We start from the raw sequence: 54,463 nt of genomic DNA on the forward strand, positions 1-54,463 counted from the left end.
GGCTGTTCGCCGAGGGGCTGCGCATGGCCGAGGAGCTCGGACTGTGGCCCGAGGTGGCCGGGCGCATCGCCTGGCTGGGCTGGACGGCGCTGCACGGCGGTGCCTACGACCAGGCCATGGAGCTGTGCGGACGGGCGCTGAAGCTGGCGCTCGGCCAGGGCTACAAGATGGGCGAGACCATGGCCGAGATGGGCCTGGCCTTCGCCGCGCGCCGCGCCGGGCTGCTCGACCTGGCCGAGTCGCACCTGCACCACCTGTTGGAGGGCCTGCCGCGCGACCCCGCCGTCGAGCCGCCGCTGCACCTGCCGGACCTGCTGGTCGAGCTGGGCCACCTCACCGAGCTGCGCGGCGACCCGGCCGCGGCCCTGGAGCTGCACCGGGAGGCGCTGGCCGCGGCGATCCGGGTCGGCGACCCGCGCACGGCGGCGGCGTGCGTCGCGGGCGCGGCGGCGGCGGCCGGGCCGACCGAGCGGGCGGCGGTGCTGCTGGGGCTGGCCGCCGCGGTCCGCGAGCAGATCCAGACCCCCGCCAACGCCGCCGAACGCGAGGAGCAGGAGCGGGTCACGGCCAGGGTCCGGGACGCGCTCGGCGAACGCGCCTTCGCCGCGGCGTACGAGCGGGGCGGCACGTACAAGCTGGACGACGCCCTCGGCCTGTTCTGAGGGGCAGCGTGTAGGGGGTCAGCGTGCGACATGCTCGGCCAGGCGGTCGAAGAACTCGTCCCAGCCGGCCCTGGCCTGCTCGGCGTGCTCCTGGTCGGTGTTGACGCCGAACTGGTGGAAGCGCATCTCGGTGCCGCCGTCCCGGTCGAGCAGGTCGAGCGTCACGACCGAGGCCGGGCCGTCGCCGGGGTTGTCGGGGTCGCCGGTGGTGAACACCAGCCGGGCGGGCGCCCGCACCTCGCGGTAGGAGCCCTCCAGCGTCGCCTCGAACCCCTCCTCGCCGACGAGCGTCGCGCGCCACCGGCCGCCGGGACGGGCGTCGAGGGTGATCCGGCCGACCGGCGTGGCCAGCACGCGCGGGCCGAACCAGCGGGAGAAACGCTCGGGCTCGGTCCAGGCGGCGTAGACGTCCTCGCGGGGGGCGTCGAAGGTGCGGACGATCTCGTACTGCGCGGTCTGCGTCGTTGTCATGCCTCTACGATGCGGGAGCGTCCTTACGGTCCTCTTCCCGCGGCCTTACGGTGATCTGCCGCACCGGCCGCAGGGCCAGCAGCGCCAGAGAGCCGGCGACCGCCACCAGTGCGGAGAAGCCCAGCACCTCGCGGGAGCCCACCAGGGCGGCCACCGGCCCGGCCAGCGCCTGGCCGATCGGGAGCGACATGGTGGAGCCGCCGATCTCGTACGCGCTGACCCGGTTCAGCGCCTCGGCCGGCACCAGCGTCTGCACACTCGTCGCCCACATCACCGACCAGAACGCCCACCCGGCCCCGCCCACCACGTGGCAGGCCATGATCACGCCGAGCGGCACGCCGGCCGCGAAGCTCAGCGGCTCCAGCGCGAACAGGAACATGCCGATCCCGCCCGCCGCCAGCGGCCTGGCCGGCCTGATCCGCAGCGCCACCAGGCCGCCCACGATCGTCCCCGCCCCGCTCGCCGACATGACCAGCCCGTACGCGGTCTGCCCGTACGCGTCGGTCACCAGCACCGAGCCCAGCGGGATCAGCGGCCCGAACAGGGTGATCCCGAAGACCACCCAGATCAGGATGACGCTCCACATCCACGTGCGCGACCGGAACTCCCGCCAGCCCTCCCGCAGCCGCACCAGCACCGGTTCCTCGCCGGAGCCCGCCACCCGCACCCGCATGAGCAGCAGGCACGCCGCGCTGACCGCGAACCCGGCCGAGTCGGCGGCGAACACCACGCCCACCCCGGCGAGCCCGACCAGCGCCCCCGCCAGCCCCGGCCCGAGCAACTGCATGATCGCCTCGGACATGCGCAGGGTGGCGTTGGCCCGCTGCACGTCGGCCGCGATCCGCGAGATGGTGCCCGCGACGCCCGGCGTGTACATGGCGGCCGCCGCCCCGGCGACCGCCGACAGCGCCACGACCTGCCACAACTCCGGCCGGCCCAGCCCGAACAGCACCGCCGTGCCCGCCTGCGTCGCCGTCCTGGCGAGGTCGGCGCCGACCATCATGCGGCGGGGCGTGAACCGGTCCATGAGCACGCCGCCGAACAGGATGAGCCCGGCCATCGGCACCATCCAGGCGGCCAGGGCCAGGCCGACGCCGGTGGCGCCGTACCCGGCGTCGTGCATGCCGAGCGCGGTGGCCACCGGCATCATCGCCGAACCCAGCATCGACACCGTGCGGGCGGTGAAGAAGAGCACGAAGTCGCGCGTCCACATGGACGGCCATCATGCCTCAATAAGTAAACCTTCCTATCAGATGGGGTCCCGGCGGCCGGGCGCACGGCGGGGCGTCAGGGGCCTGGTGCCCGGCGGGCGGGCGCGGCGGGGCCGCGTGTGGCACTGTGGAGGGCATGCGGATCATCCGTGCCGGCACGGTGCTCACCGGGCGTCCCGGAGAGGTCATCACGGGCGGCGAGGTGCTGATCGACGGCTCGCGCATCGTCTCGGTGGGCCCCCGCGGCAGCGCGGGCCAGGCCGCGGAGACGCTCGACCTGCCTGACCACACCCTGCTGCCCGGCCTCATCGACGCGCACGTGCACCTCGGGTTCGACGGCACGGTCGACCCGGTGACCGGGCGCAGCGCCGTGAGCGACGGCCATCTGCTGCTGCGCATGGCCGAGAACGCCCGCAAGCTCGTCTCCGCGGGCGTCACCACGGCCCGCGACCTCGGCGGGCGCGGCTTCCTCGACCTCACCCTGCGCGACGCGATCGAGGGCGGCCTCGCCGTCGGCCCCCATCTGATCGCCGCGACCCGGCCGATCACGGTCACCGGCGGCCACTGCTGGTACATGGGCGGCGAGGCCGACGACGAGCCGTCCGTCCGCCGGGTGGCCAGGGAGAACCTGCGGGCCGGCGCCGACTGCCTCAAGGTGATGGCCTCGGGCGGCGAGATGTCGCCCGGCTCGGTGCCGAGCTGGCGGGCCCAGTACCCGGCCGCGCTGATCAGGGCCGCCGTGGAGGAGGCCGCGACGCGCGGCAAGACCGTCGCGGCCCACGCCCACGCCCCCGAGTCGATCGGCAACGCGCTGGAGGCCGGGGTCACCACCATCGAGCACTGCACGTTCCACACCCCGGCGGGCCCGGCCTACGACGCGCGGCTGGCCGACCGCATCGCCGGAAGCGGCACGTACGTGTGCCCGACCGTGCACGGCCAGTTCTGGAACCTGCGCGCGCTCGTCGGCGCCGAGCCGATTGACCGCTGGCTGGGCAACCTCGCCGCCATGCGCGACGCCGGGATCAGGCTCGTCGCCGGGACCGACACCGGGTTCGCCATCGCCGGGCTCGACAAGCGCACCGACGACTACGTGTCGGGCCTGGAGGTCTTCGCCGAGGCCGGGTTCGGCAACGCCGAGATCGTCGAGCTGGCCACCGTACGCGCCGCCGAGGCGTGCGGAGCCGGGGCCGAGACCGGCAGCCTGGAGGCCGGGAAGCGCGCCGACGTCATCGCGGTCCGCGGCAACCCGCTCGGCCGCCTGGCCGACCTGCGCGCGCTCGACCTCGTGCTGGTGTCGGGGCGTTCGGTCAGCCAGAAGCACGTGGACACCGTGACCTCGTCCGTCGGCTGAGCAGGAGGGGGACGCCCGGCCGCGCCGGCTCCTGGCGTGGCTCGCCCGCAAGCCTGTCCGCCTGACGGGACGCCGGGCGCTAGGCTGCCGCGTGTGGAGTTGAAGGATCAGGTACGCGAGCTGCGCGCCCAGGGCAGGTCCCCCAAGGAGATCGCCCGGGCGCTCAAGGTGTCGCCGTCGGTCGTCGCGCCCCTCGTGCGCGCCATCGCCGCCGAGAACGTGACGTCGGCCGAGCCCGAGGTGGTCGGCTGCTGGACGAACGTCGGCTGGAGCGCCGGGCTGGGCGTCGACCCGTCCAAGGGATGGGTCGACGAGGCCCCGGAGTCCGGCGCCGGCGGCATGGTGTGCGTGCTGGTCGCCCGGCGCCACACCTGGGACCGGATGACGGTCTGCGGCTACCTCGCCGACGTCTACTGCCTCGGCATCAAGAACACCATCGGCCCGGACGTGCTCGACGAGCGCGACCTGCGCAGGTTCCGCGAGTACTTCTTCGGCGAGTACGCGGGCTACCAGGAGGCGCCGATCGAGCTGGCCCAGCACCTGGTCTTCGGCTCGATCGACCACGCGCGCACGCTCGGCTTCGAGCCCCACGAAGAGTTCGCGCCGGTCAGCGACCTGCTGGGCAAGTGGGAGGGCGGCTCGGCCATCACCTTCGGCCGCGACGGCAAGCCCTTCTACACCCCGGGCCCCCACGACGACCCCGGCAAGGTCCTGCGCATCCTGCGCCGCACCCTCACCGACGACCAGTTCGACTACTTCATCGAAGACCCGTCACCCGCATCGTCACGTTGAGGCGCCCGGCGGCCAGGCCCGTGGCCGGGTCGCCGGTGCCCGGGTAGACCTTCGGCACGCCGTGGTAGGCGAAGCGGGACGCGCCGCCGAACACGAACAGGTCACCCGAGGCCAGCTCGACGTCGGTGTACGGCTTCCCGCGCGTCTCGGTGTTGCCGAAGCGGAACAGGCACGTGTCGCCGACGCTCAGCGACACCACCGGGGCGTCGGAGCGCTCGTCCTTGTCCTGGTGCATGCCCATCCTGGCCTGGCCGTCGTAGAAGTTGACCAGCGCGGTGTCGGGGTCGTAGCCGTCGTCCGGGCGGCCGTAGGCGTCGGCCAGCGCGCGGCGGCCGAGGTCGCCGAGCCACGGGGGGAACGCGGCGACCCGCCGCCCGTTCACGTCGTGGGCCAGACGCGTGTACCGGTACGGCTGCCAGTGCCAGCCGACGCACACCGTCCGCACCGACATCACGCCGCCGCCGGGCAGCACGGTGTGCCGGATCGGCACCGGGCCGGTCGCCCACGCGCGGCAGGCGCGCACCAGGTCCTGCTGCTCGGCGAGGGACAGCCAGCCGGGGACGTGCACCGCGCCCGGGGCGATCTCCCGCATGGGCCAGGGGATCACGATGGTTCCCGAAAAATCAGGTTTCGTCCTATTCGCCATGTCGTGCCGTCGGTGTCGGCTCCGCGCATGCCTTCCAGTGTCCCAGGAGCGGCCAGGGCGACCGCGCGGGCCGTGGCCGCCGAACCGTACGTCCGGCGGGGATCCCAGTCGGTGCTGCGGCGCAGGCGCTCGCTCATCCCGGCCCATCCCGCCGGCGCGCCCGCGACCACCCAGGCGTCGGGTTCCCCCGCCGTGAACCGCCTGGCCTGGCGCAACCACGACGCCGCCGTCTCCGGCCAGGCGACCACCGCGAGCACCGTCCCGTCCCAGGCGTCCGCGAACGCCTCGGCCAGGCGGGCGCCGTCCCGGCCGTGGCCGACGACGACGGCCCGTGCCCGTGGGCGCTGGGCCCGTACGAGGGTGAGCAGCGCGTCCAGCTCGGCGGCCATCTCGCCGGTCATGTCGCGTCGTGGAGGACCAGGCCGAGAGTGTGCCGCAACCCCGAACGCACGGTGCTGACCCCGTGTCGCACCGGCGAGGCCGACCAGCCGCGCGAGGAGCGCACCGGCCGGTCGCGGGTGGTGAAGATCAGCCCGTGGCCCTGCGGCAGCGCGGTCACCGTGCCCCGCGACTGGGCCCTCGGCCGCTGCTCCACCAGCAGGAACTCGCCCCCGGTGTAGTCCTCGCCGGGCCGGTCGAGCCCGATGACGACCTGCAGCGGGAACACGAGGTCGCCGTACAGGTCGCGGTGGAGCGCGTTCCAGTCGTTCTCCCGGTAGCGCAGCAGGATGGGGGTCGGCTTGGTCTGTCCCGCCGCGTGGCACATGTCCAGCCACTCGGCGAAGTCGTCCGGCCAGGGCGCGGGCCGCCCCAGCCGGGCCGCCCAGTCGCGGGCGATCGGCAGCAGGTGGGGATAGAACGCCGCCCGCAACTCCTCGACCAGCGGCGGGAACGGCCGGCGGAAGTACCGGTACTGGCCGGAGCCGAACCGGTGGCGGGCCATGTCGACCGTGGAGCGGAACCGGCCGGCCTCGTCGTACAGGCCGGAGATCTCCGCGCACTCCCCGGGCGAGAGCAGCCGGGGCGTCAGCGCGCAGCCGTGGGCGTCGAGCTCCCCGGCCAGCCGCTGCCAGTCGGCCCCTTCGACCTGCGGCGTCATGACGACACGCTCCAGAGCTGCGGCTGCAGGACGCCTTCGAGGGTGAGCAGGTCGCACTTGCGTTCCAGGCCGCCCGCGTAGCCGGTCAGCGCGCCGTTCGCGGCGACCACCCGGTGGCAGGGGACCACGACGAGCAGCGGGTTCGCGCCGATCGCGGCGCCGACCGCGCGGACCCGGTCCCGCGCCACGCCGGCGCGGGCGGTCAGCTCGCCGTAGCTCGTGGTCGTCCCGTACGGCAGCGCCGCCACCTCCGCCCACACCCGCTGCTGGAACGCCGTCCCGCGGGCGGCCAGGGGCAGGTCGAACGAGGTACGCCCGCCCGCGAAGTACTCGCCGAGCTGCCGTTCCGCCTCCCCGAACGCGGCCGGCTCCCGGCGTCCGGGCGGCGCGCCCACGTCGAACGACACGCGGGTCAGCCGCCCGGCGCCGTCGCCGGCGAGGAGAATCTCGCCCAGCGGACTGTCGATGATGGTGTGGATGTCCATACTCTCTACAACACCGGCGCGCCCGCGGAAGTCAGCGGTTTTCGGACGTCGTGGCTGGATGGGAGAGGAAGTTCATGGCCGAGTCGCGAGAGCACACCTTCACCGGCACGCGGGGGCTGAACGTCGTCCGCGAATGGCCGCACGACCGGCCCCGCTACATCGCCCTCCTGGTCCACGGATACGGCGAGCACATCGGCCGCTACGAGTACGTCGCCGACCGTCTCGTCCGGCACGGCGCCGCCGTCTACGGACTCGACCACATGGGCCACGGCAGGTCGGCGGGCGAACGCGTGCTCGTCGAGGACTTCGAGGACGTCGTCACCGACGTGCACACCGTCGAGGAACGCGCCAAGGCCGACCATCCGGGCGTCCCGGTCGTGCTGATCGGCCACTCCATGGGCGGCATGATCGCCGCGCGGTACGCCCAGCGCTACGCCGAGGGCCTGACCGCGCTGGTGCTGTCGGGCCCGGTGATCGGCGAGTGGCAGGTCATCCCCGCGCTGATGGCGCTCGACGAGCTGCCCGACATCCCCATCGACCCGGCCACGCTCTCCCGCGACCCGTCGGTGGGGGCGGCGTACGCGGACGACCCGTTGGTCTGGCACGGGCCGTTCAAGCGGGCCACGGTGGAGGCGTTCGCCGCGATGCTGGACACGATCGCCAAGGGCGGCACGTTCGGCGCCCTGCCCACGTTGTGGGTGCACGGCGACGACGACCAGCTCGTACCGCTGGCCGGCAGCCGGGCCGGGGTGGAGGCGGTCAAGGGCGACGACCTGACCGAACGCATCTACGCCGGCGCCCGCCACGAGGTCTTCAACGAAACCAACAAGGACGAGGTCCTCACCGACGTCCGAACCTTCGTGGACCGAGCACTGGACAACCGGTAGCGGGAGCCGCCGCGTCTGGTGGGCTGCTGGGAGTCGGCGGGGGTCACGAGGTGGGCTGCTGGGGGTTACCGGGCGACCGGTAGCCAGAGGTGACCCTTGCCGTGGGTGCGGCTGAGCTCGATCTTCCAGCAGCCGGGCTTGGGGAAGACGAGCCCGGTGCCCCATTCGTCCCCCGGGCGGTGCCAGGACGACCCGCCGTGCTCCTCGGGTCCCCAGGCGAGACGGGCGGCGGTGCCGTCAGGAAGGGACGCCCTGACCGTCAGCGGCCCTTCCCCGGTCATCCGCCACACGATCTTGGTGGTCTCCTTCCGGTGAAGCGGTAGCCCGGACACGAACAACAACCCCCACACCTCGGCGTCCGCCGACACCCCCCGCACCTCCGGAAACCCACCCCCGCCAACCACCGACGCCCCCCGGCACCCCACCCGCGCAACCCCCGCACTCGTCCTCCCCCTCCCACCAGTACCCGGGCTCGGACGGCCATCGATGCCCAGGGTGGGGGTGGGGTTCAGCCTTGGGCCAGGGAGGGGACTGGCGTCGGTGCTCAGACCGGGGCCCGAGTCCGGGACCGGGGCTGCGTCAGCGATCGGGCTGGGCTCAGCGTTCGGGTGGGGGGCGGTGCTCCGCTCGGTGGCGGCGTTCGGGTCGGGGTCGGCGTTCCGGCCGGTGGCCGCGTTCGGGTTGGGGTCGGTGCTTCGGCCGGGGGCGGCGTTCGGGTTGGGGTCGGTGCTTCGGCCGGGGGCGGCGTGCGGGTCGGAGGCGGCGTTCGAGGACGTGTCGGCGGTCGGGCTTGGGCTCCCGGTCCCGCGTCCGCCCGGAGTGATCCCCGAAGACGCGCTCACCGAGGAGCCCGCGCCGCCCCCCTCACCTCCGAACGAGGACCCGGCGCCACCACTCGCCCCCGCCCCCTTCCCAGAACCCCCGGTCGCCGCACACCCGACCCCCACCAGAAGCGCCGCCACCGTAAACACCGCCATCTTCCTCATGCCCTCACCTACCCCCCACCCGCCCAAAAGGTTCCAACAGGACACGCCCCCACCTGAGATCCCCGCGCCCCCACGTTGTGGCGATCCAAGAGCACCCGGCCCGACCGCCGGCACCCGCCCGTGCCGGTCCAGGACGATCCGCCCTTCCGCATCACAAGCCCCGCACTCGCGCTCCTCTGTGCGTCCCCCGGACGGCGTCATCGTGCCGCCGTCGCCACGTCGGACGGACGGGGACGCCGCGTGTGCGCCACTGAACGGCGACGGACCCCCTCAAAATGAGCGCCCGCTGAACCACCTCTCGCACAAGAGCCGATTATCCATATGACGTCCAGTGGAAGTAGGTTTTGTCAGAAGGAGGTTCAGTGATGGACAGGTTCAAGGCGCGGTTCGAGGTCGTGGACGAGCGGTTCGGGTTCGACGGTGGCGACGAGTACGTGGAGGTGCTGCATCGGGGCAGCCGCAAGGCCGAGGGGCCGGCCTACTTCCCGGCCGGGCGCTACCTGGTGTGGAGCGACATCCCCAATGACCGGCTCCTGCGCTGGGACGAGACGACCGGCGCCGTCGGCGTGTTCAGAAGCCCCGCGGGCAACGCCAACGGCAACACGGTCGATCGCGAAGGCAGGCTGGTCACCTGCGAACAGGGGGCGCGCCGGGTGACCAGGACCGAGCACGACGGGTCGATCACCGTGCTCGCCGAGAGCCATCGGGGCAAGCGGCTCAACAGCCCGAACGACATCGTCGTCAGGTACGACGGCACGATCTGGTTCACCGACCCGCGCTACGGCATCACCGGCTACTACGAAGGCAGCCCGGCCGAGAGCGAGATCGGCGCGGACCACGTGTACCGGCTCGACCCGGAAAGCGGTGAGCTGACCGTCGTCGCCGACGACTTCGTCCGCCCCAACGGGCTGGCCTTCTCTCCTGACCAGAGCCGGCTGTACATCGTGGACACCCGCGAGCGGCACATCCGGCTCTTCGACGTCGGCGACGACGGCACGCTGTCGGGCGGCAAGGTCTTCGCCGAGGACTGGTTCGACGGGATCAGGCTCGACTGCCACGGCCGCGTCTGGGCCGCCGCCCTCGACGGCCTGCACTGCTACCACCCCGACGGCGGCCTGCTCTGCAAGCTCCTGCTGCCCGAGTCGGTCTCGAACCTGACCTTCGGCGGCGCCAAGCGCAACGACCTGTTCATCACCAGCTCGGCCGGTGACCTGTACTCCATCCGCGTCACCTTCGCCGGGGCCGGCGACCGCTAGGGCCGGTACGGACCGCGGATCGGCAGACGGCCGCGGGCCCGCCGGACGGGCCCCTCCGCCCCGGACGGACGGTGGGTCGCACAGGGCGGCCACCTGTGGCCGGAAGGCGGGCCCGTCCGCTCTGCCCCCCGGGCACGAACGGCATCCTGCCCCGCGGCCGATGATTTTCGGCCTTCCGCGAGGTCTGTATGAATCGAGGAGGCGACATGGACGAACGGGCACGGGCGTTGACGGCAGGGGTGGCGTTGCTGGAGCGGGCCATCGACTACACCTTGGGCAGCCTGCGCGTGGTGAGCCCACACGTGCTGTGCCGGCCCACCCCGTGCTCCCGCTGGAACCTCCAGGAGCTCCTGGACCACATGCAGGACTCCTTCGAGACCCTGAACGAGGCCGCGCTCGGCCACGTCGCCCCCGCCCGCAGGCCCGTGCCGGTCGGCGGCCCGGTGCTCGGCAACCCGGCGCTGCTGCTCAGGGACGGCGCGACGGAGGTGCTCGGCACGTGGGCGGGCACGATCGAGCCCGGGATGATCGCGGTGGGGAACGTGCCCATGACCACGCCGATGGTGGCCGCGGCGGGCGCCATCGAGATCACCGTGCACGGCTGGGACATCGCGCGGGCCTGCGGTGAACACCGCCCGATCCCGCACGCCCTCGCCGAAGAGCTGCTGGACCTGGCCCATCTCTTCGTCACCGACGAGGACCGCCCGTTCCGGTTCGCCGCCCGGCTGCGGCCGCCCCCGCTGGGCACCGCCCAGGATCATCTCCTCGCCTACCTCGGCCGCCACCCGAACTGAGGGCAGCACCGGCCCCCCACCCGGCGGCGGCACCCCGTACGATCAAAGAGGGACACCGGGGCCCGGCATCCGTCCGGCCGGTCGCGGGCCAGGCGCCTCGACCAGGTCGGCCAGCGTGATGGCGACGACCGTTCTTCGTGCGGCCGTCGCCATCACCCCGAACCGCGACCCCCTCGCTACCGGAGCTGAGTGGAGCGGAACGGGGACGGGCGTCAGGCGTCTTCGGCGGCCGCCGCCCCGACGACCTCCAGGACCTGGTCCCCGTATTTGGCGAGTTTGTTCTCCCCGACCCCGTTGACCGTGCTCAGCTCCGCGAGCGAGGACGGCGCCAGCGTGGCGATCTCCCGCAGCGTGGCGTCGTGGAAGATGACGTACGCGGGCACGCCCTGCTCCTTGGCGACCGCGCCCCGCCAGGCCCGCAGCCGTTCGAACAGCGGCGCGGCCTCGGCGGGCAGCTCGGCGGCCGGCTGGCCCTTCGCCCCGGACGACCCGGACGACGACCTGGACGCCCGGGACGCCGGACGGGCCGTGTCGCGGCGCAACGGCACCTCCCGCTGCCCGCGCAGCACGTCGGCGCTGGCGTCGGTGAGCACCAGGGTGCCGTGGTCGGACTCCACCGCGAGCAGGCCCTGCGCCAGCAGCTGCCGGGCCACGCCGTGCCACTCGGCGTTGCCCAGGTCGGTGCCCACGCCGAAGACGGTCAGCGAATCGTGGCCGTGCTGGAGCACCTTGGCCGTCTTCTTGCCGAGCAGGATGTCGACCACCTGCCCGACGCCGAACTTCTGGCCGCGCTCCCGCTTCAGCCGCAGCACGGTGGACAGCACCTTCTGGGCGGCGATCGTGCCGTCCCAGGACTCGGGCGGGCTCTGGCAGGTGTCGCAGTTGCCGCAGGGCTCGGCGCCCTTCTGCCCGAAGTAGTCGAGCAGCATGACCCGGCGGCAGCCGGCGGTCTCGCACAGCGCCAGCATGGCGTCGAGGTGGAGGACCTGGCGGCGGCGGTGGGCCTCGTCACCCTCCAGGGCCATGCGCCGGTGCTGGACGACGTCTTGCAGGCCGTAGGCCATCCAGGCGGTCGCGGGCAGGCCGTCGCGCCCGGCGCGGCCGGTCTCCTGGTAGTAGCCCTCGACCGACTTGGGCAGGTCGAGGTGGGCGACGAAACGCACGTCGGGCTTGTCGATGCCCATGCCGAACGCGATGGTGGCCACCACGATCAGCCCGTCCTCCCGCAGGAAGCGGGACTGGTGGGCGGCGCGGGTGCGGGCGTCGAGCCCCGCGTGGTAGGGGACCGCCGCGATGCCGTGGTCGGCCAGGAACGCGGCGACCTTCTCCACCGACGAGCGCGACAGGCAGTAGACGATGCCGGAGTCGCCCGGGTGCTCGGTACGCAGGAAGTCGAGGAGCTGCCGCTTGGGGTCGCTCTTGGACGTGATGCGGTAGTGGATGTTGGGCCGGTCGAAGCCGGCCACGAAATGGCGGGCCTGGTCGAGGCCGAGCCGGGTGGAGATCTCGGCGTGGGTGGCCGGGGTGGCGGTGGCGGTCAGCGCGATGCGCGGCACCTGCGGCCAGCGCTCGCGCAGCTCCGACAGGGCGAGGTAGTCGGGGCGGAAGTCGTGGCCCCACTGCGCCACGCAGTGGGCCTCGTCGATGGCGAACAACGAGATCTCGCCCTTGGCCAGCAGCCGCATCGTGGCCTCGACCCGCAACCGCTCGGGGGCGAGGTAGAGCAGGTCGAGCTCGCCGGCCAGGAACTCGGCCTCCACGAGCTGGCGCTCGTCGAAGTCCTGGGTGGAGTTGAGGAAACCGGCCCGCACGCCGAGCGCGCGCAGCGCGTCGACCTGGTCCTGCATGAGCGCGATCAGCGGCGAGACGACGACCCCCACCCCGGGACGCACGAGCGCCGGGATCTGGTAGCACAGCGACTTGCCGCCGCCGGTGGGCATGAGCACCAGCGCGTCGCCGCCGCCGACGACGTGGTCGATGATCTCCTGCTGACCCGCCCTGAACGAGTCGTAACCGAAGACGCGGTGGAGAGCCTCGGTGGGGGTATCCATGCGGCTACCTTACGTGGTCGTCGGTCGACGTTCCGTCAGTTCCGCCGACGGCGGACCGCGGTCTCAGGTCGGCTCGGCGGGCAACGCGGCCTGTCGCTCCGGCGCCCGCCCGTACCGATCGTAGGCCACCAGCGAGAGCGCTCCGAGCACGCAGGCCGCCGCCACCGAGGCCATCACCGCCGGGTATCCGGCGACCTGCGCCACCGCCGCCGACAGCAGCGGGGCCACGGCCTTGGACACCGTGACGGGCAGGGCGAGCGCGCCGCTCAGCGTCGCGTACGCGGCCGTACCGTACCGGTCGGCCAGCAGGGCGGGACGGGCGATCGTGGCCACCCCGAACCCCAGCCCGAACAGCACCACCCCCGCGATCGCCCCCGCCACGCTGTCGCCCGCCAGCGGCAGCAGCAGCGCGGCCACCCCCTGGACGGCGAACATGGCCGCCGTGACCAGCGCCACCGGCCACCGGCTCTGCAGCCCCGTCGTGACCAGCCGCCCGGTCACCGACAACACGCCGAGCAGCCCGGCCACGCTCGCCGCGAACAACGGCGGATGCCCGAGCGCGATCAGGTACGTCACCAGCAGCACCCCCATGACCGCCACCGCGCCCGTCTGGGCCAGGAAGGCGGCCACCAGCAGCCAGAACGGCCGTTCGCGCAGCGCGGAGCCGACGATCGCGCGACGCCGGGCCGGCGGCGCGGACGCCCCCCGCCCCCGCACGGCCAGCGCGTGCAGCGGCACGGCCGTCAGCGCGTACCCGGCGGCCAGGACGACCAGCGCCTGCCGCCAGCCGTACCGGTCCACCAGGAACCCCGTCAGCGGCAGGAAGATGCTGGAGGCGAACCCGGCCACCACCGTCACGGCGAGCAGCGCGCGCGCCCGCCGGGCCGGGTCGAACCAGGCGACGATCACCGCGAAGGCCGCCTCGTAGAGCACCATGGCCGAGGCGATCCCGAGCGCCGCGCACACCAGGTAGAGCTGCGTCACGGTGCGCACCTGCGACCAGGCGAGCACCCCCAGCCCGCCCAGCAGCGACCCGGCCGTCATCAGCGCGCGTCCGCCGTGCCGGTCGAGCCAGCGTCCGACGAAGGGGGCGACCAGCGCGGACACCAGCACCGACACCGTGATCGCGCCGGTGAGCTGGGCGACCCCGGCCCGCAGGTCGCGGGCCATCGGCGGGATGAACACCGCGAAGGCGTAGTAGAGCACGCCGTAGCCGGCCGTCTGCGTGATCGCGAGCGCCCCGACCACGCGGGCCGGCGACCTCGGACCGGGTACGGCGATCACGCCCTGGTTCGTTCCCGTTCACCAGCCGGAAACACGGTGACAATGGTCACCCCGCGAGCGAGTAGCGTCGAACGCATGAGTCTTTCCTACGTGGTGACCGGCGGCGGGCGTGGCATCGGGAAGGCCGTGGTCCAGCGGCTCCTGGGGGAGAAGGACACCGTCGTCGTCATCGACCGCGACGGCGGCTCGCTGTCCTGGACGGGCCCCCGCGTCATCCCCGTCGTGGGCGACGCGGCCGACGAGGAGCTGGCCTCCTGGGCCGCCGACCGGGCCGAGGAGGCCGGCACGCTGGCGGGCTGGGTCAACAACGCGGCGATCTTCCGTGACGCCTCCGTGCACGACGCCCCGATCGCCGAGGTCAGGCAGCTGATCGCGGCCAACCTGGACCTGGCGCTGGTGGGCTGCGCGGTCGCCGTCCGCCGCTTCCTCGCGGCGGGCACGCCGGGCGCGATCGTCAACGTCACCTCCCACCAGGCCACGCGGGCGGTCCCCGGCAGCCTGCCCTACGCCACCGCGAAGGCCGCGACCGAGGGCCTGACCAGGTCGTTGGCCGTCGAGTACGGCCGGTACGGCATCAGGGTCAACGCCGTCGCGCCCGGCTCGGTGGCCACCGAACGCTACGAGGACTTCCTGGCCTCCAGGACCGCGGCCGAGGTGGTGGACGTCGAACGCGAGATGGCCAGGGTGCACCCCCTGGGCCGGGTCGCCTTCCCCGGCGAGGTGGCCTCGGTCGTGGCGCACCTGCTCTCGCCGGACGCCTCGTTCGTCAACGGGGCGACGATCCCCGTGGACGGCGGCCGGACCGTCCTCGGGATGGACCCCGAAGCCAGGGAATGAAAACCATTGCCATCAGGTTGAGAGGGGCATGAAGAAGAACCTGCACCCCTCGTACCGTCCGGTCGTCTTCCGCGACCCGAGCGCCGGCTTCGCCCTCCTCACCCGCTCGACCATGACGAGCAGCAGGACCGTCGAGTGGGAGGACGGCAGGACCTACCCGGTCGTGGACGTCGACGTGTCGTCGGCCAGCCACCCGTTCTACACCGGCCGCAGCCGCGTCCTCGACACCGAGGGCCGCGTCGAGCGCTTCAACCAGCGCTACGGCAAGAAATGACAGCCAAGGCTTGACCCGCCCCCGTCCGTTCCGCGCCTTCCGGCCGGAACGGCCGGGGGTTTCGGCATGTCACGCCAAGGAGGCGCCGGGCGGGGCATGCTGGGGCTACTGGTGGGTACAAGGCTTTCACCGGCGTGGGAGCAATGGTGATCGCGATGGGTCTCTCTGGAAGGGAACGCCGCATCCTCGCTGAGATCGAGCAGGGCCTCGAACGGGACGACCCCGAGCTGGCCCGGCGCGTGGCGGCAATCAACAGGATCGAGTCCGACGGTATCGACTACCCGCAGGCCTACGGTGACCGGCTACGAGTGTGGGCGCTGACCCATGTCTGGATCATCTTCGGGGTGGCCGCCGCGGTGATCCTGCTGCTCCTGCTGGCCGTGCTCACCACCTGACCGGCCGTGCTCACCACCTGACGGCCCGGCGCGCCGGCGCCTGAGCACCGCCAGGTCCACGGCGGCCACCATGGCCACCGCGGCGGCCAGGGCGGCCTCCCAGACCCACACCTGCTGTCCCGTGGCCATCGCGCGGGTCACGAAGAAGACCGCCGCGGCGACGGCGGCGACCAGGGCGATCCACGACAGCACCCGCCTCGCGCGCAGCGGGCTGCGTGCGGTCACCGGCTCGGTGCCCGCGCGGTTGCGCAGCCACATCTCGCTCTCCCCTCAGGCCAGGCACCGCAGCGCGGCGGCGACCCGCGGGTTCAGCCCGTCGGTCGGCAGCCGCCCCACGGTGGCCTCCACGAACTCCGGGTACGACAGCGACGCGCTGCCCCCGTCGACGCTCACCCAGATCTGCTCGGCCGTCTGCTCCACCTGCGCCCGCGAGTCCTGCTCGGCCAGCACGAACCGCCCGACGGCGACCCGCCAGAACGTCCGGTCGTCGATCTCCTCCTGCGCCACCGGCGCGCCGACGTCGTCGGCGTGGGTGGCGTACTCGGAGTCGTAGTGGAAGGTCTGCAAGCCCACCGGGTACGGACCCGCCGTCGTGTCGATCAGCGCGTCGGGGCCGAGGGCGCGCATACGCTCGCGCGTCTCGCCGTTCTTGGCGCGCCACTCCTGGAGCACCTCCTCGACGGGCACGTCGCGGCGCTGCCGCACGGACCACTCGTTGAAGTCGTTGAACCCGGTCACCCCCTCGGCGGCCACCCGGGTCAGCAGCTCCTGCACGGTCCCGTCGAGACAGGCGTGGTTGTAGGCCTCCTCACCCGCCAGATGGGCCAGCACGTCACGGACCGACCACCCGTCGCAGCGGGACGGACGCGCCCAGCCCGACTCGTCGAGCCCGTCGAAGAACCGGTCGAGCCGGGCCGCCTCGGTGTCGAAGATGTCGAACGGGTCGAAGTCTCTGAGCAGCTCCTCAGCCATACATCCGGACGTACCCCTCAGGCCCCGACTTTCACTGCCAGTGACCCCAGTTCCGCCCTGGCCCGCTCGTACTCGGCGCGGCACGACGGGACGCGCTCGGCCGGCACCCAGCCGCCCTTGGCGATGCGGGCGTACTTGACGGGGTCGGCGCCGTACAGGAGGCAGGCGAACGTGGCGGCGGCCGCCGTCCCCGACAGATGGTCGGCGTGGGTGTGGGCGGCCAGCAGGTGGCGGGCCTCGGCGGCGGCCACCACGTGGCCGCCGTCGCGCGCCGCGAGCGTCAGCGCGGCGAACCGGTCGGCCTGCGGCTCGTCGGCGGGCAGGCCGTTGAGTGCGGCCAGGGCGTGGCCGAGCTGGTGGTGGTAGAGAGCGGCCAGGGCGCCGTCCACGCGGGTGGCGGTGGTGCGCCGGTCGGCCTCCTCCGTCTCGGAGATGCCGGTGAGCGTGCGGTCGATCTTGGCGACCAGCGAGTAGCAGATCGTGATCCGCCGCCGGTCGCCGTTCCAGGTGGCGCGGGGGGCGTCGCAGCCGCGGGCGACGACCTGGACGCCGCCGAGCCGGGTGCGCAGCACGCCGCTGTCCTTCAGGAGCTTCCTGGCGTGCTGCTCGCGGGCCGTGCCGGCGGGTTCGTAACGGACCGAAGGGGCCGCCCCCAACGTGCTCGTCAGGCTCAGGACGAGGGCGATCAGGGGGTGGGGCATATGGGGGCTCCTGTCGGATCGACGCCGTGTCCGCGAGGCGGCGGGCCGCCTCCTTTGCAAATGGGACAGTCCATGCGGCGATCCGCTGATCGATAAACCTCGCCGGCCGCAAAAGAATCCGGAAATGCCGGAGGCCCGGCTCCCACCAGGGGAACCGGGCCTCGGCGATCAATCAGCGGTGGTGCCAGGAGCGGTAGACCTTGACGTAGTCGCGACGGCTCTCGGAGCCGTTGAGCTCGTCGTCACCCTCGAAGACGGCCTTGAACGTGCCGCTCTTCCAAGCGCGGGTCTTGGTGGCGAACTTGCCGCCCCAGGAGGTCTTGGCCGAGGCGACCCACTTCCAGCCGCTGGAGCCGTTGGCGCGGTAGTAGACGCTCACCTTCTCGCCGCGCAGACCTTCCCAGCCTTCGTCATCGACCTGAAGGCGACCGGAGAAGTAGATCGAGCGGCCCTGACGGACCTTGTAGGGGTCGGCCGTGAAGCGCGTGATGCGGGTGTCGGCCTTGCCCTTCTGGATCTCGACGTTGAAGAACGCGGAGTCGGTGGCGACCTGCTTGTTGTCCTTGTCGAAGGCCACGGCGGTGGCCTTCCACTTGCCGGCGAAGTCGCCCTCGTTGAACGGGACGGCGAAGCGCCAGCCCTCGAGGTCCTTGACGTCCTTGGCACGGAAGGTGCGGACGTCGCCCTCCGGCGACACGCTCAGCGTGACCTTCTGGACGTCGGAGCTGGCCCCGATGTCGAAGTACGCGGTGGTCTCGCTGCCGGCCTTCACCACGACCGGGTTGGGGGTGATGTCACGGATCTTGAGTTCGGTGGCGTGCTTGGTCGCGGTGGCGGAGGCGGCGCCCGCGCCGGAAACCAACATGGCCCCGCCGACGAAGGCGGTGATGATTCCTACTGCGATCTTTCTCATGAGGGTGCTGATTCCTCTCCCCGTATCGACTCGAAGCCGGCGCCGGGGCGCGCCGGCTTCCTCTACTACTTAGAGGCAGAGGTTGGGGAAAAGGTTCGCTAAAGATACAGAAAATATTTGATCACGGTCGTAACCAGGACTTATGCGAAAAAATCAATCCGCGCAGTCGTGACCAACTACAGTCTGGCTCATGACGGACGTCTACGCGCTCGGGGAGCCGCTCGGGGTGGTCTCCAGCGGCCGGGTGCGGCACGAGAACGAGGCCAGACTGGACGTCTGCGGGCCCGAGTTCGCCCTGGTGATCGCCCTGTCCAGGCTGGGCCACCGATGCGCGTACGCCGCCCGGGTGGGCGACGACGAGCTGGGCGCCAGGGCGCTGACCGTGCTCAGGGGCGAGGGCGTGGACGTCGAGGACGTGCGGGTGGTCGAAGGGGCGCGTACCGGGATGGTGCTCAGGGAGGTGCGCGTCGGCCGCGAGCCGGTGACCGCCCAGTACCGCACCCGCTCGGCCGGGTCCCGGCTGTCGCCCGGCAACGTGCCGATGGACCGGGTGGGCGCCGCCAAGATGCTGCACGTGACCGGCGTCACGGCGGCCCTGAGCAGGGACGCGCTCGACGCCGTGCACGCCGCCATGAGCGCGGCGCGGACGGCCGGGGTGATGATCTCGTTCTCCGTCGGCTACGTGCCCGAGTTGTGGCCCTCGGTCCGGGAGGCCGAGGAGGTGCTCGGCGAGCTGGCCTGCCAGTCCCACCTGCTCTTCCTCGCCCAGGACGAGCTGGACCTGGTCAAGCCCGCCCTCACCCCCGAGCGCGAGGTCGTGGTCGATCGGGGCGCCAAGGGCGCCAGCGTGCGCGCCGACCGCATGCGTTACGACGTGGCCGTCCCGCAGGTGCCCGTCGTGGACATGGCGGGCTCGGGCGAGGCGTTCGCGGCCGGTTACATCAGCGCCGCGCTCGACGGCCTGACGCCGCAGGAACGGCTGCACCGGGGTGCGCTGCTGAGCGCGGCGGCGATGGCGAGCGTGAGTGATTGGCAAGGCTTGCCGTCCAGGGCGGAGCTATGACGCAGGATTTCGCAACCGCTTGACGTGATTGCGCAATCATTTGACTGGCCATTGTCGTGCGGCACCCCGCATTTCCTCCGTCCGATGCCCCGAAATTGTCGGGAAGGCCGTCCTGGGCGGGAGTGGGAAGGGGCGGCGGGGGCTACGTAAGTGATCGCAAGCGCTTGCGCAGTAGGCCGTATAGTTTGCGCATGACGCGACGACTCGCAGAGGTGGCGAAGAAGGTCGGGGTGAGCGAGGCGACGGTCAGCCGCGTGCTCAACGGCAAGCCGGGTGTGTCCGACGCCACCCGCGAGGCCGTGCTGACCGCGCTCGACGTGCTCGGCTACGAACGTCCCACCCAGTTGCGCGGAGACCGGGCCCGCCTGGTCGGCCTGGTGCTCCCCGAGCTGCAGAACCCGATCTTCCCCGCCTTCGCCGAGGTCGTCGGCGGCGCGCTGGCCCAGCAGGGTTTCACCTCGGTGCTCTGCACCCGCACGGTCGGCGGCGTCTCCGAGGCAGACTACGTCGATCTGCTGCTCCAGCAGCAGGTCAGCGGCGTGGTCTTCGCCGGCGGTCTCTACGCCCAGGCCGACGCCTCGCACGACCACTACGAGCTGCTGCACGAGCGCAAGCTGCCGACCGTCCTGGTCAACGCGGCCGTCGAGCGGCTGGACTTCCCGCAGGTCTCCTGCGACGACGTGGTGGCCGCCGAGATGGCCCTGTCCCACCTGCGCGCGCTCGGCCACGAACGCGTCGGCATGGTGCTCGGCCCGAAGGACCACATGCCCTCCCGGCGCAAGCTGGAGACGTTCCAGGCCCGGGGCGGTGACCCGCGGCTCGTCGAGCACACGATGTTCTCCCTGGAAGGCGGGCACGCGGCCGCGTCCAGGCTGGTCAAGCAGGGCGTGACCGGTGTGATCTGTGCCAGCGACCTGCTCGCGCTCGGCACTGTCCGGGCGGCCAGGCGGGCCGGCCTCGACGTGCCGGGGGACGTCTCGGTCATCGGCTTCGACGACTCGGCGCTGATGAACTGCACCGAGCCGCCGCTGACCACGGTCCGCCAGCCGATCGACGCGATGGGCCGGGCCGCCGTCGACCTGCTGGTGGCCCAGATCGACAAGGCCGTGGTGCCCGCCGACGAGCTGCTGTTCGAGCCGGAGCTGGTGGTCAGGGCCTCGACGGCGCGGGCTCGCGGCTGACCTCGCCCGCACGTGCGCCCGGCCCCCACTTCCCGTACATTCGGGCAAATGTGGATCGAGCGGGCCAGAGGGCTCTACGAACGCGGGATCTACGCAGGGGACGACGCCGCGCTCGCCGCGTCCGACCGTGAACTGGACGCCGTCGAGGCCGCGTTGTGCCTGGCCAGAGGCCGGGTCCTGCACGTGCGCTTCGTCCAAGGAGGTGAGGCGGACCCGCGCGAGCCGGCGCTGTTCGAACGGGCCGGCGCGCTGTTCAAGGCGGTCGGCGACCGGCGCGGGGAGGGGGAGTCGGCGTTCTGGGAGGGCTGTTACCACCAGGTCGTCGAAGGCGATCTCGACCGCGCGCTGCCCCTCTTCCGGCGCGCCGGGGAACTGGCCGCGGAGACCGGGGACCTGGCCACGCTCGCGGAGGTGCTCAGGCACCAGGGGATCGCGGCCCACCGGTCCGGGCGGCTCGACGAGGCGCGCGAGAGGCTGACGGAGTCGTCGCGGCTGCGCCGGGAACTCGGGTCGCCGGCCGGGGTCGCGTCCAACCAGGTCGGGCTGATCCGCATCGCGGTCGCCCAGGGGCGGCACGACGAAGCCCTGGCGCTCGCCGACGAGGCCCGCGCCCTGGCCGGGTCGTGCGGCGCCGACCGCGTCGCCGTCCACGTCGAGGAGGCCCGCGCCACCATCCCGACCTGACCCGACCTGACCCGACCTGACCCGGCCTGGCCGGGCCTGACGCGACCTGCCTCGGCCCTGACCCCCGCCTGCCGCGCGTCACGCGCACAGGCAGCGGACGAACTCGCGCACCAGCGCGCGCACCGACGGCCTGCGGTCGTCGCGTCGCCAGACGATGGCCAGCCTGCTCGGCGGCAGCCCGGTCACCGGCCGGGCCACCACGTCGTCGCGCCGGTAGAGCTCGGCGTTCCCGGCCGAGACCAGCGCGACGGCCCGCCCGGACGCCACCACCTCGAACGCCTCCTCCGCCGTCTCCGCCTCCGCCCCGACCAGGGCCGGGCCGGTGCGCCGGTCGGCGGCCAGCCAGAAGTCCCGCATCGGCCCCGCCGTGCGCGGCAGCGCGACGAACGGCTCGCCGGCCAGATCGGCCAGCCCGACCTCCGCCCGCCCGGCCAGCCGGTGCCCGGCGGGCAGCGCCACCCACCGCTCCTCGGTGCTCACCACCGTCCAGTCGTAGGCCCCGTCGTCGGGGACGGGCAGCCAGGCGACCGCGACGTCCACCTGCCCGTCACCCAGGCCCACGGTCGGGTCGCCCCAGGTGATCTGGCGGAAGCGCAGCTCCCACCCCGGCAGCGCCTCCACGATGGACGGCACCAGCCCCCGCCCGATCCGCGTCTGGAACCCCACGGTCAGCGTGCGCTCCTCGCGCGCCGAGGCCACCGCGCGCCGCGCGTCCTCCCACTGCTCGATGATCTGCCGGGCCAGCGGCAGCAGCGCGGCCCCGGCGGCGGTCAGCGCCACGGTCCGCCGGTCGCGGTCGAACAGCCTGGCCCGCATGGACAGCTCAAGCTGCCTGATCTGCCTGCTCAGCGAGGGCTGGGAGATGAACAGCCGCTCGGTCGCCGCCCGCGTGAAGCTCAACTCCTCCGCGACCGCCACGAAATATCGCAGATCCCGGATATGGGCATCCATAGCAAGAAGCTATAACAGCCGGTCTTGGACGCCCGCGAAGTCCCCGCCGCACGATGGAGCTCCACCGATGAAGGAGCACGTCATGAGTGAGTTCGCAGGCAGGACCGCGCTGGTCACGGGGGCCTCGCGCGGCATCGGACGGGCCGTGGCGCGACGCCTGGCCGCCGGCGGCGCCCGCGTGATCGTCCACTACGCCACCAACGACGACCTGGCCAAGGAGACGGTCGCCGAGATCGAGAACGCCGGCGGACAGGCGTACGCGGTCAAGGCCGCCTTCGAGGACGGCGTGGACGCCCTGTTCGACGGCCTGCGCGACGACCGGCTGGACATCGTGGTGAACAACGCCGCCATCCTGGGGGGAGTGCTGAACTCGGTCACGCCCGAGCAGTTCGACCGGGTGTTCGCGGTGAACGTGCGGGCGCCGTACTTCGTCATCGAACGGGCGCTGCCGCTGCTGAACGACGGCGGCCGGATCATCAACGTGTCCTCGGCGGTCGTGCGCATCGCGCTGCCCGACGTCGTGTACTCGATGACCAAGGGCGCGCTGGACACGCTCGGCTTCACCCTGGCCCCGCTGCTCGGCCCGCGCGGCATCACCGTGAACACCGTCTCCCCGGGCGTCACCGAGACCGACATGAACGCCTGGCTGCGCGAGGACCACGACGGCGTCGCCGAGCGGCGCGTCACCGAGGTCACCGCGCTCGGCCGCATCGGCCGTCCCGAGGACATCGCCGATGCCGTGGCGCTGCTGGCCCGGCCGGACGCCCGGTGGATCACCGGCCACGTGCTCGACGCCACCGGCGGCTACTTCCTCGGCCCGGCGCAGGGCGTCGTGCCGGTCTGACAACGGGCCTGAGCACGGGCTTGAGCACGGGCCTGAGCACGGGCTTGAGCATGGGCCTGGTCAGCGAGAACGGCCGGCGGGGTCGCGCAGCCAGCCGTCGAGGACGGCGCGGGCGGCGGCCCGCTCCTCGGGGAAGCGCCGCGCCCTGACCAGCGTCCACAGGACGGCCTGCAGAGCCCGCGCCTCCGCGAACACCGCCAGGGCCGGGTCACCGGGATCGGCGCCGTAGGCCCGCACGGCCGCGCGACCGTCGAGCCGCACGGTGCCGAGCAGGCAGGCCAGGTCCCAGCCCACGGGCCCGTACGTGGTCTCCTCGAAGTCGTTCCACCGCAGGCCGGCGGGCGTGACCAGCAGATTGCCCGGATGGGCGTCGCCGTGCACGGCCTGACCCCCGCCCGGCAGCCGGGCCGCCAGCCCGGCGCGGGCCTCGGCGAGCCGGGCCGACACCGCCGGCTCCAGGTCGGCGGCGAGCACCCGGAGCAGGTGCTCGGGCTCGTCGAGGACGGGCCCGAGGCGCGGCAGCGCGCCCGGATAGCCGCGCAGCACGTCGTGCAGCTCGCGCAGGGCCCGCCCGAACACCTCGGGCGTCACCGGCCGCGACCCGTCGTGCTCGACGTGCCGCCAGTACGACACCAGCGCCCCGCCGCGCTCGTGCACCCGCGCCGGCAGCAGGTCGCTGGGCGGCACGACCGGCGCCCCCCGCTCGTGCAGGAACGACACGACCGCCAGCTCCCGGCGCATCGCCTCCTCCGGCCGGAGCCGGGCCAGGGCGGTGACCGTGGGCACCCGCGCCACGACCGGCGCCGGCCGCAGGTGGATCCGCAGGTTGTAGGAGTCCTTCAGCACGACCGGCTCGCGCACCGTGACGCCGTGCTCCTCGGCCACCGCGACGGCGGCGGCCACGGCCTCGCCGGCGGAGATCACCCGCGCGGCCCCGGCGGGCTCAGGCCGACTCACGGACCACCAGCTCGGTGGGCAGGATCACCGGCTCCCGCGAGCCGCCCTCGAACAGGCCGAGCAGCAGCCGGACCATGGCCGCCGCCTGCTCGGCGATCGGATGGCGCAGCGTGGTCAGCGGCGGCTCGGTGTACTTGGCCGCCTCGATGTCGTCGAACCCCACCACCGCGACGTCGTCGGGCACCCGCCGCCCGGCCTGGCGCAACGCCTGCAGCGCGCCGACCGCCATCAGGTCGTTGCCCACGAACACGGCGTCGAGCGCGGGGTCGTCGCCGAGGAGCTGGCGCATCGCGATCGCGCCCGACTCCCGGGTGAAGTCGCCCACGGCCACGATCGAGCGGCGGTCGGAGTCGCGCAGCACGTTGCGGTAGCCGGTCAGGCGGTCCTGGCCGGCGATCATGTCCTGCGGGCCGGCGATGGTGGCGATCCTGCGCCGCCCGGATTCGACCAGGTGCCGGACGCCCGCCTCGGCCCCGCCCACGTTGTCGTTGTCGACGAACGGGATGTCGACCGGCACCGCCGGCCGCCCGTACGAGACCACGGGCACGCGCAGGCGCGACAGCGCGGCCGGCAGCGGGTCGGCGCCGTGCATGGAGATCAGCATGACGCCGTCGACGTGGCCGCCGGAGATGTACCGCTCCACCCGGGCGTGGCTCTTGGGCGAGGACGCCAGCATCAGCACGACCTGCTTGTTGACCGCCTCCAGCTCGTAGCTGGCCGACCTGATCGCCGTGGAGAACATCGGGTCCTCGGAGAAGACCCGGGTGCCCGGCTCGCTGACGACCAGGGCGATCGAGTCGGTGCGCTGGGTGACCAGGCTGCGCGCCGCCGAGTTGGGGATGTAGCCCAGCTCGTCGATCGCGCGCTGCACGGCGTCGCGGATGTGCGGCGCGACGGTCGTCTGGTTGTTGACGACCCTGGAGGCGGTCGCGCGGGAGACGCCCGCGCGGGCGGCGACCGCCTCCAGCGTCGGGCGTCTCATGACTGCACCAAGAGGGAGAGCACGGAAAAAATCTACAGGCCGTTCCTGCTGATCACGTCGCGGTACCACAGAGCGCTGTCCTTGGGCACCCGGGCCTGCGTCGCGTAGTCCACGTGCACGATGCCGAACCTGCGCCGGTAGCCCTCGGCCCACTCGAAGTTGTCCAGCAACGACCACACCAGGTAACCGCGCAGGTCGGCGCCCGCCTCGACGGCCCGGTGCAGCTCGCGCAGATGCCCGTCCAGGTACGCCACGCGCTCGTCGTCGTGCACCCGGCCGTCCTCGACCAGGTCGTCGAAGGCCGCGCCGTTCTCGGTGACCATGAGCCCGACCTGCGGATAGTCCTTCGAGAGCCGGACGAGCAGCCGGGACAGGCCGTCGGGCACGATCGGCCAGCCCATCGCGGTGACCGGGGCGTCCACCGTGGCGAAGCGCACGTCGTCCGAGCCCGGCCAGGCGGCGTCGGCGGGCAGCCCCGGGCCCGACTCGACCACGCACGGGTTGTAGTAGTTGACGCCTACCAGGTCGATCGGCGCGTTGATCAGCTCAAGGTCGCCGTCGTGGACGTGCGCGGTCCCGCCGTTGCGCGCCGCCGCCGCCAGAACCTCCTCCGGGTACCTGCCGTGCACCGCCGGGTCGAGGAACTGCCTGGTCAGCAGGGCGTGGACCCGTTCGGCGGCGGCCGCGTCCGCCTCGCCGGCGACCGCCGTGGGGTCGTTGACCTGGGCCGGGGTGAGCACCGGCGCGGAGTTGACCACGAGCATGATGCTGCGCGCCCCGCCCGCGCGCAGCCCGCGCGCCGCCAGGCCGTGGCCGAGCAGCAGGTGGTGGGCCGCGCGCATGGCCTGGCCAGGGTTGCGGCGGCCGGGCGCGTGCACGCCGTTGCCGTAGCCGAGGAAGGCCGACACCCAGGGCTCGTTGAGCGTCGTCCAGTGGGTCACCCGGTCGCCGAGCCGGTCGTGCACGGCCTGGGCGTAGTCGGCGAAGCGGTAGGCCGTGTCGCGGTTCGTCCAGCCGCCGTGGTCTTCGAGGGCTTGGGGAAGGTCCCAGTGATAAAGCGTGACATAGGGCGAAATTTCGGCGGCTAGTAGTTCATCTACGAGCTTGTCGTAGAAGGCGAGGCCGCGCGGGTTGATCGGCCCCGTCCCATCCGGCTGCACGCGCGGCCAGGCCACCGAGAACCGGTAGGCCCGCAGCCGCAGCTCGCGCATCAGCGCGACGTCGTCCTTGTACCGGTGGTAGTGGTCGCAGGCCACGTCACCGGTGTCGTCGCCGGCGACCTTCCCGGGGGTGTGGGAGAAGGTGTCCCAGATCGAGCGGCCGCGCCCGTCCTCCTTGACCGCCCCCTCGATCTGGTAGGAGGCCGTGGCGGCTCCCCAGACGAATTCCTCGGGAAACTTCATCCCTTAACAGCTCCTTGCATGATTCCACCGATGATTTGCCTGCCGAACAGGGCGAAAACCGCCACGAGCGGCAGGACGCCGACCGCCGTGCCCGCCAGGCCCAGCACGTAGTCGTTGACGTAACCGCTGGCCAGCGTGGACAGAGCCACCTGGACGGTCGGGTTGTCCGGGTTCAGCACGACCAGCGGCCAGAAGTAGTCGTTCCAGGCCGACATGAACGTCAGCATGCCGAGCACGGCCGCCGCCGGCCGCGCGGCGGGCAGCACGACGTGCCAGAACAGGCCCCACGTCGTGCACCCGTCGACCCGCCCGGCCTCCAGCAGCTCGTCCGGCAGCGCCCGGGTCAGGTACTGGGTCATGAAGAACACCCCGAACGCGTTGACCAGCGCCGGCACGATCAGCGCGTAGTCCGTGCCGGTCCACTCCAGCTTCACCATGAGCAGGTAGAGCGGGATGATGCCGAGCTGGGCCGGGACCATCATGGTGGCCACGGTGATCACCAGCATGGCGTTCCTGCCCCGGAACCTCAGCTTGGCGAAGGCGAACCCGGCCAGCGTCGAGAAGAACATCACCGCCACCGCGATCGAGCCCGCCACGATGACCGAGTTCAGCAGCGCCAGCCCGAAGGGCACGGTGTCGAACACGCGGGCGACGTTGTCGAAGAAGTTCCCGCCGGGCAGCAGCGGCGGCGGGACCTCGGCCAGCGCCGAGTTGTGCCGCGAGGCCACCACGACGCTGTAGTAGAGCGGGAAGGCGGAGAAGAAGGCGACCGCGATGAGGGTCAGGTAGCGCAGTCTCATGTCGTGCCGCCCTTCACCCGGCTGCTGATCAGGAAGTTGATCCCGGCGGCGACCACCACGACCAGGAACATCAGCCAGGACGCCGCCGAGGCGTACCCGAAGTCGAACTTGGTGAAGCCCTGCTCGTAGACGAACAGCGCGAGCGTCTGGTACTGGCGGTCCGGGCCGCCGCTGGCCGCGCCGCCGCCCGCGCCGCTGCTCTGGCCGAACAGCAGGGGCTCGGCGATGATCTGCATCGCGCCGATCGTGGAGACGATGACGACGAAGATGATCGTGGGCCGGATCATCGGGATGGTGATCCGGCGCAGCTGGGTGAAGCTGCTCGCGCCGTCGAGGGTGGCGGCCTCGTACAGCTCGCGCGGTACGGCCTGCATGGCGGCCAGGAAGATGAGCGCGTTGTAGCCGGTCCAGCGCCACATGATCATCACGGCGAGCGCGATGTGCGAGGTCGCGGTGCCGGCCGCCCAGTCGATCTTCCCGATGCCGACCCACGACAACACCCAGTTGATCAGCCCGAAGTCGCGGCCGAAGAGCTGGCTGAAGATCACCACCACGGCCACCACGCTGGTGACGTTGGGCAGCAGCATCGAGATGCGCAGCAGCGTCTGGAAGCGCAGCCGCCGGTTCAGCAGGTGGGCCAGCCAGATGGCCAGCAGCAGCTGCGGCACGGTGGACAACACGCCGATGGACAGCGTGTTGAAGGTGGCGTTCCAGAAGTAGCCGTCGGCCAGCAGCGTCCGGAAGTTCTTCGCGCCGACGAACGTGTGCTCCTCCGACAGCAGGGTCCAGTCGTGCAGGCTCACCCAGGCCGTGTAGACGAGCGGGAACAGCCCGAAGGCGCAGAAGAGCAGGAAGAAGGGGGCGACGTAGGCGTACGGCGACACCCTCACGTCGAGGGTGTGCCGCACGCCACGCCGCCGGTGCCGGGTCGGCGCCGACAGCGGGAGCGTACTCATCTGATCTTCTGGACGTCCTGGAGGACCTGCGCCCACGCCTCGTCGGGCGTCTGCTTGCCCTGCTCGACCCGGCCGAGCCCGTTGCCGATCGCCACCCGGACGTCGGCCTCCTTCGGGCCGAGGTGCTGCGGCTTGAGCGCCTTGGCGGCGTCGGAGTAGATCTTGCCGATGGGGGCGTCGCCGAAGAACGGCTTGGTGAAGTTCTGGATCGAGGGGTCGTCGTACAGCGCCGGGATCGACGGGAACGTGCCCTCCTCCTTGAACACCTTGGCCTGGTTCTCCTTGGAGGTCAGGAAGTCGATCAGCTCGGCCGCCTCCTTCGGGTGCTTGCTCTGCTTGGGCACCATCAGATGCGAGCCGCCGCTGTTGCCCGAACCGCCCGGCACGGTCGCGATGTCCCACTTGCCGGAGGCGTCCTTGGCCTGCTCCTGGATGAACCCGGTCATCCAGGCCGGGCAGATGATCGTGGCGAACGAGCCCTTGGCGAAGCCGGTGTTCCACGGCGGGGTGAAGGCGGCCAGCTTGGCGGTCAGGCCCTCCTGGGTGAGCTGGTTGGACAGGTCCCACGCCTTCTTCACGTCGGGGTTGCTGCCCACGATGATCTGGTCCTGGGCGTCGTACAGGCCGACGGGGGCCTGGTTGACCATGGCCCGGAAGATCTCGCCGGGGGAGTCGACGAACTTGGCGCCGGCGACGTTCGCGGCGCCGAACTTCTTACCGGTCTCGATGTACTGCTCCCAGGTCGGCCAGAGAGCGCTCACCTCGGTCCGGTCGCTCGGCAGCCCGGCCTTCTTGAACAGGTCCTTGCGGTAGCACATGGCCAGGCCGCCGACGTCGGTGCCGAGGCCGAGGAGCTGCCGGCCGTCCTTGCTGAGGCCCTGCTGCCACTTCCAGTCGAGGTAGTCGCCCTGGCGCTTGTCCAGCCCGTACTGCTTGAGGTCGACGAACTTGCCGGGCTGGGAGGTGAACGTGCTGACGTAGCCCACCTCGACGGCCTCGACGTCACCCGCGCCGGCGTTCGTGGCCAGGCGCTTGACCAGGTTGTTGTGGTGGTCGTTGAACTGGGTGACGGCCTCCGTGATCTCGATGTTCGGGTGGGTCTTCTTGTATTCCTCGTAGAGCGGTTTGAAGCCGAAGTCGCCGAAGAGGCCGATGGACAGCTTGATCTTCTCGCCGGGCTTGGCGCTCGCCTCGGTGGTGGGGCTTCCGCCGCCGCCACCGCAGGCCGTCGCCAGCGCGAGCAGGGACGCGGTGAGCACGGGCAGGGCGAGCCGCCGGACACGAGGGGTCATGGAAACCCTCCTGGGTAGAACGGGGAATGTGAGAGAGCGCTCTCTCGCCAGATTCGCGGCCCCTACGCCGCCCTGTCAACGGGGTCCGCATAACGATCGGCGTTACCAAGAGAGCGCGTTCAGGGCGGCCCGGGGGGTGGGTGGGGTAGGGTGCTGCAACGTCTCCGACCGGACCGAGGAGCAGCCCGCCCTTGACGAGCGACCTTCCGCCCGAGACCCTGCCGGTTCCGCGTCCGGGCACGACCGTCACGCCCGTCGTCAGCCGGCTCGACGACGAGCACGACGCGGTCACGTTCCTGTGGCGCGGCCCCGCCCGCGAGGTGCGCGTCCTGGCCGGCCGACTGCGTCCCGACGGCGCCGACGCCCTGCTGGAGCGCGGTCCGGGCCTGTGGAGCCGCACCTTCCGCGTGCGGCGCGGCTGGCGCGCCTCCTACCACCTCCAGGTGGACGGCGCGCAGGTCGCCGACCCGCTCAACCCCCGCCTGTGGCGCGGCTTCTCGATCGCCGAGACGACCCCGTCGTCACCGTGGCTGGTCCCCGGCCGGCGCCGCCACGAGCTGGTCCGCGAGCCCGCCGGGTTCCGGTACGAGCCCGCGCGCCCGCCGGTCGGCTCGTTGGTCGCGCTCGACGGCGAGGAATGGACCGAGGACCTGCCCGTCGTCCTCGACAACCTCATCGCGGCCGGCCGCATCCCGCCGGTCCGGGCCTGGCTGGTCGAGTCGGGCCCCGACCGCACGGCCCGGCTCACCTGCGACCCCGGCTTCGTGGACGCCCTGCCCCACGACGGCTTCACCGTGATCGCCGGTCAGAGCCTCGGCGGGCTCACCGCCGTCTACGCCGCCCACCGGCATCCCGGCAGGTTCGCCGCGGCGGTGTCGCAGTCGGGCTCGTTCTGGTGGCCGGACGGGCCCGAGCCCGAATGGCTGACGGGCGAGCTGGCCAGGGGCCCGGTGCCGCGCGTCCACCTCCAGCTCGGCAGCCTGGAGGACGACGACATGCACGGCCCGACCGAGCGGCTGCGAGCCGTGCTCGGCGCGGCGGCGGACTATCGGGAGTTCGCGGGCGGTCACGACCGCTACTGCTGGCGCGACCGTCTCGGGGACGCCCTGATCGCCGCCTTCGCCGGGTTCCGGGGCCCTACGACCGGGGGCTGAGCACGCGGCCCACCATGCGGGCGTACATGCGGCCGGGGCTCGGCGCCTCGGCCAGGAAGCCGGGGAGCATCGGCAGCTCGACGGCGAAGGGGGCCAGCCGCTCGTACAGCTCGTCGGCGTCGGCCGGACGGTTCTCCGGCTGCTTCTCCAGCAGCCCGGCCAGGAGCGCGCCCAGCTTGTCGGGAAGGCCGGGGATGGCCGGCGGACGCTCCTTGACCTGCTGCTCGAACACCACATAGTCGGTCGGCCCGGTGAAGAGCTGCCGCCCGGTCAGCATCTCGTGCAGGACGCAGCCGAGCGAGTACAGGTCGCTGCGCGGCTCGGCCACGCCGTGCTGGATCTGCTCGGGGGCCATGTACGCCGGCGTGCCGAGGATCTGGCCGATCCGGGTGAACGTGGTGACGTCGGCGTCCCGGAGCAGCGCGAGCCCGAAGTCGAGCACCTTGACGCTGCCGTCCGGGCAGAGCATGAGGTTGGTCGGCTTGAGGTCGCGGTGGCAGATCGCCAGGGCGTGGGCCGCCGACAACACCGCGCACGCCTGGGCCGCGATGGCCGCCGCCCAAGGCACCGGCAGCGGGCCGTGCTCGCTGACCACGTCGGCCACGGTGACGCCCTCGATGAACTGCATCACCTGGTAGAGCCGCTGCTCGTGGGTGCCGAAGTCGTAGAGCACGGGCGCGCCCGGATGCTCCAGCCTGGCCAGGATGCGCGCCTCGCGGATGAACCGGCGTTCCAGCTCGTGGTCGGGGCCGCTGGGCAGCCTGAGCAGCTTCACCGCCACCCTGCGGTCGAGGTGGCGGTCGTGGCCCGCGTAGACCGCGCCCATCCCGCCCTGCCCGAGGGGGAGGTCGTCGAGCTCATAGCGGTCGCCGATGACCATTCGCCCCTCCACGCAGCCTTTCGGGAAAAACTACACCGTCAGGACTGCGGGTGCAGATGGCCGTCGGCCAGCCCGTCGAGGCCGAGCCTGATCAGCGTACGGCCGAGCGTCGAGGTCTCGCGCAGCGCGTCCTCCAGCACGGCCAGTTGCCTGAACGCCTCCCCGTACGCCTTCTGCTCCTTCAGCGACAACCGCGGCACGCGGGTGCGGCGCACGTCGAACCTGCTGGACCCGGTGGTCACCCGGCCGCCCGCGGCCCGCAGGAAGCCGGCCAGGAAGTCGGGGTCGAGCCGGCGGGCGTCGACCCGGTAGAGGGTCAGGTGGGGGCCGAGCACCGCGCCGCCGTCGGCGATCACCCGCACCCCGGAGTAGGAGGCCACCACGTCGCCCGGACGGATCACAATCAGGCCGGGCTGCATGGTGGTCAGGCCGGAGGGCGCGCCGCCGCGCAGCACGTCGTCGGCCGTGAGCACGGCCACGTCACCCCCGTCGGCGGCCATCTTGGGCGGCGCCTGGGACGTGCTCACCAGGCCCTCCTTGATCAGGTCGCCCAGCGTCGTGGACGGCTGGTCGAGCGGCTGGTCGAGCACCTTCAGGTCGGGCGGGACGGCCGCGGCGGCCAGGAAACGGTCGCGGGCCTGCGCGAAGGCCCGGCCCACGTCGTCGCGGCGCTGGTGGCGGGCCGGGGTCATGTCGACCTCGTCGGCCAGCAGGTCGATGATGCGCACGGTCTGGTCGGAGCGGTCGTCGAGGTAGGCCAGCCAGGCGGGCTCGACCGGCGACAGGTCGGCCGTCGCGTCGAGGATGAGCACCTCGGACGGCGGCCGCTCGCCCGCCCTCGGCCTGCGCAGCAGCCACAGGTCGGAGCCCGGCAGCGCCACCACCGCGCGCAGCGCTCCGGCGCGCAGCAGGTTGGCCCTGATCCGGCGGCCCGCCTTGCGGCTCGCGGCGGCCGGCGGCATGAGCACGGCGACCAGGCCGCCGGGCCGGACGTGGGTGAGGCAGTGCTGGACCCAGGCCAGCTCGGGCTCGCCGCGCGGCGGCAGGCCGTGCTCCCAGCGCGGGTCGCCGGTCAGCTCCTCGTAACCCCAGGCCCGCTCGTTGAACGGCGGATCGCACACCACGGCGTCGGCCTTGACCTCGGGGAAGCCGTCGAGCCGCATGGAGTCGCCGGCCACGATGTCGGCCTGGATGCCGCGCAGCCGCAGGCGGGCGGCGGTGATGGCGGCCGAGGTCTCGCTGAGCTCCTGCCCGAGCACCCGGGCGGGCCGGCCCCGGCCGGGCGGCGGGTCGTCGCCCTCGGCGGGCGCGGGGTCGCCGGGGACGGCTTCGGACCGTTCCGCCGCGCCGGGCGGCGGCAGGAGCAGGGTGCCGACCCCGCAGGCCGGGTCGAGGACGGTGGCGCCGTCGGCGCGGACGAGCCGCAGCATCAGCTCGGCCACGTCGTGGCGGGTGACCGAGAGCTGGCGGGAGTGGGCCTCCAGGTAGCGCTCGCAGAGGAACTCGTAGGCCGTCAGCGCGCCGTGCCGCTCGGCGAGCTCCGACACGAGCCCGGCCAGCTCGGGCTCCAGCTCGCTCTCACCGCTGGTCAGCAACGTTCCGGCCTGGGCGACCAACCGGCCCAGTCGCAGATCGCCGGCGGCTTTCAGGCGTTGCCACACCCGATCTCCCAGCGAGACCTGGTAGGACTTCCCATAGCGGCGCAGCCAGGACTCGACCTGCCGCAGCGAGAACAGCGGCTGGTTCGCGGTTCCGCCGATCGGCTGGGGGAAGTCGTCGTGGCGGCGGCGCCAGTTGCTCACCGCGGCACGCCCGACACCGGCGAGCCGGGCGATGTCCCCGGCGTTCACGGTCGGGTCGTGGCTCATGAGGCCACAGTAGTTCACAAGAGTCTTCAGCGCATCTGCTTGTGAAGTCTTTCAACCAATGATTTACTGCTGGGTATGAAGCACAACATCCGCTATGCCGCCGGATCAGACGTGGGCCGCCGCAGGGAGCAGAACGAGGATTCCGGCTATGCGAGTGGCCGGTTGCTCGTGGTTGCCGACGGAATGGGCGGGCACGCGGCCGGCGAGCTGGCGAGCTCGGCGGCGATCGCCGTCATGCGCGAGCTGGATGCCACGCTTCCCGAGACGGGCTCGGACCTGGAGGCGGCCCTGGAGGGCGCCGTGCACGAGGCGGCCCGCAGGCTGGTCGAACTGGCCGACATCGACCCCGCCCGCCGGGGGATGGGGACCACGGTGACCGCCATGCTGTGGGACGGCTACCGGTTCGCCCTTGCTCATCTCGGTGACTCCCGCGGATACCTGCTTCGTGATGGTGCGCTCTATCAGATGACCAAGGATCACACACTTGTGCAGTCGATGGTGGACGAAGGGCGGATAACGGAGGATCAAGCCGCCGTGCACCCCCGGCGTTCCATGGTGCTGCGCGTCCTGGGCAGCGAGGGCCGGGCCGAACCGGACATGGCGCTGCGCGAGGCCGAGCCTGACGATCGTTACCTCCTCTGCTCCGACGGGCTCACCACCGTGCTCGGGCCCGAGGTCCTGCACGAGGTGCTGACCACGGTGGCAGACCCGGCGGCGGCCGTCCAGCGGCTCATCGACCTGGCGAACGAGGGCGGCTCGCCCGACAACGTCACCGTGATCGTGGCCGACGTGGTGGCGCCGGGCGCGGGCGAGGTGAGCGTCTACCGCGTGGGTGCCGGGACCTGACGGGCGGCACACCACCCGTCTCAGCAGTCACATGCGCCCCAATGCCGAAATTTGGGCCCATAAATAGACACTTTCTGAATGATTCGAGCAATTTCGCGATGGCGCTACTACAGTCCATCGTGATTTGTCGGTTTTTCGGGGAGGAGTCACCCTGGACCCGATCGCGGACGCGCTGCTGAAGCAGGTACGGCAGGAACTCGGTTACAAGGAGAAGAGCGGCCAGACCACCAAATTCGGCCAGTGGTACGCGGATCGCGTCCAGGACACCCAATACCGCGACGCGCCCTGGTGCGACATGTTCATCGCCTGGGCGGCCGACAAGACCGGCCTCGGCCCGTACGTCGGGCAGTTCGCCTGGACGCCCTCCCACGCCGCCTGGTTCATCAAGCAGAAGGCGTGGGCCCAGCGGCCCGAGCCCGGCGCGCTGGTGTTCTTCGACTGGGGCGGCGGGAAGAGCTACAAGGGCGTCGACCACGTCGGGATCGTGGAACGGGTCGAGGGCAAGAAGATCCACACCATCGAGGCCAACGTCGACCGCGTCTGGCTCAAGCGCAAGGTCAGGGACACCGACAAGGTCGTCGGCTACGGCCTTCCCCGGGTGGTCAAGGCCACGGCCGACCAGGCGGCCGAGATCCGTTCGACCGAGCGGCCGTTCGTGCCCGCGCCGCGCACGGACGTGGGCCGGTCCTCGCCCCTCGACGTCCTGGGCACGCCGCCCGCGTTGCTGGTCGCGATGGTGCTGGTGACCGTCGTGCTCTCCTTACGCGTGACCGGCCGCCGTCGTGGCGTCCACCGTCGCTTCGGCTGGCTGCGGTTCTGGAACGCGCCAGAGGGCCGCGGCGCCGGGCGTACGGAGGCCGATGAGAGCTGGGCGCCCCGCGTGACCGTGCTCACCCCCGCCCCGCCGCCGCGCGAGGCCGCCGGGATCCGCGTGGGCACCGCCCCCGGCGCTCCCGCCGCCCCGACCGCCCCCGCCGCGCTCCGGCCCCGCGCCGTCCGGGCGACGGCGCCCGAGGTGCCCGCCCCGCGCGACGGCCGGACGGGCGCGGGACGACCGGCCGCGGGCCACGTTCCCGCCAACCGCCGCAAGCCCTACACCCCCAAGAGCTGAGGCCGGGGGTCACGAGGTGAGGTCGAGGACCACCTTGACGTCGCCGGGCTCGTGGACGAAGGCGTCCTTCGCCCGGGTGAGGGGGACGCGGCGGGTGATCAGGCGTTCGAGCCAGCTCCGGTCCGCCTGGGCGAGGGCGGTCGCGGCGTCCCGGAAGTGGCGGAGGTTGGCGTTGACGGTGCCGAAGACCGCGTCGTTCTCCAGGACGATGTCCCGGTTGATCTCGCTGACGTCCAGCCGGTGGGTGCGCCCGCCCGCCCCGAGCCCGGCCAGGCAGACGATCCCGGCCGCGGACGTGCAGGTCAGCGCCTCCATGACGAGCTGCCCAACCCCGGTGCCCTCGATGATGATGTCCGGTTTGGCGTCGGCGAAGGCGTCCAGGCTGTCACCCACGTGGTACGTCGCCCCCAGGTCGGCCACCAGCGCGGGCTTGGCCCCGCCCGCCGTCCGGTCCAGGACGTGCACCTCCAGCCCGCGCTGCCGGCCCAGCAGCGCCGCCAGCAGCCCGATCGGTCCCGCGCCGGTCACCAGCACCGTGCGCGGCTCGAACCAGGCGCGCGAGCCGATGCGCTCGATGTGCTCCCACGCCTTGGCCACCACGGACGTCGGCTCGACGAGCATGCCCACGCTCTCCAGCGACGGGTCCAGGCGTACGGCGTACCCGGCCTTGACCGCCCACCGCTCGCTGGCGTAGCCGTCGATCTCCTTGATGCCGCGCTCGGTGTAGCGGCCGTTGCGGCACATGTCGAACTCGCCCCGCGCGCAGGCCCCGCACGGCTCGGGGTCGGGCCGGCGCACCACGCCCACGACCAGGTCGCCGGGGGAGAAGGCGGACCCGTCGGGCACCTGGACCACCCGGCCGAGCGACTCGTGGCCGATGACCATGCGGCTCCTGCCGGGCGGCGCCCAGCCGTACTCGGCCGCCGCCAGCTCCCTGTCGGTCCCGCAGACCCCCAGGGCCAGCCCCTGCACGAGCAGTTCCCCGGGCCCCGGCTCCGGCTCGGGCACCTCTTCCACCTCGAGCGTCCCCTGTCGGCCCGGCTCGAACGTCAACGCGCGCATCGGCGTCACCCCCTGGGGCAGTCCTTACCCAGACCGGAAGGAGCCACGAGGACGTCCTACTATCGAAATAGTTGGACGTCCTAGTATCTTCGCAAGAGGGCCCCCCACAAAGGAGTGATCAGGCGTGCATGTTCCGGCGTACCCTGTCCGTTTCGTGACCGCCGCGGCGCTGTTCGACGGCCACGACGCGGCGATCAACATCATGCGGCGCATCCTCCAGACGCAGGGGGCCGAGGTGATCCATCTCGGCCACAACCGGTCCGTGGACGAGATCGTCACGGCCGCCGTCCAGGAGGACGTCCAGGGCGTGGCCATCAGCTCCTACCAGGGCGGCCACGTCGAGTTCTTCACGTACCTGGTCGAGCTGCTGCGCGAGCGCGGCGCGGGCCACGTCAAGGTGTACGGCGGCGGTGGCGGCGTGATCGTCCCCGAGGAGATCGAGCTGCTGCACGAGCGGGGCGTCACGCGCATCTTCTCGCCCGAGGACGGCCAGCGGTACGGCCTGCCCGGCATGATCAACAAGCTGATCGAGGAGTGCGACCACGAGCTCGGCGACCCGCCGTCGGTGGAGGCCGTGCTCTCGGGCGACCAGGCGGCGCTGGCCCGCGCGATCACCTTCATGGAGTCCGGTCGCGCCCCCGCGGAGCTGGCCGAGGGGCTGAAGGCGGCGGTCGCCGTCCAGGAGCGTCCGGCGCGGGTGCTCGGCATCACCGGCACGGGCGGTTCGGGCAAGTCCTCGCTCACCGACGAGCTGGTCCGCCGGTTCCGGGTGGACAACGACGACAAGCTTCGCATCGCCATCCTCGCCATCGACCCCACCCGCCGGCGCGGCGGCGGCGCGCTGCTCGGCGACCGCATCAGGATGAACAGCCTGGGCCCCCAGACCTACTTCCGCTCGCTGGCCACCCGCGGGGCCGCCAACGAGGTCCCGGCCTGCCTCGACGACGTGGTCACCGCGTGCCGCGCGGCCGGCTACGACCTGGTGATCGTGGAGACCCCCGGCATCGGCCAGGGCGACGCCGGCATCGTCCCGCACGTCGACGTGCCCATCTACGTCATGACCCCCGAGTTCGGCGCCGCCTCCCAGCTGGAGAAGATCGACATGCTCGACTTCGCCGAGGCCGTCGTCATCAACAAGTACGAGCGCCGCGGCGCCGAGGACGCCCTGCGCGACGTACGCCGCCAGCTCGTGCGCAACCGGGAGGCGTTCGGCCAGTCGCCCGAGGACATGCCGGTCTTCGGCACGATCGCCGCCCGCTACAACGACGCCGGCGTCACCGCCCTCTACCAGCACCTCAAGGGCCTGCTGCTGGAGGACGTCGGGCCGGGGCTGCTGCCCGTCGTGACCGAGCGCACCTCCAAGGCGGCCGCGGCGATCGTCCCGCCCGTCCGGGTCCGCTACCTGTCCGACATCGCCGACTCCGTCCGGACCTACCACGCCGAGACGCTGGCCCAGGCGGAGGTCGCGCGCCGCCGTCAGCAGCTCGCCGCCGTACAGGAGCTCCTGGGCGGCGCGGACGACCGGCTGGCCGGGCTCGCCGAGCAGGCCGAGGGGGAGCTGAGCGAGGAGAGCCGCCGCCTGCTCGACGGCTGGCCCGCGGTCAAGGAGGCGTACCGCAGCGACGAGCTGGTCGTGAAGATCCGCGACCGGGAGATCCACACCCCGCTCTGGCGCGAGACGCTGTCCGGCAACCGCATCCCGCGCGTGGCCCTGCCGCGCTTCAGCGACCACGGCGACCTGCTGCGCTTCCTGCGCTCGGAGAACCTGCCCGGGTCGTTCCCGTTCACCGCCGGGGTGTTCCCGTTCAAGCGGGACGACGAGGACCCGACCAGGATGTTCGCCGGCGAGGGCGACCCGTTCCGGACCAACCGGCGCTTCAAGCTGCTGTCGGAGGGCCAGCCCGCCACCCGGCTGTCCACCGCCTTCGACTCGGTCACCCTGTACGGCCACGACCCCGACCTGCGCCCCGACATCTACGGAAAGGTCGGCACCTCGGGCGTGTCCATCGCCACGCTCGACGACATGAAGGTGCTCTACGACGGGTTCGACCTGGCCGCGCCCAACACGTCGGTGTCCATGACGATCAACGGCCCGGCGCCCACGATCCTGGCCTTCTTCCTCAACGCCGCGCTCGACCAGGCCCTCGACCGCTTCCGCGGCGAGCAGGGCCGCGAACCCGACGAGCAGGAGGCCCGCGACCTGCGCGCCCGTACGCTGGCCACGGTCAGGGGCACGGTCCAGGCCGACATCCTGAAGGAGGACCAGGGGCAGAACACCTGCATCTTCTCCACCGAGTTCTCGTTGCGGATGATGGCCGACATCCAGGAGTGGTTCATCCAGAACGGGGTCAGGAACTTCTACTCGGTCTCCATCTCCGGCTACCACATCGCCGAGGCGGGGGCCAACCCGATCAGCCAGCTCGCGTTCACGCTGGCCAACGGGTTCACCTACGTGGAGGCGTACCTGGCCAGGGGGATGCGGATCGACGACTTCGCGCCGAACCTGTCGTTCTTCTTCTCCAACGGCATGGACCCCGAGTACAGCGTGCTCGGCCGGGTGGCGCGCCGGATCTGGGCGGTGGCCATGCGCGAGCGTTACGGCGCGGCCGAGCGCTCCCAGAAGCTCAAGTACCACATCCAGACCTCGGGCCGGTCGCTGCACGCCCAGGAGATGTCCTTCAACGACATCCGCACCACCCTGCAGGCCCTGATCGCCATCTACGACAACTGCAACAGCCTGCACACCAACGCCTTCGACGAGGCCGTCACCACCCCGTCGGCCGACTCGGTGCGCCGGGCGATGGCGATCCAGCTCATCATCAACCGCGAGTGGGGCCTGGCCAGGAACGAGAACCCGCTGCAGGGCTCGTTCATCATCGACGAGCTGACCGACCTGGTCGAGGAGGCCGTGCTGGCCGAGTTCGAGCGGCTGTCTGACCGGGGCGGCGTGCTCGGCGCGATGGAGACCGGCTACCAGCGCGGCAAGATCCAGGACGAGTCGATGCTGTACGAGATGCGCAAGCACGACGGCTCCCTGCCGATCATCGGCGTCAACACCTTCCGCAACCCCGGCGCCGAGCAGTCCGACCCGCACAAGCTGGAGCTGGCCAGGGGCACCGAGGAGGAGAAGCAGTCGCAGCTCGACCGCCTGCGCGACTTCCACGAGCGCAACCGGCCGCAGGCGCCCGCGGAGCTGTCCCGGCTGCGTGAGGTCGCGATGTCCGACGGCAACGCGTTCGCGGTGCTGATGGACGCGGCGCGGGTCTGCTCGCTCGGCCAGATCACCGAGGCCCTGTTCGAGGCGGGCGGCCAGTACCGGCGCAACGTCTAGGCACGGCGACGGACGACGGCCCGGCGGGCGGCGGCTGCCGTCCCCGGGCCGTCCCCGGGCCGTCGCCGTGCCGCCCGTGCGCCGCTTGCGGGTCGCTCCCGTGCCGCCCCGAGCCGCTACGGCGTGGGGCAGATCGCGCCGCTAGGATCGCTGGTCGGGGAACATCGCTATCAGGAGGCTTTCATGTCCGACGTCACTTTCAAGGGCAACCCGATCACCGTGGGCGGCGCCTTCCCGAAGCCCGGCGACGCCGCGCCCGCCTTCAAGCTGGTCGGCACCGACCTGTCCGACCGCACGCTGGCCGACTTCGCCGGCAAGACCAAGGTGCTCAACATCTTCCCGAGCGTCGACACCGGCGTCTGCGCGGCCTCCGTGCGCCGCTTCAACCAGGTCGCGTCCGAGCACCCCGACGCGGTCGTGCTCTGCGTCTCGGCCGACCTGCCCTTCGCCCAGAACCGGTTCTGCGGCGCCGAGGGCCTGGACAAGGTGACCATGCTGTCGCTCATGCGCGGGCGTGAGTTCCTCGCCGACTACGGCGTGGCCCAGGAGTCGGGCCCGCTGGCCGGCCTGGCCGCGCGCGCGGTCGTCGTGCTCGACGCCGACGACAACGTGGTCTACTCCGAGCTGGTGCCCGAGATCACCCAGGAGCCCGACTACGAGGGCGCGCTGTCCGCGCTCAAGTAACCCGCGCTCAAGCGGCGCCGAGGCGCTCACGGAACTCGGCGGCCAGCTCCAGCAAATGGTCGTCGTCGTCGGCGGTGTGCTGGAGGTCCAGGATGACCTCGTGGACCCCGGCCTCCGCCGCCTGCGACAGGTACGCCGCGATCTCGGCGACCGTGCCGCTCCGCGGCGGGGTGCCGTCGCGGGTGATCAGCGGGTTGGAGCGCAGGATCATGCGCAGGGCATCGGGGTCGCGTCCGGCCCGCTCGGCGCTTTCCCCGACCGTCTCCCACATCGACAGGAGCACGGGGAGGGGCAGCGCGGCCGTCAGCCAGCCGTCGCCCCTGCGCCCGATCCTGCGCAGCGCGTCCGGGGCGAACCCGGCCAGCAGCAGCGGCGGGCGGCGGGCCGGCTTGGGGTCGACGTGACTGGGCGCGATCGTCCACAGCTCGTGCTCGAACGTCACGGGGTCCGCGCCCCAGATCGCCTCCAGTGCGTCGAGGGTGGCCTCGTAGCGTTCGGCCCGGCCCTTCCAGGGCACGCCCACGGCGGCGTACTCGTCGGAGGACCAGCCGAGGCCGAGGCCCGCCGCCAGCCGGCCGCCGCTCAGGTGGTCGATCGTGGTGAGCGAGCGGGCCAGCACCGGCGGGGGGTACCAGCAGGCGTTGAGCGCGCTGGTGCCCAGCCGTGCCGAGGAGGTCACGGACGCGGCCACCGCCAGCACCGCGAACGGGTCGAGGAACACCCGATGGGCCTCCGGCACGCTGCCGTCGCCCCCGGGATAGCGATCCTTGGGCCGCAGCGGCGTCAGCAGCCGGTCGCCCGCCCACAGGCCGGCGAACCCCATCGCCTCGGCCTCGCGGGCCACCCGCGTCACGCTGCTCAGCGCGGCGAACCTGCCGTACTGCGGGACGGCGAGGCCGAGGTCCATGGGTGCGTCCTAGAGCTTCCTGGCCACGCCGCAGACGATGAGCGACGACTCGGGGCGGTCCATGAAGTCGATCGTGTCCGCCTGGTCGGGATGCCACTCGGGCAGCCACACCAGACCGGGCTCCACCAGCTCGAACCCCTCGAACAGCTCCCTGATCCTGGCCCGGCTGCGCAGCGCCAGCCGCGCGGTGGCGTTGCGGTAGACCTCGGTGCCCGTGCTGACCGCGTCGGGACGGGCGTCGCTGGTGCCGTGGGACATGACCAGGTAACTACCCGGCGCCATGACCTCACGCAGGGTCTTGAGAATGCCCTCGGGATCGTCGGACTCCTCGATGAAGTGCATGATCGCCACCAGCAGCACGGCGACCGGCCGGCTGAAGTCGATGGTCCGCAGCACCTCGGGGTCGCGCAGGATGTCGCCCGGGTTGCGCAGGTCGCCCTCGACCACCGTGGTTTCCTCGCCGTGGCCGGTGAGCAGCGCCCTGGCGTGCACCAGCACCACGGGGTCACGGTCGACGTAGACGACGCGGGAGCCCGGGGCGACCTTGGCGGCCACCTCGTGCACGTTCCCCTGGGTCGGCAGCCCCGTGCCGATGTCGAGGAACTGCCTGATCCCGGACTCGGCGAGGTGGCGTACGGCGCGGCCGAGGAAGGCGCGGTTGGCCCGCGCCGCCGCCCGTACCTCGGGCGCCACCGTGAGGATGCGCTCGGCCGCCTCTCGGTCGACCGGGAAGTGATCCTTGCCGCCGAGGTAGTAGTCGTAGAGCCGTGCCACGTTCGGCGTGTTCGGATCGAAATCCGATGCCTCGTGCTCCAACCGTCGAGCCCCCGATCACAGAGTTTTAACGATCTTTACCGGGATTCTACGGATCTATACCGACATAAGAGTGGTGCTACGCATATTTCCGGAAAACGCAACCTAAGGTGGTGCCGTGGTCCACGATGACACAGGGATCCCTGTGGAGGTACCCCAGACCGTCCGGCGGATCGTGTCGCTGGTGCCGTCGCTGACCGAGTCCGTGGCGGCGACCGTCCCTGAGGCGCTGGTCGGCGCGACGGACTGGTGCACGCATCCGGCCGATCTGGACGTGGCCCGGGTCAGGGGCACCAAGAACCCCGACCTCGACGCCGTCCTGCGCCTGCGCCCGGACGTCGTCCTGGCCAACGCCGAGGAGAACCGCGCGCCCGACGTCGAGGCCCTGCGCGAGGCGGGCGTGGCGGTGTGGGTGACCAGGATCGAGACGCTGGAGCAGGCGTTCGCCTCGCTGGAGCGCATGTTCGCGCACGCCTGCCGTACCGACCGCCCGGCCTGGCTGACGGCCGCCCGCCAGGCGTGGGGAGCCCCCGCGCCCGGCCCGCGCCGCACCGCGATCGTCCCGATCTGGCGCCGCCCCTGGATGGTCGTGGGCCGCGACACCTTCACCGGCGACGTGCTGCGGCACCTCGGCGTGGACAACCTGTACGCCGCCCACCCCGACCGCTACCCGAAGATCCCCCTGCCCGATCTGACCGGCAACCGCCCCGACCTGGTCGTGCTGCCCGACGAGCCGTACGCCTTCAGCGCGGACGACGGCCCCGAGGCGTTCCCCGGCCTGGCCTGCGCGCTGGTCAGCGGCCGCCTGCTGACCTGGTACGGACCCTCGCTCACCGAGGCCGCCACCGCCCTGCCACGCGCGCTGGCCTGATCAGCCGACGGCGGCCAGCGCGCCGTCCACGGCCGCGGGGGAGAGCACGTGCTCCATCACGATCACCGCCATGCCCACGATCCCGGCCCGGTCGCCGAGCCTGCTGGTGACGATCTCCAGGTTGCGCGTCGTGTACGGCAGGCTGCGCCGGTAGACGATCTCCCTGATCCCGGTCAGGTAGTGCTCCTGCGTCCGGGCCATGTCCCCGGCCAGCACCAGCACGCCGGGGTTGAGCAGGCTGACCGCGGTGGCCAGCACCACGCCCAGCGTGCGGCCCGCCTCCTGGACGCGCGCGATCGCCGCCGGGTCGCCGGCCTGCACCAGGCGCACGACGTCGCGGCTGGTCTCCCGGCCGAGGTCGGCCGCGAGCGCGTGCCCGCTGGCCAGGGAGGCCACGCAGCCGCGGGAGCCGCAGGTGCACACCCGGTCGTCGGTCTCCCGGATGCGGACGTGCCCGATGTTGCCCGCGGCCTCCTCGACGCCCCGGTAGATCTGCCCGTCGAGGACGATGCCGGTGCCGATGCCGGTGGACACCTTGACCAGGACCAGCGAGTCGGTCTCCCGCCAGGACGACCACCACTCGCCGAGGGCCATCGCGTTGGCGTCGTTCTCCACCAGGATGGGCACGTCGTACGTGCGCCCGACGGCCTCCCTGATCGGGTGGTCGTCCCAGCCCGGCATCAGGAACGACCTGATCACCCGCCCGTCGGTGTGGTCGACCGAGCCGGGCAGGTCGAGCCCGATGCCGCACACGTCGCCCGCCGGCCGCCCGGTCCTGTCCAGCAGGCGCTGGAACGCCTCGCGCACCCACGTCAGCACGGGCTCGGGCCCGCGGTCGATGCGCATCTCGGCGCGTTCCTCGGCCATCGGACGGGCGGCGAGGTCGGTGAGCGCCACCCTGGCGTGAGTGGCGCCCAGGTCGGCCACGAGGATCAGCCGCCTGGCGGCGTCGACGTCGAGCACCGAGGGCGGCCGGCCGCCGCCCGAGGCGCCGACGCCGGACTCGTGCAGGTAGCCGGCGGCGATGAGCCGGTCGACCCGGTCGGTGACGGTCGACCGGGACAGGCCGGTGAACTCGATCAGGTCCTTGCGGGTACGGCAGGAGCCATCGCGGATGAGCTGGAGGACCTGCCCTGCCGTCAGCATGTCTATCCCTTCTCCGCTCCTGCCGTGAGGCCCTCCGTCAGCAGCCGTTCGCTGGCGAAGAACACGATCACGATGGGCAGCGTCAGCACCACGGATCCTGCCATCAGCACCGTCGTGGGGATCTCTATGCTCCCCGCCAGCTGCGAGAGCCCCAGGGAGACCGTCCAGCTCTCCCGCCGCTCCACGAGGAACAGCAGGGCGAACAGGAACTCGTTCCACGCGATCATGAACGCGTAGAGGCCGGTTGCCATGAGCGCGGGCTTGGACAGTGGCAGCACCACCCGCCAGATGGTCGACAGCCGCGAGCAGCCGTCGATCGCGGCCGCCTCCTCCACGCTCTGCGGCACGGTCTCGAAGTAGTTGCGCAGCATGTATACCGTGACGGGCACGGTCTGCGCGATATAAACCAGGATCAGTCCGACCAGAGATCCCCTGAGGCCCAGCATGGTGAACAGCACGAACAGGGGGATGGCCAGCACGATCGCCGGGAACAGGTAGACGGCGAGGAACAGGAAGTGCACCTGCCGCCGGCCGAAGAAGCGCAGCCGCGCGACGGCGTAGGCGCCCGGGATCGAGATCAGCAGCGTGGCGGCCACCGAGGCGACCGCGACGACCGCGCTGTTCCTGATGAACGTGAGGAACCCCTGCGTGGTCAGCACGTTCACGTACGTGTCCAGGGTGAAGTGCCGCGGCCACACCGAGCCGGGCTCCAGGATGAGCTCCTGGATGTCCCGTACGGACAGCGTCACCATGTACAGGAACGGCAGCCCGGTGACGGCGAAGAGGAAGACGATGACCACGGGCCGGAGCGCCGCGAACAGCGCGCGCTCGAACCTATCCCTGCTCACGATCGCCTCCCGAGAAGAAGCGCAGATACACGGCCAGCAGGACGACGAGGACGACGGCCAGCACGATCGCCTGCGCGGCCGAGGCGCCGATGTCGTCACGGGCGGTCAGGAAGTTGTAGACGCGCACGCTGACCACCTCGGTGCCGGCGCCGCCGCCGGTCAGCAGGTAGACGTCGTCGAACTTGGTGAAGGTGAACACGAACCGCAGCACCGCCAGCAGCGCCACGATGCGCCAGAGCTGCGGCATGATCACGTGCCGGAAGCGCTGGGTGGGGGTGGCGCCGTCCACCACCGCGGCCTCCTCCAGCTCGGCCGGCAGCGCCTGCAGCCGGGCCAGGATGAACAGGAACGCGAACGGGAAGTACCGCCACGCCTCGAACGCGATCACGGTGAACAGCGCGACCGGCACCTTCAGCCCCAGGAGGTCGCCCTGGGCCTGGGTGAGGAAGGCGATCGGCTCCTTCAGCCAGGTGTTCACGATGCCGTACTGGGGGTTCAGCATGGTCTCCCACAGGAAGGCCACGGCCACCACCGGCGCCACGTACGGGATCAGGATCGAGGCCCTGACCAAGGTGCGGCCGGGGAACCTGTCGCGCAGGGCGAGCGCGGTCACCAGGCCGATCGCGATCGACAACGCCGTGCCGGCCACCGTGTAGACCAGGGTGTTGAGCAGCGACGCCCAGAAGCCCGGCTCGGAGATCACGTACGTGAAGTTCTCCAGCGTGTAGTGCCCGAAGACGCCGGCCCGGCGGATGTTGATCAGCCGCACGTCCTGGAAGGCCAGCATGATCGCCCACAGCAGCGGCAGCACCACCACGACCAGCGTGATGACCAGCGTGGGCGAGATCAACGCCAGCCCGGCCCGCCCTTCCCGCTGCCGCAGGGTGCGGGGTGCGCTCATTGCCGGATCCCGCGCTTGATGGTCTCCACGTCCTTCTTGGCCTGGGCGGCGGCGGCCTGCGGGGTCAGCGAGCCGTCGGCCACCTGGCTCAGGGCCTTGGGGACGGGCAGCTCGCCCATCGTGGCGCCGACCAGCTTGCCCTGGCCCTGCGGGATGCCCCAGCGGGCGAAGGTGTCGGGGCTGCGGCGCAGCGCGTCGAGCACGTCGGCCGGGTAGACCTCCGACAGCGGCTTCTTGGTGTCCACGCCCGCGGGCAGCTTCTTCCACTTGTCCTCGAAGCCCTTGCGGGTGGGGAACTTGCCCTCGGGCGCCATCCCGATCCAGCGCTCGTAGCCCTCGTCCATCATGTACGTGACGAACTTGGCGGCCGGATCGGTGGCGGCGCCGCGCAGCACCGCCCAGGAGACGATCTCGCCGTACTGGGCGGGCGCGCTCGCGCCGGGGCCCTTCAGCGCCGTGACCACGCCGGTGTTCTTCGCCAGCCACTCGGGGTCGCCGCGGCACTCGGCGCAGCTCGGCAGCGCGTCCTTACGCAGCCCCGCCAGCTCGTCGAGGATGAACGACGACCAGATCATCATGGCCGCCTTCCCGGAGAAGTACGTGGCCCGGGTGGAGTCGACGTCCTGTTTGCCCTTGACTGAGTAGTTCTTCGCCAGTTTCGCGTAGAAGTCGAAGGCTTTCACGCACTGTGGGCTGTCTAGCGTGATATTTCCGGAATTGTCGACTAGTTGGCAGCCGTTCGCCAGCGCCACGTGCTCGAAGCTCTGCGCGGTGAAGGAGTCCTTGGGCGCGATCGCCAGCGTGATGCCCGCCACCCCACCCGCGTTCAGCTTCGCCGCCGCCGCCTCCAGCGCCTCGTAGGTGTCCGGCGGCGCCAGCCCGGCCTTGTCGAACAGGTCCTTGCGGTAGAGCAGGAGCTGCGCCCACCCGTCGCTGGGCACGGCCAGCAGCCTGCCGCCCGAGGAGTCCAGTTCGAGCGCGCGCGGCGAGAAGGAGTCCTTGCCGAGCCCGTCCACGATCCGGCCCGGCGTCTCGGTGTCCAGCAGGTCGTTGGCCTCCAGCTCGCGGACGGAGGCCAGCGGCAGCGCGCCGATGACGTCGGGGAGGTCGTCCGCGGCGGCGGCGGCCGTCACGGTCTGGCTGAACTGGTCCTCCCCGACGCCGACCAGCTTCACCTTGATCCCGGTCTTCCTGGTGAACTCGGCGATGATCTGGTTCTCCACGGCCATCCGGTCGCCGAGGTTCTCCTCGGTCCAGACGGTGATCTGGTTCGCGCCGGACTGCTGCTCGCCGCCGTCGCCGCAGGCCGTGAGGGCGGCCGAGGTCAGCAGTGCGACGGAGAGGACGGCGGTGACCCTGTTCGGCATGGCACGCTCCTCTGGTTGGGGATATGCCGCACTTACCCGTAGAAATGGGGCAGGCACCTGGCGTAGGCGAGAGAACGAGACCGGTCCGTACCCTCGCCGTGCCGCCGCCGCACGTCATCAGGGCCGTCGGTTAAAAGGTTGGTCGGCGTTCCGGCAAATCTTCCCCAGAACCGATCACGGACGCCCGCCTCGAAACGATCTGGTCTGATGTCATTTCGGTCATCCGGATGCTGCCCGGACAAGCACTTCTGGCGCTTCCGGATCAGGTGGACAGACGGGGTGTGACATGTCGGTAAGGTCTCTTTCCAGAACGCGCCCGCCCGGAAACCTGGATTCCATCGGCCGCGATCGACGGAAGTCGTAGACTTACGAGTGTTTCGAGCGCAACTATGGTGTGCAAACAAACACTAAATCTCTGACTTTTGTTTGATCAAAAAGCGTAAGTGTGGGGTATGCGCGTCATCACCTTCCAAGAGCCAGGCCGTGTCAGCGTCAGCCTGGAGTCGCCCGCCGAACTCGTGCCGGGCTCCGTCCGGGTGCGGACCCTTTATTCCGGGGTCTCCGCGGGCACCGAGCTGACCGCATATCGCGGCACCAATCCCTACCTCACCCGTAAGTGGGACACCGAGCGCCGGCTCTTCCTCGAAGGCCAGACGCACGCCTACCCCCTGTCCGGCTGGGGCTACCAGGAGGTCGGCGAGGTGGTGGAGGCGGCCCCCGACGTCGCCGAGCCGCCCGTCGGCAGCCTCGTGTGGGGCATCTGGGGCCACCGCGCCGAGGCGGTCGTCCCCGCCGAGAGGCTGGCCGGCCACATCCTGCCGCCGGGGGCCGACCCCGTCGCGGGCGTCTTCGCCCGGGTCGGCGCCATCGCGCTCAACGCCGTCCACGCCGCCGACGTGCACCTGGGCGACCAGGTCGCGATCTTCGGCCAGGGCGTCATCGGCCTGCTCGCCACCCGCATGGCGGTGCTCAGCGGCGCCCGGGTGGTGGCCGCCGACGCCATCCCCGACCGGCTCGAACTCGCCAGGAAGTTCGGCGCCGCCGAGACGTTCGACGTGCGGTCGGGCTCGGTCGCCGAGTTCCTGCGCAAGCGCATCGAGGGCGCCGACACCGCGATCGAGCTCAGCGGCAACCACCTGGGCCTGCAGGAGGCCATCAGGAGCGTGCGCAAGGGCGGCCGGGTCGTGGCGGCCGGCTTCTACCAGGGCGACGGCATCGGGCTGCGGCTGGGCGAGGAGTTCCACCACAACCAGGTGCAGCTCGTCTCCTCCCAGATCGGCGGCGTCGCCTCCTGGCTGGCCCACCGCTGGGACGTCGAACGCCTCCAGCGCACGTTCATGGAGCTCGTGCACCGGGGCGAGGTCGAGGTCGGCGACCTCGTCACCCACCTCGTGCCGGTCGAGAGGGCGGCCGAGGCGTTCGACCTGATCGACAAGCACCAGTCCGAGGTGCTCCAGCTCGTCTTCACCTTCGAGGAGTCACGATGAAGCTCGCCGCCCAGGAGCAGCTTCTGCCCGGCCGCAGCCTGCAGGAGAAGTTCGCGTTCGCGGTGGAGGCCGGGTTCGACGCGATCGAGCTGAGGGGGAAGGGCGACTTCCACTTCGCCGGTCGGCTGACCGAGCTCAAGCGGGCGCTGGCCGACGGCGTCGTGATGCCGACGGTGTGCGTCGAGATGCCGCACTTCATCGGTGACTTCGACCCGGCCCGGCGCAAGGACGCCATCCAGCAGCTCAGGTCGCAGCTCACGGTGATCGCCGAGCTGGGCGGCATCGGCGTCATGACCCCGGCCTCGTGGGGCCAGTTCTCGCTCAGGCTGCCGCCGTTCGAGCCGCCGCGCACCGCCGAGGAGGACCGCGAGGTGCTGGCCGAGGCGCTCGGCATCCTCGGCGAGCACGCCCAGCGCAACGGCGTGCTGATCATGCTCGAACCGCTCAACCGGTACGAGAACCACATGGTCAACACCCTGGCCGACGCGGTCTCGTACTGCTCGATGGACTCGATCAGGATCGTCGGCGACACCTACCACATGAACATCGAGGAGGACGACCCCTGCCGGGCCCTGGCGGAGGCGGCCCCGTACATCGCGCACATGCAGATCAGCGAGTCCAACAGGAACCAGCCCGGCACCGGTCACCTCGACTGGGGCGCGCAGCTCGCCACGCTCGACGCCGTCGGCTTCGACGGCTACCTCGCCCTCGAATGCCGGCTGCGGGGCGAGCCCGAGATCGTGCTCCCGCAGACGGCGGCCTTCATCAGGAAATTCCTATGATCCTTCGCGACGCCGTACGCGTGCTCGTCGCCAACTGGGACGGCAGCTACACGGTTCCCTCCCGTCGTCTGTACCCCCACCAGTGGAGCTGGGACTCCGCCTTCATCGCGATCGGCAACGCCCGCTGGTCGCCGCGGCGGGCCAGGTCCGAGCTGCTGTCGTTGTTCGGCGCCCAGTGGGCCGACGGCCGGGTGCCGCACATCGTGTTCAACCCCGTCGTGCCCGAGGGCGCCTACTTCCCCGGCCCCCAGTTCTGGGGCGCCCGCGCGCCGTCCGGCTCGGCGACCTCCGGCATCGTGCAGCCGCCCGTGCACGCGCTGGCCGCCTGGAAGGTGCACCAGGCCGAGCCCGACCCGGCGTTCCTGGCCAGGATCTACCCCAAGCTCGTCGCCCAGCAGGAGTTCCTGCGCGCCTCCCGCCGCTCGCCCGAGGGCCTGATCTCGATCGTCCACCCGTGGGAGTCGGGCATGGACAACAGCCCGGCCTGGGACCTTCCCCTGCGGGCCGTCGAGGCCGACGCGACGGGCTTCGTCCGCAGAGACCTCAACACCGTCAGCGCCGACGAGCGCCCCACCGACCGCGACTACGAGCGGTACGTCGCCCTCGCCGGCGCCTACCGCGACAGCGGCTACCAGCGGGCCGGCTCGTTCGAGATCGAGGACCCGCTGTTCAACGCCGCGTACGGTGTGGCCGAGTCGGCGCTCGCCGAGATCGCCGAGGTGTGCGGCCACGACCCCGAGCCCCACCGGCGCGAGGCCGCCGCCGTCACCGCCGCCATGGTCGACCACCTCTACCAGGACGGCCACTTCCGCCCGCGCGACCTGCGCACCGGCCGGCTGATCCGCTCGGGCAGCGCCGCCGGCCTGGTGCCGCTCATGCTTCCCGGGCTGCCACTGGAGATCGCCGAGGCGCTGATCGGCACGGCCCTCGACAGGTTCTCCCTCAAGGACGGCGTGCTGCCCAGCCACGCCCCGGCCACGGCCGAGTTCGACCCGGCCCGCTACTGGCGCGGGCCGAGCTGGATCAACCTGACCTGGCTGGTCTGGCAGGGGCTCCGGGACCGCCGTCCCGACCTGGCCGACCTGCTCGCCGAGGGCATGATCCACGCCGTCGCCCACTCCGGCTTCCGCGAGTACTTCAACCCGTTCACGCTGCGCGGCCACGGCTGCCGGGACTTCAGTTGGTCAGCGGCCCTCATCCTCGACGTCGTGGCTGAGCACGGCCTGGACGGCCTGCCGCCGTCGGGCCGCGAGATCGGTCAGAAGTTCGGGAGCCTCCCCGAAGCCGACGACGTCGGTGATCACGTGCTCGCGTAGCAGCCTCCCGCGCTCCCTGAGCAGGCCGATCGTCTCGTGCGAGAGGCGTTCCCGGTCCCAGGCGTGCGCGAGGCCGCGCGGCACCCGGCCGATCTGGGCGCAGCGCAGTGCCAGCCCGTTGTGGTGGAACTCCTCGCCCAGCCGCACCTCGTCGGCGCCCTGGGTGTAGAACGCGAGGTCGATCAGCGTGCCCTGCGGGCGCAGCAGCCGCAGCCCCAGGGCCAGCGCCCGCGGTTGACCGCGGCACTGGAAGACCAGGTCCGCGCCGCGGTCGCCCGGGGCGTGCCGCCAGCGGCGCTTCAGCGTCACCGCCGGGTCGTCGTCGGGGGCGGCCAGGACCTGCGCGCCGATCGCCTCGGCCACCGCGAGCCTGGCCCGGGTCTCGTCCACGACCACCACCTCGGCGGCCCCGCAGGACAGGGCGAAGGACGCGGTCAGCAGCCCCACCACGCCCGCCCCGACCACCGCGACCCGGCGCCCGCGCACGCCGTCGCCCAGGTGCTGGACGGCCGGGCCGTGCAGGTCGGCGGCCGCGTGCAGCAGGCCGTTGGCGCAGATCGGGCCCATGTGGGCGACGTAGATGCCGAGCAGCGGGTCGAGGTCGCCGGGCAGCACGACGAACCGGTCGGTCATCGGGTCGGCCACGTACGCCGTGCGGTGACCGTAGGCCATGGCGACCTGCGCGCCCTCGGCCACGGCCCGCGTGCGGGTCTCGGCGACCACGCCCACCTGCATGTAGCCGATGCCGCGCACCGGGTACGCCACCGACGGCGTGCCCGGCAGGAACAGCCCGAGCGCCGGGTCCCAGGCCGAGGTGAGGTAGGGGTTGGCGCCCTTGAGGTAGGTCAGCTCGGTGCCCGCCGAGACGCCGCTGTGCGTGGTGGCGACCATGAACCCGCCGTCGGGCGGGCCGGCCAGCTTCTCCTCGACCAGGCACACCTCGCCGGGCGCCTCGATGCTCAGTGTCGTGCTCGTCGTCTCAGTCATCCAGCATCACCGGCCTCCGTTCCGCCGCGGAGCGCGCCAGCGCGATCGCCAGGCGGTGGGTTCGCAGGGCTTCGCCGTACGGCGCGCGCACGTCGGCGTCCTTCCCGCGCACCGCGTCGATGAACGCGCGGTCCACGAGGGTCTTGGCGTGGCCGCCGTCCTCGACGGCCTCCTCGCCGTCCACGAGCAGCCGGGTCTCGCTGAGCTCCAGCGCGATGCCGTCGGCGCACACCTCCAGCCCCACCCGGTGCTTGCGGCGCAGCAGGCAGGAGGTGGCCAGCAGGCCGGTCGCGCCGCCCGCGAAGCTCATCACGGCCGAGGTGGCCCGGTCGATCTCGCCGTCCACCGCGTTCCCGGCCGGTACGGCGTGCACCATCGACACCTCGCCCACCAGCAGCCTGGCCAGGTCCAGGACGTGGACCGCCTGCTCCAGGATCTGGCCGCCGGACATGCTCGCCCTCAGCCACCAGCCGACCGGCGGGACCTTGTCCAGCCAGTGCCCGAGCGCGAGCTGGACGGGACGGCCGTCGAGCCGTTCCCTGGCCCGGTCGACGATGTCGAGGTAGCGCCAGTGGTGGCCGACGGCGGACGGCAGCCCGCGCCGGTCGATTTCGGCCGCGATGTTTTCTGCGGTTTTGAGATCGAGAGAAAGGGGTTTTTCCACAAAAATCGGGAGATTACACGACAAGACGTCGTATTCGGGGTTACCGTGCGCGAAAGGAGGCACACAGACGTAGACAGCGTCGAGACCGCCGGCCTCCAGCAGGCCGGCATGGTCGCCGTAGGCGGGGGCGCCGTGCGCGGAGGCCAACGCCTCAGCCTTGTGGAGATCGGTGTCGGCCACCCCGGCGATCGTCACGTCGGGGAAGCCGGACAGGACATCTGCGTGGCGAGCGGCGACATTTCCGGCACCAATGATGCCGACACGGGTAATTGGGGACACAACCCGACATATGCCACGTCTAGGGGTTAACAAACAACGATGTTCAAAGGCGCATAGATCGGGCAGGGGTCGTGCCCCTATGAGATGGGGCTGACTGCATGGAGACAGATGTGCGTGCCTTGGCCAGGGCCCAGGAGTGGTGTGGCCCGCATTCCAGTACGGCTGCCGAATGGCCGGTGGATGCCTTAATCGCGGCCAAGGGCAACACAACGGTGAGCGTCGTCCTGCCGGCGCGCGACGAAGAACGCACGGTCGGGGACATCGTCACCGTGATCAGACGTGAACTGGTGGAGCAGGCGCCACTCGTCGACGAGATCCTCGTCGTCGACTCCAACTCCACCGACGCCACGGCGGAACGGGCACGCGCGGCGGGCGCGCGCGTCGTGGCGCAGAACGAGGTGCTGCCCCACCTGCCACGCATGTCGGGCAAGGGGGAGGCGCTGTGGAAGGGCCTGGCCGCCTCCCATGGCGACATCGTCGCGTTCGTCGACTCGGACCTGCTCAACTTCGGCTCGCACTTCGTGTCCGGGCTGGTCGGTCCGCTGCTGGTGAACTCGGGCACCCATTTCGTCAAGGCGGCGTACGAACGGCCCTTCACGGGCGAGGACGGCGTGCCCCGGCGTGGCGCGGGCGGCCGGGTCACCGAGCTGGTGGCCAGACCCCTGCTCAACCTGTTCTGGCCGGAGCTGGCGGGCTTTCGCCAACCCCTCGGCGGCGAGTACGCCGCCCGGCGCGAAGTGCTGGAACAGGTGCCCTTCGTCACCGAGTACGGCGTGGAGCTCGGCCTCCTCGTCGACCTCCTCCAACTGGTGGGACTGGACGCGATGGCCCAGGTGGACCTGGGCTCCCGCACGCACGGCCACCAGTCCGTGAACGCGCTCGGCCGGATGTCCGGGCAGATCATGCTCACCGCGTGGTCCCGGCTGGAACGCCAGGGCCGCGTGGTGTCCTCGGAATCCCCGGCTCACACACTGCTGCAGTTCGGCCTCGACGGGCGGGCCGGCCTGGTGGACGTGGGAGTGGCGGAACGGCCGCCGCTCGCCTCGCTCATGCTGGAGGAGGACGTCGCGTGAAGGTGCTGATCAACGCGGGACCGTGGCTGGCGGTCCCGCCGCCCGGCTACGGCGGCATCGAGAACGTGGTCGCCACCCTGGTCCCCGCGCTGCGCGAACGCGGCGTCGAGGTCGTGCTGGCCTCCGTGGCGTCGAGCACGCTGGAGGCCGACGAGCTGATCGCCGTCTACGACGAGGGCCAGTTCGCGGAGTTGCAGAAGCCGTACAACCAGGTCATGGGGATCGCGCACGCGCACCAGGCGCGGGTGGCCGCCGAGTTGCGCGCCCGCGACGACATCGACCTCGTCCACGACCACGTGGAGGTCGTCGGGCCGGCGGTGCTGGCCGCGCTGGGCGGGCCGCCGGTCCTCCACACCCTCCACTGGGACCTGCGCAAACACCCGGCCTTCTACGGCGCCTTCCCGCGCTCGATCGCGGTCAACGGGGTGTCGGACTCGCAGCTCGCCCGCGCCCCCGAGGCCCTGCGCGCCGCCTCGCTGGGCTCCGTCTACCTGGCCACGCCGCTCGCCGGCCAGGACGTCCGTGCCGAGCGCGGCGAGCACCTGGTGATCATGGGCCGGGTCTGCGGGCTCAAGGGCCAGCACGTGGCCGCCCGGATCTGCCAGAAGCTGGGCCTGCCGCTGGTCGTGGCCGGCCCGGTCTGCGGCCGGGACAGCCAGGCCGAGCTGGACGTCGTCCTGCAGGATCCCTACCACCCGCTGCACAGCCATCCCGACGTGCGCTACCACCTCGACCAGGTGTCCCGCTACCTCGACGGCGACCTGGTCAGGTGGATAGGCGCGGTCGGCGGCCAGGAAAGGGACGAGCTGTACGCCTCGGCCCGCGCCGCGCTCTTCCCCATCCAGTGGGACGAGCCCGGCGGCACGGCGGTCGTCGAGGCCCTGGCGCTCGGGGTGCCGCCGGTGG

Annotated in this window: 54 protein-coding genes (2 of these 54 running past the window's edge); 23 read left to right on the forward strand and 31 right to left on the reverse strand. The window is 71.8% G+C overall.

What is annotated here, in order from left to right; genetic code table 11:
* Positions 1-662, forward strand: partial view of a BTAD domain-containing putative transcriptional regulator gene (locus ABZ444_RS01750; RefSeq protein ID WP_357991203.1) — the 3' end only. 2,464 nt of this gene lie to the left of the window's left edge; 662 of the gene's 3,126 nt are visible here — the last part of the coding sequence; the start codon falls outside the window, past its left edge; it ends in the stop codon at positions 660-662.
* A gap of 18 nt (positions 663-680) precedes the next feature.
* Here the strand turns inward: ABZ444_RS01750 and ABZ444_RS01755 are convergent, their stop codons facing one another.
* Together ABZ444_RS01755 and ABZ444_RS01760 are read right to left on the reverse strand one after the other, a co-directional pair.
* The gene (locus tag ABZ444_RS01755) at positions 681-1,133 is read right to left on the reverse strand and encodes an SRPBCC domain-containing protein (protein WP_357991206.1); all 453 of its coding nucleotides are present in this window, start codon (positions 1,131-1,133) and stop codon (positions 681-683) included.
* 4 nt (positions 1,134-1,137) lie between these two features.
* Positions 1,138-2,346, reverse strand: coding sequence for an MFS transporter (locus ABZ444_RS01760; RefSeq protein ID WP_357991209.1), 1,209 nt, complete (start codon positions 2,344-2,346; stop codon positions 1,138-1,140).
* 134 nt (positions 2,347-2,480) lie between these two features.
* Here ABZ444_RS01760 and ABZ444_RS01765 point away from each other — a divergent pair, with 134 nt between their 5' ends.
* On the forward strand, positions 2,481-3,695 hold the full coding sequence (locus ABZ444_RS01765; RefSeq protein WP_357991212.1) for an amidohydrolase family protein: 1,215 nt from the start codon (positions 2,481-2,483) through the stop codon (positions 3,693-3,695).
* 93 nt (positions 3,696-3,788) lie between these two features.
* Positions 3,789-4,487 carry a helix-turn-helix domain-containing protein gene (locus ABZ444_RS01770; RefSeq protein ID WP_357991215.1) on the forward strand — a complete coding sequence of 233 codons (699 nt, stop codon included), beginning with the start codon at positions 3,789-3,791 and terminating at the stop codon, positions 4,485-4,487.
* Here ABZ444_RS01770 and ABZ444_RS01775 read toward each other — a convergent pair.
* From ABZ444_RS01775 to ABZ444_RS01790, 4 genes are read right to left on the reverse strand one after another with little or no spacing between them, the layout of a single operon-like run.
* On the reverse strand, positions 4,453-5,079 hold the full coding sequence (locus tag ABZ444_RS01775) for an alpha-ketoglutarate-dependent dioxygenase AlkB (RefSeq protein ID WP_357991619.1): 627 nt from the start codon (positions 5,077-5,079) through the stop codon (positions 4,453-4,455). The genes ABZ444_RS01770 and ABZ444_RS01775 overlap by 35 nt on opposite strands.
* Before the next feature lie 11 nt (positions 5,080-5,090).
* Entirely contained in the window at positions 5,091-5,534 is a 444-nt protein-coding gene (locus tag ABZ444_RS01780) for a hypothetical protein (RefSeq protein WP_357991217.1), read from the reverse strand.
* The gene (locus tag ABZ444_RS01785) at positions 5,531-6,232 is read right to left on the reverse strand and encodes a 2OG-Fe(II) oxygenase (RefSeq protein WP_357991219.1); all 702 of its coding nucleotides are present in this window, start codon (positions 6,230-6,232) and stop codon (positions 5,531-5,533) included. Before ABZ444_RS01785 ends, ABZ444_RS01780 begins: the two co-directional genes overlap by 4 nt.
* Complete coding sequence (locus tag ABZ444_RS01790; RefSeq protein WP_357991222.1) at positions 6,229-6,717, reverse strand: methylated-DNA--[protein]-cysteine S-methyltransferase; 489 nt, start codon at positions 6,715-6,717, stop codon at positions 6,229-6,231. The genes ABZ444_RS01785 and ABZ444_RS01790 overlap by 4 nt, the downstream gene beginning before the upstream one ends.
* A 74-nt stretch (positions 6,718-6,791) precedes the next feature.
* On the opposite strand from ABZ444_RS01790, the gene ABZ444_RS01795 reads away from it, so the two are divergent.
* Positions 6,792-7,604: a lysophospholipase gene (locus tag ABZ444_RS01795; protein ID WP_357991225.1), complete on the forward strand. Its 813-nt coding sequence runs from the start codon at positions 6,792-6,794 to the stop codon at positions 7,602-7,604.
* A 65-nt stretch (positions 7,605-7,669) separates the two neighbouring features.
* On the opposite strand, the gene ABZ444_RS01800 is transcribed toward ABZ444_RS01795, so the two are convergent.
* The gene (locus tag ABZ444_RS01800; RefSeq protein WP_357991228.1) at positions 7,670-7,972 is read right to left on the reverse strand and encodes a hypothetical protein; all 303 of its coding nucleotides are present in this window, start codon (positions 7,970-7,972) and stop codon (positions 7,670-7,672) included.
* 983 nt (positions 7,973-8,955) lie between these two features.
* Between ABZ444_RS01800 and ABZ444_RS01805 the strand changes: the two genes are divergently transcribed.
* Both ABZ444_RS01805 and ABZ444_RS01810 read left to right on the forward strand, forming a co-directional pair.
* Entirely contained in the window at positions 8,956-9,846 is an 891-nt protein-coding gene (locus ABZ444_RS01805; RefSeq protein ID WP_357991231.1) for an SMP-30/gluconolactonase/LRE family protein, read from the forward strand.
* Between the two features lie 206 nt (positions 9,847-10,052).
* Positions 10,053-10,640 (forward strand): maleylpyruvate isomerase family mycothiol-dependent enzyme, encoded by a 588-nt coding sequence (locus tag ABZ444_RS01810; protein ID WP_357991234.1) that lies wholly within the window; start codon positions 10,053-10,055, stop codon positions 10,638-10,640.
* Between the two features lie 212 nt (positions 10,641-10,852).
* Here ABZ444_RS01810 and recQ read toward each other — a convergent pair whose 3' ends face one another.
* A complete protein-coding gene (gene recQ, locus ABZ444_RS01815; protein ID WP_357991237.1) occupies positions 10,853-12,691 on the reverse strand; it encodes a DNA helicase RecQ in 1,839 nt (612 codons plus the stop codon).
* Positions 12,692-12,754: 63 nt separating this feature from the next.
* The gene (locus tag ABZ444_RS01820; protein WP_357991240.1) at positions 12,755-13,975 is read right to left on the reverse strand and encodes an MFS transporter; all 1,221 of its coding nucleotides are present in this window, start codon (positions 13,973-13,975) and stop codon (positions 12,755-12,757) included.
* Positions 13,976-14,050: 75 nt separating this feature from the next.
* On the opposite strand from ABZ444_RS01820, the gene ABZ444_RS01825 reads away from it, so the two are divergent.
* The 3 genes from ABZ444_RS01825 to ABZ444_RS01835 all read left to right on the forward strand — a co-directional run bounded on the left by ABZ444_RS01825 (position 14,051) and on the right by ABZ444_RS01835 (position 15,481).
* Positions 14,051-14,812 carry an SDR family oxidoreductase gene (locus ABZ444_RS01825; RefSeq protein ID WP_357991243.1) on the forward strand — a complete coding sequence of 254 codons (762 nt, stop codon included), beginning with the start codon at positions 14,051-14,053 and terminating at the stop codon, positions 14,810-14,812.
* Positions 14,813-14,840: 28 nt separating this feature from the next.
* Complete coding sequence (locus ABZ444_RS01830) at positions 14,841-15,086, forward strand: type B 50S ribosomal protein L31 (protein WP_357991246.1); 246 nt, start codon at positions 14,841-14,843, stop codon at positions 15,084-15,086.
* A 155-nt stretch (positions 15,087-15,241) separates the two neighbouring features.
* Positions 15,242-15,481: a DUF3040 domain-containing protein gene (locus ABZ444_RS01835; RefSeq protein WP_357970963.1), complete on the forward strand. Its 240-nt coding sequence runs from the start codon at positions 15,242-15,244 to the stop codon at positions 15,479-15,481.
* On the opposite strand, the gene ABZ444_RS01840 is transcribed toward ABZ444_RS01835, so the two are convergent.
* The 4 genes from ABZ444_RS01840 to ABZ444_RS01855 form a co-directional block, all read right to left on the reverse strand.
* Positions 15,389-15,739: a DUF6343 family protein gene (locus ABZ444_RS01840; RefSeq protein ID WP_357991248.1), complete on the reverse strand. Its 351-nt coding sequence runs from the start codon at positions 15,737-15,739 to the stop codon at positions 15,389-15,391. The genes ABZ444_RS01835 and ABZ444_RS01840 overlap by 93 nt on opposite strands.
* A gap of 12 nt (positions 15,740-15,751) precedes the next feature.
* Positions 15,752-16,453, reverse strand: coding sequence for a maleylpyruvate isomerase family mycothiol-dependent enzyme (locus ABZ444_RS01845; protein WP_357991251.1), 702 nt, complete (start codon positions 16,451-16,453; stop codon positions 15,752-15,754).
* Between the two features lie 17 nt (positions 16,454-16,470).
* Entirely contained in the window at positions 16,471-17,154 is a 684-nt protein-coding gene (locus ABZ444_RS01850; RefSeq protein ID WP_357991254.1) for a DUF4344 domain-containing metallopeptidase, read from the reverse strand.
* A gap of 172 nt (positions 17,155-17,326) precedes the next feature.
* Complete coding sequence (locus ABZ444_RS01855; protein WP_357991257.1) at positions 17,327-18,067, reverse strand: hypothetical protein; 741 nt, start codon at positions 18,065-18,067, stop codon at positions 17,327-17,329.
* A gap of 190 nt (positions 18,068-18,257) precedes the next feature.
* Between ABZ444_RS01855 and ABZ444_RS01860 the strand changes: the two genes are divergently transcribed.
* From ABZ444_RS01860 to ABZ444_RS01870, 3 genes are all read left to right on the forward strand, one after another.
* Positions 18,258-19,130, forward strand: a complete 873-nt coding sequence (locus ABZ444_RS01860; RefSeq protein WP_357991260.1) for a sugar kinase — start codon at positions 18,258-18,260, stop codon at positions 19,128-19,130.
* A 191-nt stretch (positions 19,131-19,321) separates the two neighbouring features.
* Positions 19,322-20,311: a LacI family DNA-binding transcriptional regulator gene (locus ABZ444_RS01865; protein ID WP_352320092.1), complete on the forward strand. Its 990-nt coding sequence runs from the start codon at positions 19,322-19,324 to the stop codon at positions 20,309-20,311.
* A 48-nt stretch (positions 20,312-20,359) separates the two neighbouring features.
* Positions 20,360-20,995: a hypothetical protein gene (locus ABZ444_RS01870; protein ID WP_357991263.1), complete on the forward strand. Its 636-nt coding sequence runs from the start codon at positions 20,360-20,362 to the stop codon at positions 20,993-20,995.
* A gap of 78 nt (positions 20,996-21,073) precedes the next feature.
* On the opposite strand, the gene ABZ444_RS01875 is transcribed toward ABZ444_RS01870, so the two are convergent.
* Positions 21,074-21,946 carry a LysR family transcriptional regulator gene (locus tag ABZ444_RS01875; protein WP_357991266.1) on the reverse strand — a complete coding sequence of 291 codons (873 nt, stop codon included), beginning with the start codon at positions 21,944-21,946 and terminating at the stop codon, positions 21,074-21,076.
* Positions 21,947-22,028: 82 nt separating this feature from the next.
* Between ABZ444_RS01875 and ABZ444_RS01880 the strand changes: the two genes are divergently transcribed.
* Positions 22,029-22,790, forward strand: a complete 762-nt coding sequence (locus ABZ444_RS01880; RefSeq protein ID WP_357991269.1) for an SDR family oxidoreductase — start codon at positions 22,029-22,031, stop codon at positions 22,788-22,790.
* A gap of 60 nt (positions 22,791-22,850) precedes the next feature.
* Here ABZ444_RS01880 and ABZ444_RS01885 read toward each other — a convergent pair whose 3' ends face one another.
* Genes ABZ444_RS01885 through ABZ444_RS01910 form a run of 6 tightly spaced genes read right to left on the reverse strand, consistent with a single transcriptional unit; the run spans position 22,851 to position 29,180 of the window.
* On the reverse strand, positions 22,851-23,747 hold the full coding sequence (locus ABZ444_RS01885) for an aminoglycoside phosphotransferase family protein (protein ID WP_357991272.1): 897 nt from the start codon (positions 23,745-23,747) through the stop codon (positions 22,851-22,853).
* A complete protein-coding gene (locus ABZ444_RS01890; protein ID WP_352320101.1) occupies positions 23,734-24,729 on the reverse strand; it encodes a LacI family DNA-binding transcriptional regulator in 996 nt (331 codons plus the stop codon). The genes ABZ444_RS01885 and ABZ444_RS01890 overlap by 14 nt, the downstream gene beginning before the upstream one ends.
* A 32-nt stretch (positions 24,730-24,761) precedes the next feature.
* A complete protein-coding gene (locus tag ABZ444_RS01895; protein WP_357991274.1) occupies positions 24,762-26,132 on the reverse strand; it encodes a GH1 family beta-glucosidase in 1,371 nt (456 codons plus the stop codon).
* Positions 26,129-26,932: a carbohydrate ABC transporter permease gene (locus ABZ444_RS01900; RefSeq protein ID WP_357970984.1), complete on the reverse strand. Its 804-nt coding sequence runs from the start codon at positions 26,930-26,932 to the stop codon at positions 26,129-26,131. The genes ABZ444_RS01895 and ABZ444_RS01900 overlap by 4 nt, the downstream gene beginning before the upstream one ends.
* Positions 26,929-27,888: a sugar ABC transporter permease gene (locus ABZ444_RS01905; protein ID WP_357991277.1), complete on the reverse strand. Its 960-nt coding sequence runs from the start codon at positions 27,886-27,888 to the stop codon at positions 26,929-26,931. The genes ABZ444_RS01900 and ABZ444_RS01905 overlap by 4 nt, the downstream gene beginning before the upstream one ends.
* Positions 27,885-29,180: an extracellular solute-binding protein gene (locus ABZ444_RS01910; RefSeq protein ID WP_357991280.1), complete on the reverse strand. Its 1,296-nt coding sequence runs from the start codon at positions 29,178-29,180 to the stop codon at positions 27,885-27,887. The genes ABZ444_RS01905 and ABZ444_RS01910 overlap by 4 nt, the downstream gene beginning before the upstream one ends.
* A 191-nt stretch (positions 29,181-29,371) precedes the next feature.
* Between ABZ444_RS01910 and ABZ444_RS01915 the strand changes: the two genes are divergently transcribed.
* The gene (locus ABZ444_RS01915) at positions 29,372-30,334 is read left to right on the forward strand and encodes an alpha/beta hydrolase-fold protein (protein ID WP_357991283.1); all 963 of its coding nucleotides are present in this window, start codon (positions 29,372-29,374) and stop codon (positions 30,332-30,334) included.
* On the opposite strand, the gene ABZ444_RS01920 is transcribed toward ABZ444_RS01915, so the two are convergent.
* Entirely contained in the window at positions 30,318-31,214 is an 897-nt protein-coding gene (locus tag ABZ444_RS01920) for a serine/threonine-protein kinase (RefSeq protein ID WP_357991286.1), read from the reverse strand. The genes ABZ444_RS01915 and ABZ444_RS01920 overlap by 17 nt on opposite strands.
* A gap of 38 nt (positions 31,215-31,252) precedes the next feature.
* A complete protein-coding gene (locus ABZ444_RS01925; RefSeq protein WP_357991289.1) occupies positions 31,253-33,082 on the reverse strand; it encodes an N-6 DNA methylase in 1,830 nt (609 codons plus the stop codon).
* Positions 33,083-33,157: 75 nt separating this feature from the next.
* Between ABZ444_RS01925 and ABZ444_RS01930 the strand changes: the two genes are divergently transcribed.
* Both ABZ444_RS01930 and ABZ444_RS01935 read left to right on the forward strand, forming a co-directional pair.
* On the forward strand, positions 33,158-33,928 hold the full coding sequence (locus ABZ444_RS01930; RefSeq protein ID WP_357970990.1) for a protein phosphatase 2C domain-containing protein: 771 nt from the start codon (positions 33,158-33,160) through the stop codon (positions 33,926-33,928).
* Between the two features lie 124 nt (positions 33,929-34,052).
* Positions 34,053-35,039: a CHAP domain-containing protein gene (locus ABZ444_RS01935; RefSeq protein WP_357991293.1), complete on the forward strand. Its 987-nt coding sequence runs from the start codon at positions 34,053-34,055 to the stop codon at positions 35,037-35,039.
* A gap of 9 nt (positions 35,040-35,048) precedes the next feature.
* Here the strand turns inward: ABZ444_RS01935 and ABZ444_RS01940 are convergent, their stop codons facing one another.
* Positions 35,049-36,101: a glucose 1-dehydrogenase gene (locus ABZ444_RS01940; RefSeq protein WP_357991296.1), complete on the reverse strand. Its 1,053-nt coding sequence runs from the start codon at positions 36,099-36,101 to the stop codon at positions 35,049-35,051.
* Positions 36,102-36,225: 124 nt separating this feature from the next.
* Between ABZ444_RS01940 and icmF the strand changes: the two genes are divergently transcribed.
* Positions 36,226-39,432: a fused isobutyryl-CoA mutase/GTPase IcmF gene (icmF, locus tag ABZ444_RS01945; RefSeq protein ID WP_357991299.1), complete on the forward strand. Its 3,207-nt coding sequence runs from the start codon at positions 36,226-36,228 to the stop codon at positions 39,430-39,432.
* Between the two features lie 183 nt (positions 39,433-39,615).
* Positions 39,616-40,116: a thiol peroxidase gene (gene tpx, locus ABZ444_RS01950; protein WP_357970994.1), complete on the forward strand. Its 501-nt coding sequence runs from the start codon at positions 39,616-39,618 to the stop codon at positions 40,114-40,116.
* A 7-nt stretch (positions 40,117-40,123) separates the two neighbouring features.
* On the opposite strand, the gene ABZ444_RS01955 is transcribed toward tpx, so the two are convergent.
* Positions 40,124-41,023, reverse strand: coding sequence for a TIGR03619 family F420-dependent LLM class oxidoreductase (locus ABZ444_RS01955; RefSeq protein WP_357991301.1), 900 nt, complete (start codon positions 41,021-41,023; stop codon positions 40,124-40,126).
* Positions 41,024-41,032: 9 nt separating this feature from the next.
* Positions 41,033-41,839, reverse strand: a complete 807-nt coding sequence (locus ABZ444_RS01960) for an SAM-dependent methyltransferase (protein ID WP_357991304.1) — start codon at positions 41,837-41,839, stop codon at positions 41,033-41,035.
* A 142-nt stretch (positions 41,840-41,981) separates the two neighbouring features.
* Between ABZ444_RS01960 and ABZ444_RS01965 the strand changes: the two genes are divergently transcribed.
* Positions 41,982-42,707, forward strand: a complete 726-nt coding sequence (locus tag ABZ444_RS01965; protein WP_357991307.1) for a helical backbone metal receptor — start codon at positions 41,982-41,984, stop codon at positions 42,705-42,707.
* Here the strand turns inward: ABZ444_RS01965 and ABZ444_RS01970 are convergent, their stop codons facing one another.
* The 4 genes from ABZ444_RS01970 to ABZ444_RS01985 are packed head-to-tail and all read right to left on the reverse strand — an operon-like array spanning position 42,708 to position 46,969.
* Positions 42,708-43,853: an ROK family transcriptional regulator gene (locus tag ABZ444_RS01970; RefSeq protein ID WP_357991310.1), complete on the reverse strand. Its 1,146-nt coding sequence runs from the start codon at positions 43,851-43,853 to the stop codon at positions 42,708-42,710. It abuts the gene before it with no gap.
* Between the two features lie 2 nt (positions 43,854-43,855).
* The gene (locus tag ABZ444_RS01975) at positions 43,856-44,701 is read right to left on the reverse strand and encodes a carbohydrate ABC transporter permease (RefSeq protein WP_352349881.1); all 846 of its coding nucleotides are present in this window, start codon (positions 44,699-44,701) and stop codon (positions 43,856-43,858) included.
* Complete coding sequence (locus ABZ444_RS01980; RefSeq protein WP_357991312.1) at positions 44,688-45,602, reverse strand: sugar ABC transporter permease; 915 nt, start codon at positions 45,600-45,602, stop codon at positions 44,688-44,690. The genes ABZ444_RS01975 and ABZ444_RS01980 overlap by 14 nt, the downstream gene beginning before the upstream one ends.
* A complete protein-coding gene (locus tag ABZ444_RS01985; RefSeq protein ID WP_357991315.1) occupies positions 45,599-46,969 on the reverse strand; it encodes an extracellular solute-binding protein in 1,371 nt (456 codons plus the stop codon). The genes ABZ444_RS01980 and ABZ444_RS01985 overlap by 4 nt, the downstream gene beginning before the upstream one ends.
* 452 nt (positions 46,970-47,421) lie before the next feature.
* On the opposite strand from ABZ444_RS01985, the gene ABZ444_RS01990 reads away from it, so the two are divergent.
* The gene (locus ABZ444_RS01990) at positions 47,422-48,456 is read left to right on the forward strand and encodes a zinc-binding dehydrogenase (protein ID WP_357991318.1); all 1,035 of its coding nucleotides are present in this window, start codon (positions 47,422-47,424) and stop codon (positions 48,454-48,456) included.
* Positions 48,453-49,238, forward strand: a complete 786-nt coding sequence (locus ABZ444_RS01995; protein ID WP_357991321.1) for a sugar phosphate isomerase/epimerase family protein — start codon at positions 48,453-48,455, stop codon at positions 49,236-49,238. Before ABZ444_RS01990 ends, ABZ444_RS01995 begins: the two co-directional genes overlap by 4 nt.
* Positions 49,239-50,422: 1,184 nt before the next feature.
* Here ABZ444_RS01995 and ABZ444_RS02000 read toward each other — a convergent pair.
* Positions 50,423-51,541 (reverse strand): zinc-binding dehydrogenase, encoded by a 1,119-nt coding sequence (locus tag ABZ444_RS02000; RefSeq protein WP_357991324.1) that lies wholly within the window; start codon positions 51,539-51,541, stop codon positions 50,423-50,425.
* Complete coding sequence (locus ABZ444_RS02005) at positions 51,534-52,484, reverse strand: Gfo/Idh/MocA family oxidoreductase (protein ID WP_357991328.1); 951 nt, start codon at positions 52,482-52,484, stop codon at positions 51,534-51,536. The genes ABZ444_RS02000 and ABZ444_RS02005 overlap by 8 nt, the downstream gene beginning before the upstream one ends.
* A 98-nt stretch (positions 52,485-52,582) precedes the next feature.
* Between ABZ444_RS02005 and ABZ444_RS02010 the strand changes: the two genes are divergently transcribed.
* Both ABZ444_RS02010 and ABZ444_RS02015 read left to right on the forward strand, forming a co-directional pair.
* Positions 52,583-53,557: a glucosyl-3-phosphoglycerate synthase gene (locus ABZ444_RS02010; protein ID WP_357991331.1), complete on the forward strand. Its 975-nt coding sequence runs from the start codon at positions 52,583-52,585 to the stop codon at positions 53,555-53,557.
* Positions 53,554-54,463, forward strand: partial view of a glycosyltransferase gene (locus tag ABZ444_RS02015; protein ID WP_357991334.1) — the 5' portion only. It continues 209 nt past the right edge of the window; the window shows 910 of its 1,119 coding nt (coding positions 1-910); the start codon lies at positions 53,554-53,556; the stop codon falls past the right edge of the window. Before ABZ444_RS02010 ends, ABZ444_RS02015 begins: the two co-directional genes overlap by 4 nt.

The organism is Nonomuraea sp. NPDC005730, from assembly GCF_040630865.1.
Classification (GTDB): Bacteria; Actinomycetota; Actinomycetes; order Streptosporangiales; family Streptosporangiaceae; genus Nonomuraea.

Bases quoted from the DNA above. Each gene is read 5' to 3' on its own strand.
- ABZ444_RS01755 (WP_357991206.1), bottom strand. From the start codon at position 1,133: ATGACAACGACGCAGACCGCGCAGTACGAGATCGTCCGCACCTTCGAC.
- ABZ444_RS01760 (WP_357991209.1), bottom strand. From the start codon at position 2,346: ATGTGGACGCGCGACTTCGTGCTCTTCTTCACCGCCCGCACGGTGTCG.
- ABZ444_RS01765 (WP_357991212.1), top strand. From the start codon at position 2,481: ATGCGGATCATCCGTGCCGGCACGGTGCTCACCGGGCGTCCCGGAGAG.
- ABZ444_RS01775 (WP_357991619.1), bottom strand. From the start codon at position 5,079: ATGCGGGAGATCGCCCCGGGCGCGGTGCACGTCCCCGGCTGGCTGTCC.
- ABZ444_RS01780 (WP_357991217.1), bottom strand. From the start codon at position 5,534: ATGACCGGCGAGATGGCCGCCGAGCTGGACGCGCTGCTCACCCTCGTA.
- ABZ444_RS01785 (WP_357991219.1), bottom strand. From the start codon at position 6,232: ATGACGCCGCAGGTCGAAGGGGCCGACTGGCAGCGGCTGGCCGGGGAG.
- ABZ444_RS01790 (WP_357991222.1), bottom strand. From the start codon at position 6,717: ATGGACATCCACACCATCATCGACAGTCCGCTGGGCGAGATTCTCCTC.
- ABZ444_RS01795 (WP_357991225.1), top strand. From the start codon at position 6,792: ATGGCCGAGTCGCGAGAGCACACCTTCACCGGCACGCGGGGGCTGAAC.
- ABZ444_RS01805 (WP_357991231.1), top strand. From the start codon at position 8,956: ATGGACAGGTTCAAGGCGCGGTTCGAGGTCGTGGACGAGCGGTTCGGG.
- ABZ444_RS01810 (WP_357991234.1), top strand. From the start codon at position 10,053: ATGGACGAACGGGCACGGGCGTTGACGGCAGGGGTGGCGTTGCTGGAG.
- recQ (WP_357991237.1), bottom strand. From the start codon at position 12,691: ATGGATACCCCCACCGAGGCTCTCCACCGCGTCTTCGGTTACGACTCG.
- ABZ444_RS01825 (WP_357991243.1), top strand. From the start codon at position 14,051: ATGAGTCTTTCCTACGTGGTGACCGGCGGCGGGCGTGGCATCGGGAAG.
- ABZ444_RS01830 (WP_357991246.1), top strand. From the start codon at position 14,841: ATGAAGAAGAACCTGCACCCCTCGTACCGTCCGGTCGTCTTCCGCGAC.
- ABZ444_RS01835 (WP_357970963.1), top strand. From the start codon at position 15,242: ATGGGTCTCTCTGGAAGGGAACGCCGCATCCTCGCTGAGATCGAGCAG.
- ABZ444_RS01840 (WP_357991248.1), bottom strand. From the start codon at position 15,739: ATGTGGCTGCGCAACCGCGCGGGCACCGAGCCGGTGACCGCACGCAGC.
- ABZ444_RS01845 (WP_357991251.1), bottom strand. From the start codon at position 16,453: ATGGCTGAGGAGCTGCTCAGAGACTTCGACCCGTTCGACATCTTCGAC.
- ABZ444_RS01850 (WP_357991254.1), bottom strand. From the start codon at position 17,154: ATGCCCCACCCCCTGATCGCCCTCGTCCTGAGCCTGACGAGCACGTTG.
- ABZ444_RS01855 (WP_357991257.1), bottom strand. From the start codon at position 18,067: ATGAGAAAGATCGCAGTAGGAATCATCACCGCCTTCGTCGGCGGGGCC.
- ABZ444_RS01860 (WP_357991260.1), top strand. From the start codon at position 18,258: ATGACGGACGTCTACGCGCTCGGGGAGCCGCTCGGGGTGGTCTCCAGC.
- ABZ444_RS01865 (WP_352320092.1), top strand. From the start codon at position 19,322: ATGACGCGACGACTCGCAGAGGTGGCGAAGAAGGTCGGGGTGAGCGAG.
- ABZ444_RS01870 (WP_357991263.1), top strand. From the start codon at position 20,360: ATGTGGATCGAGCGGGCCAGAGGGCTCTACGAACGCGGGATCTACGCA.
- ABZ444_RS01875 (WP_357991266.1), bottom strand. From the start codon at position 21,946: ATGGATGCCCATATCCGGGATCTGCGATATTTCGTGGCGGTCGCGGAG.
- ABZ444_RS01880 (WP_357991269.1), top strand. From the start codon at position 22,029: ATGAGTGAGTTCGCAGGCAGGACCGCGCTGGTCACGGGGGCCTCGCGC.
- ABZ444_RS01890 (WP_352320101.1), bottom strand. From the start codon at position 24,729: ATGAGACGCCCGACGCTGGAGGCGGTCGCCGCCCGCGCGGGCGTCTCC.
- ABZ444_RS01895 (WP_357991274.1), bottom strand. From the start codon at position 26,132: ATGAAGTTTCCCGAGGAATTCGTCTGGGGAGCCGCCACGGCCTCCTAC.
- ABZ444_RS01900 (WP_357970984.1), bottom strand. From the start codon at position 26,932: ATGAGACTGCGCTACCTGACCCTCATCGCGGTCGCCTTCTTCTCCGCC.
- ABZ444_RS01905 (WP_357991277.1), bottom strand. From the start codon at position 27,888: ATGAGTACGCTCCCGCTGTCGGCGCCGACCCGGCACCGGCGGCGTGGC.
- ABZ444_RS01910 (WP_357991280.1), bottom strand. From the start codon at position 29,180: ATGACCCCTCGTGTCCGGCGGCTCGCCCTGCCCGTGCTCACCGCGTCC.
- ABZ444_RS01920 (WP_357991286.1), bottom strand. From the start codon at position 31,214: ATGGTCATCGGCGACCGCTATGAGCTCGACGACCTCCCCCTCGGGCAG.
- ABZ444_RS01925 (WP_357991289.1), bottom strand. From the start codon at position 33,082: ATGAGCCACGACCCGACCGTGAACGCCGGGGACATCGCCCGGCTCGCC.
- ABZ444_RS01930 (WP_357970990.1), top strand. From the start codon at position 33,158: ATGAAGCACAACATCCGCTATGCCGCCGGATCAGACGTGGGCCGCCGC.
- ABZ444_RS01940 (WP_357991296.1), bottom strand. From the start codon at position 36,101: ATGCGCGCGTTGACGTTCGAGCCGGGCCGACAGGGGACGCTCGAGGTG.
- tpx (WP_357970994.1), top strand. From the start codon at position 39,616: ATGTCCGACGTCACTTTCAAGGGCAACCCGATCACCGTGGGCGGCGCC.
- ABZ444_RS01955 (WP_357991301.1), bottom strand. From the start codon at position 41,023: ATGGACCTCGGCCTCGCCGTCCCGCAGTACGGCAGGTTCGCCGCGCTG.
- ABZ444_RS01970 (WP_357991310.1), bottom strand. From the start codon at position 43,853: ATGCTGACGGCAGGGCAGGTCCTCCAGCTCATCCGCGATGGCTCCTGC.
- ABZ444_RS01980 (WP_357991312.1), bottom strand. From the start codon at position 45,602: ATGAGCGCACCCCGCACCCTGCGGCAGCGGGAAGGGCGGGCCGGGCTG.
- ABZ444_RS01985 (WP_357991315.1), bottom strand. From the start codon at position 46,969: ATGCCGAACAGGGTCACCGCCGTCCTCTCCGTCGCACTGCTGACCTCG.
- ABZ444_RS01990 (WP_357991318.1), top strand. From the start codon at position 47,422: ATGCGCGTCATCACCTTCCAAGAGCCAGGCCGTGTCAGCGTCAGCCTG.
- ABZ444_RS01995 (WP_357991321.1), top strand. From the start codon at position 48,453: ATGAAGCTCGCCGCCCAGGAGCAGCTTCTGCCCGGCCGCAGCCTGCAG.
- ABZ444_RS02000 (WP_357991324.1), bottom strand. From the start codon at position 51,541: ATGACTGAGACGACGAGCACGACACTGAGCATCGAGGCGCCCGGCGAG.
- ABZ444_RS02010 (WP_357991331.1), top strand. From the start codon at position 52,583: ATGGAGACAGATGTGCGTGCCTTGGCCAGGGCCCAGGAGTGGTGTGGC.